The 56,760-nt window shown below is 65.3% G+C and carries 52 protein-coding genes and 1 pseudogene (1 of these 53 only partly in view); 29 read left to right on the top strand and 24 right to left on the bottom strand.

What is annotated here, in order from left to right; translation table 11 throughout:
- Positions 1-109 carry the 3' portion of an OprD family porin gene (locus QO207_RS24900; RefSeq protein ID WP_301534937.1) on the top strand. It extends 1,142 nt beyond the left edge of the window, so 109 of the gene's 1,251 nt are visible here — the last part of the coding sequence; the start codon falls outside the window, past its left edge; it ends in the stop codon at positions 107-109.
- Positions 110-463: 354 nt separating this feature from the next.
- Here QO207_RS24900 and QO207_RS24895 read toward each other — a convergent pair whose 3' ends face one another.
- Positions 464-1,699, bottom strand: coding sequence for a PilT/PilU family type 4a pilus ATPase (locus tag QO207_RS24895; protein WP_301534936.1), 1,236 nt, complete (start codon positions 1,697-1,699; stop codon positions 464-466).
- A gap of 187 nt (positions 1,700-1,886) precedes the next feature.
- Between QO207_RS24895 and QO207_RS24890 the strand changes: the two genes are divergently transcribed.
- From QO207_RS24890 to QO207_RS24870, 5 genes are all read left to right on the top strand, one after another.
- Positions 1,887-2,165, top strand: coding sequence for a peptidylprolyl isomerase (locus tag QO207_RS24890; RefSeq protein ID WP_301534935.1), 279 nt, complete (start codon positions 1,887-1,889; stop codon positions 2,163-2,165).
- Positions 2,166-2,216: 51 nt separating this feature from the next.
- Entirely contained in the window at positions 2,217-2,579 is a 363-nt protein-coding gene (locus QO207_RS24885; RefSeq protein ID WP_301534934.1) for an MmcQ/YjbR family DNA-binding protein, read from the top strand.
- Positions 2,579-3,130: a putative glycolipid-binding domain-containing protein gene (locus tag QO207_RS24880; RefSeq protein ID WP_301534933.1), complete on the top strand. Its 552-nt coding sequence runs from the start codon at positions 2,579-2,581 to the stop codon at positions 3,128-3,130. Before QO207_RS24885 ends, QO207_RS24880 begins: the two co-directional genes overlap by 1 nt.
- Positions 3,131-3,498: 368 nt before the next feature.
- The gene (locus tag QO207_RS24875) at positions 3,499-4,680 is read left to right on the top strand and encodes an MFS transporter (RefSeq protein WP_301534932.1); all 1,182 of its coding nucleotides are present in this window, start codon (positions 3,499-3,501) and stop codon (positions 4,678-4,680) included.
- A gap of 283 nt (positions 4,681-4,963) precedes the next feature.
- Positions 4,964-6,241: an OprD family porin gene (locus QO207_RS24870; protein WP_301534931.1), complete on the top strand. Its 1,278-nt coding sequence runs from the start codon at positions 4,964-4,966 to the stop codon at positions 6,239-6,241.
- Between the two features lie 87 nt (positions 6,242-6,328).
- On the opposite strand, the gene QO207_RS24865 is transcribed toward QO207_RS24870, so the two are convergent.
- Both QO207_RS24865 and QO207_RS24860 read right to left on the bottom strand, forming a co-directional pair.
- Positions 6,329-6,613, bottom strand: a complete 285-nt coding sequence (locus QO207_RS24865; RefSeq protein ID WP_301534930.1) for a hypothetical protein — start codon at positions 6,611-6,613, stop codon at positions 6,329-6,331.
- A 155-nt stretch (positions 6,614-6,768) separates the two neighbouring features.
- Positions 6,769-7,719 (bottom strand): phospholipase D family protein, encoded by a 951-nt coding sequence (locus QO207_RS24860; RefSeq protein WP_301534929.1) that lies wholly within the window; start codon positions 7,717-7,719, stop codon positions 6,769-6,771.
- A gap of 236 nt (positions 7,720-7,955) precedes the next feature.
- Here QO207_RS24860 and QO207_RS24855 point away from each other — a divergent pair, with 236 nt between their 5' ends.
- The gene (locus QO207_RS24855) at positions 7,956-9,545 is read left to right on the top strand and encodes an ABC-F family ATPase (protein WP_301534957.1); all 1,590 of its coding nucleotides are present in this window, start codon (positions 7,956-7,958) and stop codon (positions 9,543-9,545) included.
- Between the two features lie 155 nt (positions 9,546-9,700).
- On the opposite strand, the gene QO207_RS24850 is transcribed toward QO207_RS24855, so the two are convergent.
- Entirely contained in the window at positions 9,701-10,714 is a 1,014-nt protein-coding gene (locus QO207_RS24850; protein ID WP_301534928.1) for a dienelactone hydrolase family protein, read from the bottom strand.
- Between the two features lie 193 nt (positions 10,715-10,907).
- Positions 10,908-11,516 carry an FMN-dependent NADH-azoreductase gene (locus QO207_RS24845; RefSeq protein WP_301534927.1) on the bottom strand — a complete coding sequence of 203 codons (609 nt, stop codon included), beginning with the start codon at positions 11,514-11,516 and terminating at the stop codon, positions 10,908-10,910.
- A 132-nt stretch (positions 11,517-11,648) separates the two neighbouring features.
- On the opposite strand from QO207_RS24845, the gene QO207_RS24840 reads away from it, so the two are divergent.
- A complete protein-coding gene (locus QO207_RS24840) occupies positions 11,649-12,554 on the top strand; it encodes a LysR substrate-binding domain-containing protein (protein WP_301534926.1) in 906 nt (301 codons plus the stop codon).
- Between the two features lie 9 nt (positions 12,555-12,563).
- Here the strand turns inward: QO207_RS24840 and QO207_RS24835 are convergent, their stop codons facing one another.
- Together QO207_RS24835 and QO207_RS24830 are read right to left on the bottom strand one after the other, a co-directional pair.
- Positions 12,564-13,274 carry a DUF1294 domain-containing protein gene (locus tag QO207_RS24835; protein WP_301534925.1) on the bottom strand — a complete coding sequence of 237 codons (711 nt, stop codon included), beginning with the start codon at positions 13,272-13,274 and terminating at the stop codon, positions 12,564-12,566.
- Positions 13,275-13,290: 16 nt separating this feature from the next.
- Positions 13,291-14,121, bottom strand: a complete 831-nt coding sequence (locus QO207_RS24830; protein ID WP_301534924.1) for an undecaprenyl-diphosphate phosphatase — start codon at positions 14,119-14,121, stop codon at positions 13,291-13,293.
- Positions 14,122-14,763: 642 nt separating this feature from the next.
- Here QO207_RS24830 and QO207_RS24825 point away from each other — a divergent pair.
- From QO207_RS24825 to QO207_RS24800, 6 genes are all read left to right on the top strand, one after another.
- Positions 14,764-15,216, top strand: a complete 453-nt coding sequence (locus QO207_RS24825; protein WP_301534923.1) for a hypothetical protein — start codon at positions 14,764-14,766, stop codon at positions 15,214-15,216.
- Position 15,217: 1 nt separating this feature from the next.
- Positions 15,218-15,796 (top strand): adhesin, encoded by a 579-nt coding sequence (locus QO207_RS24820; protein WP_301534922.1) that lies wholly within the window; start codon positions 15,218-15,220, stop codon positions 15,794-15,796.
- Between the two features lie 55 nt (positions 15,797-15,851).
- On the top strand, positions 15,852-16,853 hold the full coding sequence (locus QO207_RS24815) for a heme utilization protein (RefSeq protein ID WP_301534921.1): 1,002 nt from the start codon (positions 15,852-15,854) through the stop codon (positions 16,851-16,853).
- Between the two features lie 75 nt (positions 16,854-16,928).
- Entirely contained in the window at positions 16,929-17,609 is a 681-nt protein-coding gene (locus tag QO207_RS24810) for a C39 family peptidase (RefSeq protein WP_301534920.1), read from the top strand.
- A 48-nt stretch (positions 17,610-17,657) separates the two neighbouring features.
- Positions 17,658-18,392, top strand: coding sequence for a hypothetical protein (locus QO207_RS24805; RefSeq protein WP_301534919.1), 735 nt, complete (start codon positions 17,658-17,660; stop codon positions 18,390-18,392).
- Between the two features lie 53 nt (positions 18,393-18,445).
- Entirely contained in the window at positions 18,446-19,720 is a 1,275-nt protein-coding gene (locus QO207_RS24800; protein WP_301534918.1) for a hypothetical protein, read from the top strand.
- Between the two features lie 808 nt (positions 19,721-20,528).
- Here the strand turns inward: QO207_RS24800 and QO207_RS24795 are convergent.
- Both QO207_RS24795 and QO207_RS24790 read right to left on the bottom strand, forming a co-directional pair.
- Positions 20,529-21,863: a sigma-54 dependent transcriptional regulator gene (locus QO207_RS24795; protein ID WP_301534917.1), complete on the bottom strand. Its 1,335-nt coding sequence runs from the start codon at positions 21,861-21,863 to the stop codon at positions 20,529-20,531.
- A 131-nt stretch (positions 21,864-21,994) separates the two neighbouring features.
- The gene (locus QO207_RS24790) at positions 21,995-23,485 is read right to left on the bottom strand and encodes a RimK family protein (RefSeq protein WP_301534916.1); all 1,491 of its coding nucleotides are present in this window, start codon (positions 23,483-23,485) and stop codon (positions 21,995-21,997) included.
- A gap of 140 nt (positions 23,486-23,625) precedes the next feature.
- Between QO207_RS24790 and QO207_RS24785 the strand changes: the two genes are divergently transcribed.
- Positions 23,626-24,720: a GNAT family N-acetyltransferase/peptidase C39 family protein gene (locus QO207_RS24785; RefSeq protein ID WP_301534915.1), complete on the top strand. Its 1,095-nt coding sequence runs from the start codon at positions 23,626-23,628 to the stop codon at positions 24,718-24,720.
- 145 nt (positions 24,721-24,865) lie between these two features.
- Here QO207_RS24785 and QO207_RS24780 read toward each other — a convergent pair whose 3' ends face one another.
- Complete coding sequence (locus QO207_RS24780) at positions 24,866-25,300, bottom strand: carboxymuconolactone decarboxylase family protein (protein WP_301534914.1); 435 nt, start codon at positions 25,298-25,300, stop codon at positions 24,866-24,868.
- 129 nt (positions 25,301-25,429) lie between these two features.
- Complete coding sequence (locus tag QO207_RS24775) at positions 25,430-25,867, bottom strand: Lrp/AsnC family transcriptional regulator (RefSeq protein WP_197698111.1); 438 nt, start codon at positions 25,865-25,867, stop codon at positions 25,430-25,432.
- A 215-nt stretch (positions 25,868-26,082) separates the two neighbouring features.
- Here QO207_RS24775 and QO207_RS24770 point away from each other — a divergent pair, with 215 nt between their 5' ends.
- Together QO207_RS24770 and QO207_RS24765 are read left to right on the top strand one after the other, a co-directional pair.
- Entirely contained in the window at positions 26,083-27,765 is a 1,683-nt protein-coding gene (locus QO207_RS24770; protein ID WP_301534913.1) for an NAD(P)/FAD-dependent oxidoreductase, read from the top strand.
- Positions 27,766-27,867: 102 nt separating this feature from the next.
- Entirely contained in the window at positions 27,868-28,656 is a 789-nt protein-coding gene (locus tag QO207_RS24765) for a carbon-nitrogen hydrolase family protein (RefSeq protein WP_301534912.1), read from the top strand.
- Positions 28,657-28,951: 295 nt separating this feature from the next.
- Here the strand turns inward: QO207_RS24765 and QO207_RS24760 are convergent, their stop codons facing one another.
- The 10 genes from QO207_RS24760 to QO207_RS24715 form a co-directional block, all read right to left on the bottom strand.
- Positions 28,952-29,281 (bottom strand): cytochrome c3 family protein, encoded by a 330-nt coding sequence (locus QO207_RS24760; protein WP_301534911.1) that lies wholly within the window; start codon positions 29,279-29,281, stop codon positions 28,952-28,954.
- A gap of 38 nt (positions 29,282-29,319) precedes the next feature.
- Complete coding sequence (locus tag QO207_RS24755; protein ID WP_301534910.1) at positions 29,320-30,024, bottom strand: ferric reductase-like transmembrane domain-containing protein; 705 nt, start codon at positions 30,022-30,024, stop codon at positions 29,320-29,322.
- A 270-nt stretch (positions 30,025-30,294) separates the two neighbouring features.
- Positions 30,295-31,245: a PDR/VanB family oxidoreductase gene (locus QO207_RS24750; protein WP_301534909.1), complete on the bottom strand. Its 951-nt coding sequence runs from the start codon at positions 31,243-31,245 to the stop codon at positions 30,295-30,297.
- Positions 31,246-31,582: 337 nt separating this feature from the next.
- Positions 31,583-32,323 carry an SDR family NAD(P)-dependent oxidoreductase gene (locus QO207_RS24745; RefSeq protein WP_301534908.1) on the bottom strand — a complete coding sequence of 247 codons (741 nt, stop codon included), beginning with the start codon at positions 32,321-32,323 and terminating at the stop codon, positions 31,583-31,585.
- A gap of 10 nt (positions 32,324-32,333) precedes the next feature.
- Positions 32,334-32,831 (bottom strand): aromatic-ring-hydroxylating dioxygenase subunit beta, encoded by a 498-nt coding sequence (locus QO207_RS24740; protein ID WP_301534907.1) that lies wholly within the window; start codon positions 32,829-32,831, stop codon positions 32,334-32,336.
- Complete coding sequence (locus QO207_RS24735; protein WP_301534906.1) at positions 32,828-34,111, bottom strand: aromatic ring-hydroxylating dioxygenase subunit alpha; 1,284 nt, start codon at positions 34,109-34,111, stop codon at positions 32,828-32,830. Before QO207_RS24735 ends, QO207_RS24740 begins: the two co-directional genes overlap by 4 nt.
- Before the next feature lie 10 nt (positions 34,112-34,121).
- Positions 34,122-35,273: an amidase gene (locus QO207_RS24730; RefSeq protein ID WP_301534905.1), complete on the bottom strand. Its 1,152-nt coding sequence runs from the start codon at positions 35,271-35,273 to the stop codon at positions 34,122-34,124.
- Positions 35,270-35,755, bottom strand: coding sequence for a nuclear transport factor 2 family protein (locus QO207_RS24725; protein WP_301534956.1), 486 nt, complete (start codon positions 35,753-35,755; stop codon positions 35,270-35,272). The genes QO207_RS24730 and QO207_RS24725 overlap by 4 nt, the downstream gene beginning before the upstream one ends.
- Before the next feature lie 18 nt (positions 35,756-35,773).
- Positions 35,774-36,145: a hypothetical protein gene (locus QO207_RS24720; protein WP_045207771.1), complete on the bottom strand. Its 372-nt coding sequence runs from the start codon at positions 36,143-36,145 to the stop codon at positions 35,774-35,776.
- Between the two features lie 30 nt (positions 36,146-36,175).
- Positions 36,176-37,327: an acyl-CoA dehydrogenase family protein gene (locus QO207_RS24715; protein ID WP_301534904.1), complete on the bottom strand. Its 1,152-nt coding sequence runs from the start codon at positions 37,325-37,327 to the stop codon at positions 36,176-36,178.
- 226 nt (positions 37,328-37,553) lie between these two features.
- Here QO207_RS24715 and QO207_RS24710 point away from each other — a divergent pair, with 226 nt between their 5' ends.
- Positions 37,554-39,029, top strand: coding sequence for an ATP-binding protein (locus QO207_RS24710; RefSeq protein WP_301534903.1), 1,476 nt, complete (start codon positions 37,554-37,556; stop codon positions 39,027-39,029).
- Between the two features lie 721 nt (positions 39,030-39,750).
- Here the strand turns inward: QO207_RS24710 and panB are convergent.
- Positions 39,751-40,581, bottom strand: coding sequence for a 3-methyl-2-oxobutanoate hydroxymethyltransferase (gene panB, locus QO207_RS24705; RefSeq protein WP_301534902.1), 831 nt, complete (start codon positions 40,579-40,581; stop codon positions 39,751-39,753).
- An 86-nt stretch (positions 40,582-40,667) separates the two neighbouring features.
- Here panB and QO207_RS24700 point away from each other — a divergent pair, with 86 nt between their 5' ends.
- From QO207_RS24700 to QO207_RS24670, 7 genes are all read left to right on the top strand, one after another.
- Positions 40,668-41,468, top strand: coding sequence for a helix-turn-helix domain-containing protein (locus QO207_RS24700; protein ID WP_301534901.1), 801 nt, complete (start codon positions 40,668-40,670; stop codon positions 41,466-41,468).
- Positions 41,469-41,601: 133 nt separating this feature from the next.
- Complete coding sequence (gene metE / locus QO207_RS24695; protein ID WP_301534900.1) at positions 41,602-43,932, top strand: 5-methyltetrahydropteroyltriglutamate--homocysteine S-methyltransferase; 2,331 nt, start codon at positions 41,602-41,604, stop codon at positions 43,930-43,932.
- Positions 43,933-44,151: 219 nt separating this feature from the next.
- Positions 44,152-44,916, top strand: a complete 765-nt coding sequence (cobF, locus tag QO207_RS24690) for a precorrin-6A synthase (deacetylating) (protein ID WP_301534899.1) — start codon at positions 44,152-44,154, stop codon at positions 44,914-44,916.
- Positions 44,917-45,233: 317 nt separating this feature from the next.
- Complete coding sequence (locus QO207_RS24685; protein ID WP_301534898.1) at positions 45,234-45,800, top strand: cysteine dioxygenase family protein; 567 nt, start codon at positions 45,234-45,236, stop codon at positions 45,798-45,800.
- A gap of 187 nt (positions 45,801-45,987) precedes the next feature.
- On the top strand, positions 45,988-47,346 hold the full coding sequence (locus QO207_RS24680) for a glutamine synthetase family protein (protein WP_301534897.1): 1,359 nt from the start codon (positions 45,988-45,990) through the stop codon (positions 47,344-47,346).
- 41 nt (positions 47,347-47,387) lie between these two features.
- Entirely contained in the window at positions 47,388-48,473 is a 1,086-nt protein-coding gene (locus tag QO207_RS24675; protein WP_301534896.1) for a polyamine ABC transporter substrate-binding protein, read from the top strand.
- Between the two features lie 14 nt (positions 48,474-48,487).
- Positions 48,488-49,783: an FAD-binding oxidoreductase gene (locus tag QO207_RS24670; protein WP_301534895.1), complete on the top strand. Its 1,296-nt coding sequence runs from the start codon at positions 48,488-48,490 to the stop codon at positions 49,781-49,783.
- Positions 49,784-50,160: 377 nt separating this feature from the next.
- On the opposite strand, the gene QO207_RS24665 is transcribed toward QO207_RS24670, so the two are convergent.
- Both QO207_RS24665 and QO207_RS24660 read right to left on the bottom strand, forming a co-directional pair.
- Positions 50,161-50,961 (bottom strand): helix-turn-helix domain-containing protein, encoded by an 801-nt coding sequence (locus QO207_RS24665; protein WP_367620488.1) that lies wholly within the window; start codon positions 50,959-50,961, stop codon positions 50,161-50,163.
- Positions 50,962-51,131: 170 nt separating this feature from the next.
- Positions 51,132-52,178 (bottom strand): RNA methyltransferase, encoded by a 1,047-nt coding sequence (locus QO207_RS24660; RefSeq protein ID WP_301534893.1) that lies wholly within the window; start codon positions 52,176-52,178, stop codon positions 51,132-51,134.
- Positions 52,179-52,382: 204 nt separating this feature from the next.
- Here QO207_RS24660 and QO207_RS24655 point away from each other — a divergent pair, with 204 nt between their 5' ends.
- From QO207_RS24655 to QO207_RS24640, 4 genes and pseudogenes are all read left to right on the top strand, one after another.
- Entirely contained in the window at positions 52,383-52,823 is a 441-nt protein-coding gene (locus tag QO207_RS24655) for a hypothetical protein (protein WP_301534892.1), read from the top strand.
- A 93-nt stretch (positions 52,824-52,916) separates the two neighbouring features.
- Positions 52,917-54,059: a class C beta-lactamase gene (gene ampC / locus QO207_RS24650; RefSeq protein WP_301534891.1), complete on the top strand. Its 1,143-nt coding sequence runs from the start codon at positions 52,917-52,919 to the stop codon at positions 54,057-54,059.
- Positions 54,060-54,406: 347 nt separating this feature from the next.
- Positions 54,407-55,492 (top strand): MBL fold metallo-hydrolase, encoded by a 1,086-nt coding sequence (locus QO207_RS24645; RefSeq protein ID WP_301534890.1) that lies wholly within the window; start codon positions 54,407-54,409, stop codon positions 55,490-55,492.
- A gap of 655 nt (positions 55,493-56,147) precedes the next feature.
- A pseudogene (locus tag QO207_RS24640) lies at positions 56,148-56,750 on the top strand (alpha/beta fold hydrolase); the annotation flags it as partial.
- Between the last annotated feature and the right edge of the window lie 10 nt (positions 56,751-56,760).

Below are 56,760 nucleotides of genomic sequence, written 5' to 3'. Positions count from 1 at the left end.
GACACTGAACCTCAAGTGGCGCAACTCCACCATGCGGCGCGATTGGGGCAGCACCAACAGCTTCGATGAGAACCGGGTGATCATCAGCTATCCGCTGTCGCTGCTGTAGTCACCGCCGATTGCCACCCGTAGGACGCATAACCTGGAACAGGTTATCCGCCGGACCACGGTCGGCGGATAACGCTGGCGCGTTATGCGCCCTACGAACCGCGCGAGTGGTTGGGCGCTGTAGGAGCGAGCTTGCTCGCGAACCGCTTGACGCTGGAGCTGTCGGGTATTCCATTCGCGAGCAAGCTCGCTCCTACGAAGAGCCCGCAGGACGGATAACCTGGAGCAGGTTATCCGCCGATCTGCGAACAGACGTCGACCCTGCCGATAGCTCGCGGGCATGGCCCGCTCCTACAGGTGCACCAGCCCATGAAAAAGCCCCAGCATGCCGGGGCTTTTCCTTTCAACTGGCGGCCTACTGGCCGGCCGGCTTGTCCGCGTCTTCCGCTTCGATCTCTTCCAGCGCCAGTTCCAACCCCCAGCTGGAGGCCTCCACCGGCTGGGCGGCCGCTGGCGGCGCAACCGGTGCCGGCGCCGGTGCGGCTGGCTTGGCTGCTGCGGGAGTGGCGGCGCTGCCGACGCTGCCGGGGTTGTCCTTGTACAGCTTGAGCTTCAGGCGCAGGTTGTTCGCCGAGTCGGCGTTCTTTACCGCCTCTTCCTCGCTGATCGCCCCCTCCACCGCCAGGTCGAACAGCGCCTGGTCGAAGGTCTGCATACCCAGCGCGCGCGACTTGTCCATGATCTCCTTGATCAGGCTGAACTCGCCGCGCTTGATGATATCGCTGATGGTCGCCGTGCCCAGCAGTACCTCCACCGCAGCGCGGCGCTTGCCGTCCTGGGTGCGCACCAGACGCTGGGAAACGAACGCCTTGAGGTTGTTGCCCAGGTCGTTGAGCAACTGCGGCCGGCGCTCCTCGGGGAAGAAGTTGATGATGCGGTCCAGCGCCTGGTTGGCGTTGTTGGCGTGCAGCGTGGAGATCGCCAGGTGGCCGGTGTCGGCAAAGGCCAGGGCGTGCTCCATGGTCTCGCGGTCGCGGATCTCGCCGATCAGGATCACGTCCGGCGCCTGGCGCAGGGTGTTCTTCAGCGCCGCGTGGAAGCTGCGGGTGTCCACACCCACTTCGCGCTGGTTGATGATCGACTTGCGGTGCCGGTGCACGTACTCGATGGGGTCTTCGATGGTAATGATGTGCCCGCCGCTGTTGCGGTTACGGTGGTCGATCAGTGCCGCCAGGGACGTGGACTTGCCCGAGCCGGTGCCGCCGACGAAGAGCACCAGGCCACGCTTCTCCATGACCACCTTGAGCAGCACTTCGGGCAGCTTCAGGTCCTCGAACAGCGGGATATCCAGCTTGATGTTACGCGCCACGATGGACACTTCGTTGCGCTGCTTGAACAGGTTGATACGGAAGCGGCCGACGCCGGATACGGAAATTGCCAAGTTCATCTCCAGCTCACGGTCGAACTCCGCGCGCTGCTCCTCATCCATCAGCCCGTAGCCGATGCGCGCCACGTCGCCGGCTTTCATCGGCTCGTTGGAGAGCGGTTTGAGCACCCCGTTGAACTTGGCGCAGGGCGGCGCGCCGGTGGAGAGGTAAAGATCCGAACCATCCTGGGTGGCCAGGATCTTGAGCATCGTTTGGATATCCATTGAACTGCATCCGTACGCAAGGTGGCGGCAGACGCTGTCTGTCAGCAGCGCCTTTAGAATAAGAATTTGCTCATTGACTCTAGGGAGCCCTCCTACACCAGACAATGCAACCCATCGGAAAATGCGACCTGATTCACTGCTCCCGTACAATGCCGCGCCAATAGTTCTCTTTTTCAAGGAAACCAACATGCCCGTCGCCATGGCCCGCCACATTCTGGTAAAGACCGCCGCCGAAGCCGAGCAGCTCAAGCAGCGCCTGGCCAAGGGCGAGGATTTCGCCGCCCTGGCGCGCAAGCATTCCACCTGCGCGTCCGGCAAGCGCGGCGGCGACCTCGGCGAGGTGCGCCCCGGCCAGATGGTCCGCAGCATCGACCAGGTGATCTTCAAGAAGCCGGTGGGCGTGGTCCATGGGCCGGTGAAAAGCCAGTTCGGCTACCATCTGGTCAAGGTCTATTTCCGTGACTGATCGAAAGCGCGACTGATCTCCAGCAGAACTGATCGAAGGAACCCGTGCCCGATGACGCCGCAACAGATCGCCCGCTTCTGCCTTGAACTCCCTGGCGCCCGCGAAGACATCAAGTGGGGCAGTAACCGCGTGTTCTCGGTGGCCGGCAACAAGATGTTCGCCATCCTCGACTTCCTCGACAGCGGCAACGGCGGCCTGGCCTTCAAGGTCGGCCCGGAGCTGTTCCTGGGTTACGTCGACCGCCCCGGCATCCGCCCGGCGCCCTACCTGGCGCGGGCGTTCTGGATTTCCATGCAGCAGCCCTACCCCATGGGCGACGCCGAACTGCGCGAGGCGCTGACACGCTCGCACCAACTGGTGGTCGCCCGCCTGCCCAAGCGCCAACGCCTGGGCCTCGTGCTGGAGGCGCAATAATGCGCAGCCTGGCCTGGGAAGGCATCTGGCACGCACCGACCTCCAGCTGGGAGGCGCTACAACTAGCCGAGAGGAGTGCCGAGAGCCAGTTGCGCGCCATCGACGAAGCCGGCGGGCCGTCCTATCAACTCGACTACCAGCTGGGTTGGGACGAGCAATGGCGCCTGCGTGAAGCGCGCTTCAAAGTGGAAAGCGCCCGCGGCACGCAGGAACTGCAGCTACTGACCGACGGCGAAGGCCACTGGCGCAATGCCGATGGCGCCTTGCCGGAGCTGGAAGGCTGCCTGGATATCGACATCTGGCCGTCGCCCTTTACCAATACCTTCCCGATCCGCCGCCTGGGGCTGGCCGACGGTGAGCGCCGCGAGCTGGCGGTGGTCTACCTGGAAGCACCGAAGCTCAAGCCGGTGCGTATGCGCCAGGGCTATACGCGGGTCGATGCCCATCATTACCTCTACGAAAACCTGGAAGGCACGGGCTTTCAGGCATTGCTGACGGTGGATGATCAGGGGCTGGTGATCGATTACCCCACCCTGTTCCGTCGCGTCTGACAGCCAGATTTTGTAGGAGCGAGCTTGCTCGCGAACCACTTGACGACAGAGCGGCCGGGGAGTCCGTTCGCGAGCAAGCTCGCTCCTACAGGAATGCGTCCCACCAAACCGCAGCCATGTAGGGCGCATAACCTGGAACAGGTTATCCGCCGCCCCGGACAGCGGCGGATAACGCTGACGCGTTATTCGCCCTACGGGTGCCTGCAACATTCAACCATCGCTCACAGCGCGCCGGACAGCATCGCGGACGGAGTCCGCTCCTAGGAATCCTCATACAGCGGGAATTCAGGTAGTTCGTTAGCTAGCTTTCCTACACGCCAGTCGCGGTCCATCATGTAGGGCCCACTCGCCGTACCGAATTGCTGCACATGTCCGCCGACTCCCGCTCCGCCTCGTCCACCACGCTGCAAGTGGTGTCCGTCGTCCTGTTCACCTTTATCGCCTACCTGACCATCGGCATTCCGCTGGCCGTGCTGCCGGGCTATGTGCACAGCGACCTGGGCTTCGGCTCGGTGATGGCGGGCCTGGTGATCAGCATCCAGTACCTCGCCACCCTGCTCACCCGCCCCTACGCCGGCAAGGTGATCGACACCCTCGGCCCCAAGCGCGCGGTGCTCTACGGCATGGTCGGCTGCGCCGGCAGCGGCGCACTGATGCTCGGCTCCTGGGCGATGCAGGGCCTGCCGTTGCTGAGCCTTGGCCTGCTGATGCTTGCGCGGCTGGTGCTGGGCACCTCGGAAAGTCTGGTGGGCAGCGCCTCGATTGCCTGGGGCATCGACCGCGTCGGCGCCGCCAACACCGCGAAAGTCATTTCCTGGAACGGCATCGCCAGCTACGGCGCCCTGGCCATAGGCGCGCCGCTGGGCGTGCTGATGGTCGGTCAACTCGGGCTGGCCAGCCTGGGCGGCAGCGTCGTCCTGCTGGCCGCCCTGGGCTTCGCCCTGGCCTGGCCGAAGCGTGCGGCAGCGCTGGTGCATGGCGAAAGGATGCCCTTCCACCATGTGCTCGGCCGGGTATTTCCCCACGGCATGGGGCTGGCGTTGGGCGGCATCGGCTTCGGTACCATCGCCACCTTCATCACCCTGTATTACGCCAGCCTCGGCTGGAAGGACGCGGTCTATTGCCTGACCGCCTTCGGCGGCTGCTTCATCGGCGCGCGCCTGCTTTTCGCCAATGCGATCAACCGTCACGGCGGCTTCCGCGTGGCCATCGCCTGCCTGTCGGTGGAAAGCCTCGGCCTGCTCCTGCTGTGGAGCGCGCCGACACCCTGGATCGCCCTGGCCGGCGCAGCGCTGACCGGTTTCGGTTTCTCCCTGGTGTTCCCTGCCCTGGGCGTGGAAGCCGTGGGCCTGGTTCCGGCCTCCAATCGTGGCGCCGCGCTCGGCGCCTACTCGCTGTTCATCGACGTATCCCTGGGCGTCACCGGGCCGCTGATGGGCGCCGTGGCCAATGGCTTCGGCTTCGGCGCGATCTTCCTCTGCGCCGCATTGGCAGCATTCAGCGGGCTGATCCTCAGCCTGTGGTTGTACCAGCGCTCGTTCGCGCGCTGATTCAGAGCAGCGCGGCAATCCGCCGCGACTTCGTCTATCCCCCGCAAGCCGCCGTGATTCGGCGGCCAACGCCGCTGATCAGGTAATCATGACGGGAGCGTGACAGAGGCTGGGCGAAAAAGTTCGAACCTCTGCTATCATCCCGCGGCGCCGGGGCGACCACGCCCCGAATACAACCAAAAGAATATGCCAGCACAGGACTCCACCTACCCCGATCACGCACTTCGGGGCGGAGAGCTTTTTTCTTTCTGTTCGCTGGCGCTGCACCATTAAGGAAATCAAGATGCTGAACCACCGGATCAGTCTGCTCGCACTGGGGATCCTCGCTTCGACCGCTGCAATGGCCGAAGACCAGTCCACCGCCAAGGGCTTCGTCGAAGACAGCCACCTGGACCTGTTCTTCCGCAACGCCTACATGAACCGTGACTACAAGCACGGTCGTGACGACAAGGCCGAGTGGGGCCAGGCCGCCACCGCCACCTTCGCCTCGGGCTTCACCCAGGGCACCGTCGGTTTCGGCGTTGACGCCTTCGGCATGTACGCCCTGCGTCTGGACGGCGGCAAAGGCAAGAGCGGCGCGGCTGGCATCGACTTCTTCAAGCAGGGCGATAGCGGCGAAGCCGCCAACGACCTGGCACGCGCCGGTGGTGCGGTGAAGGCTCGCTTCTCCAACACCGTGATCAAGTACGGCGACCAGATGCCGGCCCTGCCGGTGCTCAGCTACGACAACTCCCGCCTGCTGCCGGAAAGCTTCACCGGCACCCTGATCACCTCCAAGGAGATCGAAGGCCTGGAGCTGAACGTCGGCCGCTTCACCTCGGAAACCCGCAAGAGCGCCGAAGGGCGTGACAGCGGCGGCCTGAAGCGCATCGACGTGTTCGGCGGCAGCTACAAGTTCACCGACAACTTCAGCGGCTCGCTGTACGGCTACGAGAGCGAAGACGTCGCTCGCAAGCAGTACATGAACCTGAACTACGTCATCCCGATGGCCGACAAGCAGTCCCTGACCCTGGACTTCAACGGCTACCGCACCCGCGTCAACGATGACTTCGCTGCTGACCACAACATCGACGGCACCAAGAACACCATCTGGAGCCTGTCGGCCGCGTACAACATCGGCGCACACACCTTCATGGTCGCGCACCAGCGCAGCAACGGCGATTCCGGCTACAACTACGGCTGGTACCAGAACGAAGGCGGCCTGGGCGACGGCGGCACCACCATCTGGCTGGCCAACTCCTACTGGTCGGACTTCAACGGTGAAGACGAGCGCTCCTGGCAGGGCAGCTACAGCCTGGACTTCTCCGAGTACGGCGTACCGGGCCTGAGCTACACCGTCGCTTACGTCTACGGCGACAACATCAAGACCGCCGAGACCAGCAACGGCAAAGAGCGCGAAATCTTCAACCAGCTGAAGTACGTTGTCCCGAGCGGCCCGGCCAAGGACCTGTCGGTCAAGCTGCGCGGTTCCTGGCTGCGCGTGTCCAACGACGCCCGCTCCTACAACGACGACGGCAACGAAGTGCGCGTCTTCGTCGAGTACCCGGTCAACATCTTCTGATGACCTGATCAGGCTCGAAACAAAACGCCCCGTGGCAGCGATGCCACGGGGCGTTTTTCATTCCAGGCTCTTTCTGCTCGAGGCTGCTTATTCCAGCCCGCGACGACGCACCGACCAGGGCATCGGCGGCAGGGCCATGCGCAGGATGTGCAGGCACAGCAGCAGGATCAGTCCACCGGCCAGCGCCGAACCGATGCGCTGGGCGGGTTCGAGCGTCTCGTTGACGGTATTGAGCAGGAGCATGGCACTGCCGCCTAGCATGCAGGCGAGCAGGAAAGCGCAGAGGATGTAGATCTTCAGCGTCAACAGACGCCAGTGCCAGCGCATGCGACGGCGCGCGGGCACTTCTTCTTCGCGGGGAAGTTGCGGCATGTTCCCTTGCCTCCTGACAGGTTTCTGACGGGCTCACGCAACTGCGGAATGCGACGTCGAGATAATGGCAGGATGCTAGCAATCAGCCCTCAGATTGCCAAGGCGCGCAGCGTGCTACCCGCAGGTTACAGACCACGCGCCGATGAACGGCGGGCTCAGCGCACGACGCTATTGATGTCGTGGCGGTTCAGCGAGGTACGCATCTCCTCGTACCAGTCGGGGATCACGTCCTTCAGGCGCTCCTTCGCGTCCTCCAGCTTGAACGGCTGGGTGTAGCGCTTCTTGCGGTAGGAGTAGATGTAGTAGGTGCCGTCGCGGTAGAGGATGCGGTCGAAGGTGTAGAAGCCGATGTGCGTACCGTTGCAGCGTGCAGTCAGCACCATGTCGCCCTCTTCGTAGGGCAGCACGCCCTCGGCGCATTCGTAGGTGAAGAACTCGCGCACGTCGTCCCAATCCACACCATCGCTGCTGGCGTGCAGGAAGGCTTCGGCCTTCTCCTCGGAATCATCGGAGTGGTCGCTGTACCAGATGAACAGCGGAATGCTCTGGTTGGTCTCGTCGCCCAGCCAGCTCTCGCCGTCCAGGTACTGCGCGCTGCGCGCCAGGCTCGCCTGCACGCGGCGGTGGCTCTGGCGATACTCTTCCAGCTGCTCGTCGAAGGCCAGTGCGTCCGCGCCCAGCACCACGCCGTCCATGCCCTTGATCTGGTTGGCGCGCGCCAGGTAGTCGGCGTACAGCGCCGCATCCTGGATCACCGTGCAGGTGTCGCGGGTCAGGCTCAGGCCGATCTCGGTGAAGTTGGCGCTGCCAAGGATCACCACGTCCGGCTCGATCAGGATCAGCTTCCAGTGCACGCTGTTCTGCGCGCGAAAGTCCACGTGCAGCGTCACGCTGCTGCCGGCATCGCGCACGCAGAAATCGATGAAGTCCGGCGAGGTGAAGGAGTTGATGGTGCCCACCAGCAGATCGAGGCGATTGCCCTTCTCCACCAGGGTTTCGATCAGCGACTCGGTTTCACTGGCGGAGGCCGAGACCACAGTGATCAGCTTGCCGCTGACCTGCTCCAGGTACTGCTTGAGCGAATGTTGAGCGTTAAGGATTTTCATACAGCCCCCACCAGAATTCTGAACACCGAATTCTGATGCAGGACACTGGCGGGTTTCAACTGTCGGCTGCGCCATATGCCCGTGAACAGGGCGCTACAGCGGCAAAACATGCAAGCCGGCAGCCGCCTGTGGCATAATAGGCGGCTTTGTCAGGCCCGCCTCACGCGCCCGCCTTCCCTGCCCGCCCGCGCCGCACGCGCCCGGCGCGCACCATGTTCCAGCCAAGGGTTACCCAGTTGATTTCCACCGCGAACATCACCATGCAGTTTGGCGCCAAGCCGCTGTTCGAAAACGTTTCCGTCAAATTCGGCAACGGCAACCGCTATGGCCTGATCGGCGCCAACGGTTGCGGCAAGTCCACCTTCATGAAGATCCTCGGCGGCGAGCTGGAGCCTTCGGGCGGCCAGGTAATGCTGGAAAACGGCGTGCGCCTGGGCAAGCTGCGCCAGGACCAGTTCGCCTATGAAGACTTCAGCGTGATCGATACCGTGATCATGGGTCACGAGGAGCTGTGGAAGGTCAAGGCCGAGCGCGATCGCATCTACTCCCTGCCGGAGATGAGCGAAGCGGACGGCATGGCCGTGGCCGAACTGGAAGTGCAGTTCGCCGAGTTCGACGGCTACACCGCCGAATCCCGCGCCGGCGAGTTGCTGCTGGGCCTGGGCATTCCGCTCGACCAGCACTTCGGCCCGATGAGCGCCGTCGCTCCGGGCTGGAAGCTGCGCGTGCTGCTGGCCCAGGCGCTGTTCTCCGACCCGGACCTGCTGCTGCTCGACGAGCCGACCAACCACCTGGACATCAACACCATCCGCTGGCTGGAAAACATCATCACGGCGCGTAACAGCACCATGATCATCATTTCCCACGACCGTCACTTCCTGAACAGCGTCTGCACCCACATGGCGGACCTGGACTACGGCGAGCTGCGCCTGTTCCCGGGCAACTACGACGAGTACATGACCGCGGCGGAACAGGCCCGCGAGCGCCTGCTGTCGGACAACGCCAAGAAGAAAGCGCAGATCGCCGAGCTGCAGACCTTCGTCAGCCGCTTCTCGGCCAACGCCTCCAAGGCCAAGCAGGCCACCAGCCGTGCGCGCCAGATCGACAAGATCCAGCTGGAAGAGGTCAAGCCGTCCAGCCGCGTCAGCCCGTTCATCCGCTTCGAGCAGCACAAGAAGCTGCACCGCCAGGCGGTGACCCTGGAGAAGGTCAGCCAGGGCTTCGACGGCACCTCGCTGTTCAAGAACCTCAGCCTGCAGGTGGAAGCTGGCGAGCGCATCGCCATCATCGGCCCCAACGGCATCGGCAAGACCACCCTGCTGCGCACCCTGGTCGGCGAGATGGCGCCCACCGGCGGTGAAGTGAAGTGGACCGACAGCGCCGACGTGGGCTACTTCGCCCAGGACCACGCCGAGGACTTCGAGGACGACTACAACCTTTTCGACTGGATGGCCCAGTGGACCCAGGGCGGCGAGCAGTTGGTGCGCGGCACCCTCGGCCGCATGCTGTTCTCCAACGACGAGATCAAGAAGTCGGTAAAGGTGATCTCCGGTGGCGAACAGGGCCGCATGCTGTTCGGCAAGCTGATCCTCAAGCGCCCCAACGTGCTGGTGATGGACGAGCCGACCAACCACCTGGACATGGAGTCCATCGAGTCGCTCAACCTGGCGCTGGAAAACTATCCGGGCACCCTGATCTTCGTCAGCCACGACCGTGAGTTCGTGTCCTCCCTGGCCACCCGCATCATCGAGCTGTCGGAAAACGGCGTGACCGACTTCAGCGGCAGCTACGACGACTACCTGCGCAGCCAGGGCGTGATCGTCTGATTACCACCTCTGCGCAATGAAAAGCCCCGCCTGATGCGGGGCTTTTTTCTGTGCGCTGCTGCTCTTCGTAGGAGCGGAGCTTCTCCGCGATGCTCTTATGCACGGGCGTACATTTCGCGGACAAGGTCCGCTCCTACGCAAGCTTCACGCGTGACTCAGCGCCCGGAGGTCTGCAGCATCGCGCTGCCCAGGCTGATGTCGAAGAACTCCGCCGCCGAAGCCGCCAGGTCGCGGTGGATCGCCTTGCGGTCGACGCCCTGGGTATCGGTGCAGAGGTCAGGGGTGGCTTCGATTTCCTCTTCGGAACAGGGCGACATGAACACGAAGTGCCCTGCCCCATCGAGAATCCGCAGGTCCGGCTGCTGCGGCAGTTTGCGCGCCAGGGCGCCGGCGTTCTTCTTCCAGTCGAGAATGTGGTCGTCGTTGCCGGTGTAGAGCAGCACCGGGACCTTCACGTCCTCCAGTTCATGGGCGCCGTACATCAGGCTCAACGGCGCCAGCAGCAGCAAGGCGCCAACCCGCGGGTCAGCCATCGGTACCAGGTCGTTGCGGTCCGCGCGCACCTCCCCTTTCTCGCTGCAGGCATCGCGGTCGTCCGGGCGTTGCTGGCAGTACTTGCGCAAGCGGTCGAAGCTCGGCTCGGCGCCGGCGAGGATCAGCGCCGTCTCGCCGCCGGCGGAATAGCCGATGACGCCGATCTTGTGGGGGTCGACCATGGCCGCCACGCGCGGATCGAGCAGCGCGGCGCTGATGGTTTCGGATACCTGCAACGGCCGCCCGTAGAGGTTGCTCAACGCGCCGAGACGGCTGTGGTCATGCAGGTTGTCGCCCGGATGCAGCAACGTCACCACGACGAAGCCCTTGCTCACCAGCGCCTCGATCAGGTCGCGCTGGGCCAGCGGGGTGCCGTAGTTGCCGTGGGACATGACCAGCAGCGGGAAGCGGCCATTGGCCGGCCTGCCCTCGTAGGCCACATCGAGTATGAAGTTGCCCAGGTGCAGGGGCTGCTCGGCCGCGCGCGTGGGGTAGAAGGCGATGGCTTTCATCGGCTGCTGGTCCAGCGGGTCGCTCACCTGCAGGCGATGAAAACCCACGTTCCAGCCGTGGGCCGCCCAACTCGCGGTACTGAAGGTAACGAGCAGCAGAAACCAGAACAGGCGCCTCGCCATGGTGCAGTTTGCCCCGATTTGTCTCCAGATCAGGCGCCACGAGGCTTGTCGGTGAATGCAGAAACCGCCGGGCGCCGCCTGAAGTGAATCTCTGCATAGTACGCGCCAGAGGGGTTCGCTCCGTGCCCGCAGACAGACGGCAGTTCCAGGGCACAAAAAAGCCCCGCATGGCGGGGCTTTTTCAAGGCAAGGATCAGGCAGCGGCGAACTGGCTGGCGATGCTCGCCTGGGCGCCAGCGATGGCGTTGCGGCGCGGTTCGTCACCGTAGGCCAGGCCTTCGGCGCGGACGAACTCGATGTCGGTCACGCCGAGGAAGTTCAGCACCAGCTGCAGGTAGTTCTCGTGCGCCTGGCCAGTGGGCTGGCCGGCATGGATACCACCGGCGGTGGAAACGATGATCACCTTCTTGCCGCCGGCCAGGCCCACCGGGCCGCTCTCGGTGTAGCGGAAGGTCTTGCCGGCCACGGCGATGCGGTCGATCCAGGCCTTGAGCTGGCTGGGGATGGAGAAGTTGTACATCGGCGCGCCAATGACGATGGCGTCGGCGGCGAGGAACTCTTCGATGCTCTTCTCGCCCAGTTCGGCTTCGTGCTTCTGTGCAGCGTCGCGCAGTTCGGCCGGAGTACCGGCAGCTACGAGGCTGGCGGAGGACAGGTGGCTGATGGCGTCGGCAGCCAGGTCGCGGTAGGTGACTTCAACGCCCGGCTCGGCAGCGGCCCAGGCGGCGACCAGTTCGGCGCTCAGCTGACGGGAAGCGGAGTTGTCGCCGAGGATGCTGGAGTCGATGTGCAGCAGTTTCATGTGTGTTCTCCAATCGATGAGGCCAAGTGGGTTGGCAGAAGAATTCGTCGTTGGAGTCAAGGTTACGCATGTAGCCAATCTCCGATAAGTCGGCAAAAATATGACTATTCGTCTCATCAGCAGGACAATCCCATGCAGGACCTCAATGACCTCTTCTACTTCGCCAAGGTGGTGGAGGCCGGCGGGTTCGCTGCTGCCGGGCGCCTGCTAGGCCTGCCGAAGTCGCGCCTGTCGCGGCGTGTGGCGGAGCTGGAGGCGCGCCTGGGTGTTCGCCTGCTGCAGCGCACCACACGCAAACTGGCGCTGACCGACCTGGGCGAGCGCTACTACCGGCACTGTCAGGCGATGCTGGTGGAGGCGGAAATGGCCGACGAGGTGGCCGCCCAGCTCAGCGCCGAGCCGCGCGGACGGGTGAAGCTGTCTTGCCCGGTGGCGTTGGCGGAGACCTCGCTGAACGACATGCTGCCGGGCTTCCTGGCGGCCTATCCGCAGGTGAACCTGGAGCTGATGCTGACCAACCGCCGCGTCGACCTGCTCAACGAAAGCGTGGATGTGGCGCTGCGTGTACGCGCGCCAGGAGATGAAGATCTCTCACTGATCTCGCGACGGCTGCGCACGGCGAAGACCGCCCTGGTGGCGGCGCCATCACTCCTGGAAGGCCACGACCTGCGGGTGCCGGACGACCTGGCCGCCCTCCCCGTACTGGGCTCCCTGGAGAGCGACCGCAAGGTGCACATGAAGCTCCACGGTCCCGCCGGCGCGATCCGCGAGGTCGCCCTGGAGGCGCGGCTGGCCGTGGAAGACTTCAACCTGCGCAAGAACGTGGCGCTGGCGGGGCTGGGCGTGACGGTCCTGCCGTTGCACTACTGCACTGAGGAGCTGGCTGACGGTCGACTGGTGCGGGTGCTGCCCGAGTGGAGCGAGCCGGAGGCCTTCCTGCAGGCCGTATACCCGCACCGACGTGGCGTGCTGCCGGCGGTACGGGCGCTGCTGGATTATCTGCAGGAGGAGTTCTCGAAGGATGACTGGCCGATCTGACCCGATGGATCAGGCCGGGCTTGCGCCGAGCCCCATCAGCGTGCCGATCCAGCCCAGCAGTCGACCACCGCTGAGCCAGTCGATCCAGAACAGCTGGTGCAGCAGGACAATGGCCCAGAACACCATTTGGAAGGACAGTTTGCGCGTCTTGTGGCGGAAGACCTGCTGGGCGAGGAACGCACCGGGCCAGCCACCGAGCAGTTCCAGCAGGTGCAGGCTCTGCTCCGGAGTGCGCCAGTCGTTGCGCTCGGCGCTGCGCTTGTCGCGCCAGTAGGCGAAGAAGGCCAGGACGCTGAAGACCGGGTAGAGCAGCAGGAACCAGACGAAATACTGCTCGCGGAACCACAGCACGGAGCCGATGACGGGCAGCGCCAGAAGCACTGCCAGGATGATCAGCGCGCGGCCGGTGGCGCGCCTGGGCGCGCTGGGCAGTGCCCATTCGCGACCGCTGCGCGCACGCTCGCGGGTAGCGGTGGTCGCCGGCTTGCGGCGGATGGCTGGCGTGTCGATGGCCAAGCCGGCCAGGCGCGCATGCTCGGCGCGCGGGCGGCCGTCCTTGTCGACGCCTTCGACATAGCAGACCTGATCGCCGCTGACCGGGCGACGATCGCCACGGAAGGCCGAGATATGCAGGAAGACTTCCTTGCTGCCGGACTGGGGACGGATGAAGCCGAATCCCTTGTCATCGTCCCAGCGGCTTACTACACCGTTCTTTTCCACTCGCGCTCGCACCTGATCAGGGTTTAACGCTGCTCCAGTCGATCAGGTGGAATTGCCAGGTCGCCAGGATCAGCAGGCCGAACACGATACGGTACCAGGCGAAGGCCGCATAGCTGTGGTTGGCGATGAACTTGAGCAGCGCACGCACGGCGATCATCGCGAAGATGAACGAGGTGACGAAGCCGATGGCGAAGACCGGCAGGTCCGAAGGCTGGAACACATCGCGATACTTGTAGCCCGAGTACACCGCCGCGCCGACCATGGTGGGCATCGCCAGGAAGAACGAGAACTCGGTGGCGGCCTTGCGCGACAGGCCGAACAGCAGGCCGCCGATGATGGTCGCACCGGAGCGCGAGGTGCCCGGGATCAGTGCCAGGCACTGGCAGCAGCCGACCTTCAGGGCTTCCTTCCAGGTCATGTCGTCCACGGTCTCGGCGTGAATCACATGCTGGCGTTTCTCCGCCCAGAGCATGATCACCCCGCCCACCACCAGGGCTACGGCCACGGTGATCGGGTTGAACAGGTAGTGGTGGATGTAGTCGGCGAAGGCCACGCCCAGCACCACGGCCGGGAAGAAGGCGATCAGCAGGTTGACCGTGAAGCGCTGCGCCTTGCGCTGGGTGGGCAGCCCGCAGACGATCTCGAGGATCTTGCGGCGGAACTCCCAGACCACGGCGAGGATGGCTGCCAGCTGGATGATGATGTTGAAGGCTTCGGCGCGTTCACCGCCAAAGCCGATCAGATCGGCGACGATGATCTGGTGCCCGGTACTGGAGATCGGCAGGAACTCGGTGAGCCCCTCGACGACGCCAAGAATGAAGGCCTGGAAGGCACTCCACAGATCCATACTGCTTCCCCCGCGAGGCACGCTGGCTCGCTTGTTTCTAGTGATGATGGCCCGCCGCCAGGCAGGGCCCGCACGCCCCGGTTCGTGAGGTCCGGAGCGGCGACGGCATGCTAAAGCATTGGCGGCACATTGCTACGCATGTCACGAAAATTTCGCATCTGGCCGTACGGGCAGTCGATGCGTTGGCAACTTCGGCGAACCGACGATTCGCACTCGGCACGCGTGCAGCAGACAACCTTCTCCCAGCCAGGTTCGCCCAGCCGATCAGAATCGGTAATTCGTTGAATTACAAGAGGTACTTCCGTACCAGAAACACTACAAAAGACGCCCGACTGTTAGCTGGGCGTTACAGGCGAAACGGGCTCCGAGGCAGACGGCGCGGGAGTCCGGCCACCCCACCCAAAGTTGTGTATCAGCGGCGAAACAGAATCTGCCTCAGCCATGATCCAGCCCCCGTGCCAAGGCCCTCGCAGGGCTTTGGCACGGCCGTTCTGTATCCACCGTGAAACACTCGCACCCGGATGGTTCATGGGGGCTTTGCGCAACTCATTGATTTGCCGATGCAATCCAAAAGCGGCACGGCAACTGCTCCTCTCTGGTACCGCTGGTTAGGGCTCAGCGCACCAAGAAGGAACCGCCATCATGGGGAACATCGACTCACGGATCGTCGGTCTGATCGTCACGCTTGCATGCGGCGCGGCCAGCGTCACGCTGTGCCCGGTCGCCAACGCCGGTGACGGCACCATCGTCCTGCAACGCCAGGTCCAGCCGCGCGTCGCCACGCGACCGACCGACATTCCCGACCCTAATCCGATCACCATCAACCCGAACATCTCCGACCAGGTCGTCCGCCAGACCAGCAATGCCGAGCTGAGCGACAGCGACTTCGCCGGCGTCACCAGCGGCTCCACCCTGGAACGCCACATCATGCCCGGCGGCCAACTGGTGGGCATGGACAACGGCTCCAACCAGACCCTGAACGGCAACAGCATGGGCGCCAGCGCAGCCGGTGGCGGCGCCGGCATCTCCAACTCGGTGAACCGCACCGTCCAGCAGGGCCTCTCGCCGCTGCGCATGCTGACGGGGGACCGTTGAGATGAACGCCAGACTACTCGCCCTGCCCCTCCTGCTCTGCTGCTCCCCGGCGTTTTCCGCCGACCCTCAGGTCATCAACAACGCCAGCATCGACAGCGCCGGGCGCAACTACCACGGCGTAGCCAGCGTGAACCAGGCCGCCGGCGATGAGCAGCAGCAGGCCAACGCCCGGGCCATCGCCATCGGCACCAACGCCCAGGCCACCACCTCACTACGGCAGACGGTCAACACCCATGTCGACCTCAGCCAGGCTGCGTCCGCCAGCATCAACGGCAACGCCTTTTCCAACGGCAACGGCGCACTGGGCGTGAACCAGGCCGCCGGCGCCGCCAACCAGCAAGTGAACGCCATGCGGATCAGCGTCAGCGCCATTCCGCAGAGCGTCGATGACAGCGTGCTTTCCCAGCAGAACGTCGCGCTGCCAGTGAACTCAGGCTCAACGGACACCACCACCGGAAGTCGTCAGGTCGTCACCAGCGACCAGGCCTTTGCCGGCAGCCGCGGTGTGGTCCAGGTGAGCCAGAGCGCCGGGGTCGGCAATCGCATTGCCAACACCCTGAGCATCCGGGTCGCGGATTGACCCAAGCCAACTCCTAAAACACTAAACACGCCAAACAAAGCAAAGGAGATACACCATGAAACCGACAATGGCTCTCAAGCCCCTGGTATTCGCTGTGGCAGCGATCATGGCTGTAGCAGTGCACGCGGATAACCGTAACAACAACGGGCATGGTCATGACAACAACGGTCACGGTCATGAACAACATCAACCCAAGACTCCGTACGATCCCTACAAGGATCCTCGGATCGAAGCAGGCGCCAGCGCCACGGTGGAAGACTCGCAGCTCAGCTCCGACAACGTCGTGATCAACCAGGGCACGAAAAACACCGCCACCATTGACGGATCTCTGGGGAGAGCATCCGGCAACGTGGGTGTCAACGCCGCGGCCGGCGACATGAACCAACAGGCCAACGCCGCCGCCCTGGCCACCGCCGATGAGAAATTCATCTTCGGTACCGCCTACGCGTCCACCAGCGTGAACCAGGAGAACACCGCCAACCAGGCGTGGAACTTCTCCACCACCAACAAGGCCACCCTGAGCAACTCGGCCAATGGCGCCTCGGGTAACGTTGGCATCAACGTCGCCTCCGGCAACTACAACCAACAGAAAAACGACATGGCAGCCGCCGTCTCCGGCGGTCGTTCGGCCGACTCCTACAGCGGTGCCGAACAGACCTCCACTGGCAACGGCGTAGCCAACGCCGCCCTGGCCACCTACGACAAGGAAACTCTGAAGACCGAGTTCCGTGCCCATGGCTCCTACCAGGGTGCCGGCGTAGGTGTGGTGGTCGACGATTCCGGCCGCAGCGGTGGTCGCGACGACCGCCACAGCAGCAGCAAACCGGACCTCGATCCGCTGTTCTTCGTCGAGGCAGGCACTGTCGATCTGCGCGGCCAGGCTACCTCCCAGGTCCTGGTACAGACTGGCTGGAAGGATCCGGTCAAGAACGACGCCAGCATGACCAATTCGCTGAACAACGTGTCGGGTAACGTTGGGGCGAACATCGCTGCCGGTGTCGGCAACCAGCAGAGCAACTCGCTGTCCATCGCCGCAGGTTGCAAATCCTGCCTGTAAGCGATCCAGCGTAGTACCTGGAGGCTCCGGCAACGGAGCCTCCTTCTCCCGAGCTGCCCCCCAGGCGTCACGATCATGCGTACGTCCGCCCTGCTTTTGCTCGCCCTCTTCAGCCTCACGACGCAGGCCGCGCAACTCCCCGTCGCCCTTCTTCCGGGCGGCACCATGGCCTACAAGCACGTCGAGAGCATCCGCGAGCGCAAGTTCAGCAACCTGGTCCAGCAGAAGACCGACTTCAGCTGCGGCGCCGCCGCGCTGGCGACGATCCTCCGCCAGGCCTACGCGCTGGACGTGGACGAGGACTTCGTGATCAAGGGCATGCTGGTTCGCGCCGACCCCGACCTGGTACGCACCCAGGGCTTCTCGATGCTGGACATGAAGTCCTACCTCGAAGCCATCGGCATGCGCGCCCGTGGTTATCGCATCCCGGCGGCGTCTCTGGAGAAGCTGACGATTCCGGTGATAGTGCTGATGGACATTCGTGGCTACAAGCATTTCGTGGTGATGCAGCGGGCCTACAAGGGCTACGTCTACATCGGCGATCCGGTGCTGGGCCACAAGCGCTTCACCCAGGAAGATTTTCTCAAAGGCTGGAACGGCATCATTTTCGCCGTCATCGGTCCGGGCTATGAGCAGGCCAACGCTCTGATGTCGCCGCCCGACCCGCTGACCGCCAAGGACCGACTCAATGCCTTCCGCCCGGTCAAGGATGCGGAGCTCATGGAATTCGGCTTCATCCAGAGCGACTTCCTCTGACGACCGAACCAGCACGGAGGGCAGGAGTCCTTCCGGGGAGAAAACATAATGAAAGCGACCACACTGCTCGCCGCCAGCTGCCTGCTGGCCTGCCTGCCGGTCCAGGCGGAAAGCGTCTTCAAGCCGATCGAGCTGCATGATCAGGAGCTGGCCCAACTTCGCGGCAAGTACGTGATGCCTGGCCGGGTCATCAGCTTCGGCATCGTCATGAGCAGTACCTGGAAAAACGCTGTGGGCGACAACATTGGCGCCAAGGTCAGCATGCAGGTCCAGGAGTCCACCATCAAACCGCAGTTCTACGTCTCCACCATCGACGAGAAAGGCAGCGGCGCAGCGCCGGCCGCGGGCACCGGTACGGTGACCGGCGGCGCGGGCCTCAACCAGACCCAGGGCGTGACCCAGAGCGTCCGCTCCGCAGGCGACTACAACACCGCTTCCAACAACGTCAGCATCGACGTCAAGGAAGCCAACCAGGCGCCGGTCGTGGCCCAGCAAGGGACCCCGCTCGACGGCCCGGTCAGCGCCAGCAACGGCGCCGGCACCGTCAGCGTGAACCCGGGCAACGGCGGTATCCAGATGGCGATCAACGCCAATGGCCAGGGCAGCAGCATGCAGCAGCTGGCCGCTGGCGGCCTGCTCCAGGCCGCCCAGATGATCGGCGGCAACAATGCCGTCAACAACGTCGCGCAGCTGAGCGTGGTGCTGCGAAACAACCTTCCGTCGACTGGTGCGCTGGACTGCAATCTGGACCAGCTCAAAGGGCTACGCACCATGGGAATGTGATCTACGCTCACGTGCGACTGTGAAGTCCAACCTATAAGTAAGGACAGCGCGCCATGCACCGATCGCTAGGCATTAAAACCGCTATCTGTGTATCCGCTTTACTCCCCTCGACCTTCGCCGCCGCGGCGACGGAAGCCGAGGTGGAGGCTCTGAAACAGGAGCTGATCGAACTCAAGCAACGCTATGAGTCGCAGCAGAAGGCCCTGATGGTGCTGGAACAACGGGTCAGGCAGGTGGAGGAAGCACCGGCCACGCCCGCACAACCCAAGCGCCTGGTCACCTCAACCGGCAAACCCACGCCGCCCGGTACCGGCAACACCGTTGCCGCCAGCGGCAGCTCCTACGGCGAGTCGCTCAAGGACGACGCCAGCCCGCCCAAGAGTGTGGAAAACCTCTACGACGAGGCCAGCGGCTTCTTCGGCAACGGCAGTTTCAGCTTCGAGACGGGCGTCACCTACACCCACTACGACACCAAGCAGTTGATCCTCAACGGCTTCCTGGCGCTGGACACGATCTTCCTGGGCAATATCGGCGTGGACAACATCAAGGCCGACAACTGGACCCTGGACCTGACCGGTCGCTACAACTGGAACAACCGTTGGCAGTTCGACATCAACGCCCCGGTGGTCTACCGCGAAAGCACCTACGAATCGGCCGGCGCCGGCAACTCCACGGCGCAGTCCACCGACGAGACGGTGACCCGCGACCCGACCCTGGGCGACGTCAACTTCGGCATCGCCTACAAGTTCATGGACGAGACCGAGTCGCGCCCGGATGCGGTGGTCAGCCTGCGGGTCAAGGCGCCCACCGGCAAGGAGCCCTACGGCATCAAGCTCAAGCGCGCCTCGGACAACGACAACCTCAACGTGCCCGAGTCCCTGCCCACCGGCAACGGCGTCTGGTCGGTCACCCCCGGCATCTCGCTGGTCAAGACCGTGGACCCCGCCGTGCTGTTCGGCAGCTTCTCCTACACCTACAACTTCGAGGAATCCTTCGACGACATCAGCCCCACCCAGGGTGTGAAACAGGGCGGCAAGGTCGACCTCGGCGACTGGTTCCAGATCGGTGCGGGCGTGGCCTTTGCCCTCAACGAGAAGACCAGCATGTCGTTCTCCTTCTCCGACCTGATCGCGCAGAAGAGCAAGGTCAAGGCCGACGGCGGCGACTGGACCACGGTCACCGGCAGCGACGCCAATGCGGCCTACTTCAACTGGGGCCTGACCTACGCCTGGAGCCCCAACCTGACCATCGTCCCGAACCTGTCCATCGGCATCTCGCCGGATGCGCCGGATTTCAGCTTCAGCGTGAAATTCCCGTATTACTTCTGACGGTTCGGCAGTGCCAAGACAAAGGCCCCTTTTCGGGGCCTTTGTCGTTTGCAGGGGCGCTCTTTGTGTCGGAACTGCGGTTGCCGCTCTTCGTAGGAGCGGAGCTTCTCCGCGAAGCGCCGCCAGGCGACCTGAAGGAAACACCCTGCCACTACTTCCCCGCGGCCTTGGATATCGCGGACAAGGTCCGCTCCTACAGGCGGGATTCTGCGCTTACTCATACGGCGCACCGGTGCCTGACCAGGCTGTACCGGCAAACGCCTGCGTAGGATGGCGTGGAGCGCAGCGATACCCATCGGCTTTCGTGCACCGCCAGCATGGGTATCGCAAGCTCCACCCATCCTACGTTCGTGGTTCGCTGTGGTTTCGGTGTGGGGCGGGAATTTCGACATGGAAAAGGTACATACGTAGGGCGCATAACCCGGAACGGGTTATCCGCCGAAGGCCATAACGGCGGATAACGCTAGCGCGTTATGCGCCCTACGAATGGGCGTTCTCATATCTGGCCCTGCGCCGTGTGATTCGCGAGCGAGGGCTGGGCGCCCCCATCGGTCTTACGAATCCGGCGCCCTGTAGGAGCGAGCTTGCTCGCGAACCGCACCCTGCCGCTATCCCCGGCAAACGCTTGCGTAGGATGGCGTGGAGCGTAGCGATACCCATCAACTCCGGCGCACGCACAGCATGGGTATCACAAGCTCCACCCATCCTACGTTCGTGCTTCGCCGTAATTTGAGGGCGAAAGCATGAAAGGCACCGCCCCACAGGAGCGCCCCGAGGGATGCTCCTGCAGGTCAGCGACTTCCCCGCCCTAGCGCAACTGGTGCTTGTGCAGCAGACGATAGAAAGTCGGCCGCGAAATCCCCAGCATTCTTGCCGCCACGCTGAGGTTGTCTCCGTGCCGTGCCAGCGCGTCGCACATCGCCTGGCGTTCGGCGCCCAGCTTGTACTCCTCCAGGGTCACCAATGGCTGATGCATCGGCCTGCCCTTCTCACGCTCCAGGCCCAGGTCGCGAGCCTCGATCTGGCGGCCCTCGGCCAGCACCAGGCCGCGGCGCACCCGGTTGGCCAGCTCGCGCACGTTGCCCGGCCAGCTGTGTTCGGCCATGGCCGCCAGCGCATCGTCGCTGAAGCGCCTGGGCCGGCGGCCGGTCTCGACGCTGTAGAGATGGGCGAAGTGGTTGGCCAGCAGCGCCAAGTCGCCATTGCGCTCGCGCAGTGGCGAAGTGGAAACCTGCAGCACGTTGAGCCGGTAGTAGAGGTCCTCGCGGAAGCGTCCGGCGTGGATCGCCTGTTCCAGGTCCACATGGGTCGCCGCCAGTACCCGCACGTCGACGCCGATGGACTGGCTGCCGCCAACCCGCTCGATCTGCTTCTCCTGCAGCACCCGCAGCAGGTTCGCCTGCAGCTCCAGTGGCAGGTCGCCGACTTCGTCGAGGAACAGCGTGCCGCCGTTGGCCTGTTCGAAGCGGCCAATCTTGCGCTGGTGCGCCCCAGTGAACGCACCCTTCTCGTGGCCGAACAGTTCGGACTGGATCAGGTTGTCCGGGATCGCCCCGCAGTTGATCGCCACGAACGGCCGAACCGCCCGCCGCGATTGGCGGTGCAACGTGCGCGCCACCAGCTCCTTGCCAGTCCCGCTCTCGCCGCGGATCAGCACCGGCGATTCGGTCGGCGCGAACTTCGCCAGCAGCTTGCGCAGCTCGCGCACGTCGCGGCTTTCGCCGAGCAATTCGTGCTGCCGCTCGTCGCTGTGCACGCTGCCGCGCCCGCGCAGGCGGGCCATGCCGAAGGCGCGGCCGAGGGTGACCTGCACCCGCGCCACGTCGAACGGCAAGGTATGGAAATCGAAGAACCACTCACTGACGAAGTCGCCCACCTCCTGCAGGGGCAGGACTTCGGGGCTGAGCACGGCTATCCACTCCGTGCCACTGCGACTGATGAGTTCCTTGACGGACTCCCGGCGTTCTAGATGCCGGGGTTGCAGGCGCAGCAGGCCGACGTCGCAGCCGCGATCACTGGCGCTATCCAGCTCGCAACTGTCCACCTCCCACCCTGCTGCCCGTAGTCCGGGTAAAAGCCTTCGGCAGTCGTCGCACGGATCGACTACCAGCAGGCGACGAAGATTCGTGGCTGCCTCGAGCATGCTCCCTTCCTTGGCGCCATTATTTTGAAAAATCTTTAAAAACAGTCAGTTGGCGCTCCAGTTTGTAAAGCTAGCAATATCTTGACGCCGCACATCGACCGTTTTCCTATAAGGTCAATGACGAATCGATCTCACCAACCATGCCCGCGACGCTTGACTTCCAGGCGCCGCACGAATTCATCCAGCACCAGCTTGTAAAGGTCATCGCCCAGGTACACATCCTCCACGCCGCAGTCGATGTTCGGGTTGTCGTTGACCTCGATGACCACGACCCGCTCGCCGGCCTGTTTCAGGTCCACACCATAGAGTCCATCGCCGATCAGGTTGGCGGTCTTCACCGCCAGCTCCACCACCTTGCGCGGTGCCTCGTGGACCGCCATGGTGCGGAAGTCGCCGCTCAGCTCCTTGGCTTCCGGGCTGTGGTCGTAGATCTGCCAGTGCCCCTTGGACATGAAGTACTGGCAGGCGAAGATCGGCTTCTGATTCAGCACGCCGATGCGCCAGTCGTATTCGGTGTAGAAGAACTCCTGGGCCAGCAGCAGCACCGAGCGCTCGAACAGCTCGGCGCTGGCCTTGAGCAGCTCCTGCTGGTCACTGACCTTGATCACCCCGCGGGAGAAGCTGCCGTCGGGAATCTTCAGCACCAGCGGGAAGCCCAGGCGTTCGCCGACCTTCTCCAGCTCCTGCGGGTTGTCCTTGTAGATAATCTCGGTGGCCGGCATGCCCAGCCTGTGGCTGCGCAGCAGGTCCGCCAGGTAGACCTTGTTGGTGCAGCGCAGGATCGACACCGGGTCGTCCATCACCACCAGGCCTTCGCTCTCGGCCTTCTTGGCGAAGCGGTAGGTGTGGTCGCTGACGCTGGTGGTCTCGCGGATCAGCAGCGCGTCGTACTCGGCCAGCCGCGAGTAGTCCTTCTTCTCGATCAGCTCGACGTCGATGCCGAGGCTGCGGCCGATGCGGATGAAGTTCTTCAGCGCCTTGGCATCGGACGGCGGGAACGCCTCCTGCGGGTCGTGCAGGATCGCCAGGTCGTAGCGGTACTGCTTGCGCGAGCGCGGCTTGCGCCAGATCTGCCGGCTGAAGCTGTCCAGGGCGTTGGCGAACTGGTCTTCCTGGTCTTCGCGCAACTTGTGGATGTTGCCCGGCTTCACGCCCTCGATATGCCAGCCACGGTTCTTGCGGAACTCCACCAGCAGCATCGGGCACGGCAGCGCCTCGAACAACTGGCGCGCCAGGTCCTGCAGCGGCTCGATGTCGGTGCGGCCGAAATACAGGGTCAGGGTGAAGCCATCGGTGCTGCCGTAAGGGTGGTCGGCCAGTGCCTTGTCGAGGGTCTTTTCCAGGTCTTCCAGGGCCAGGCTGTAAAGCGACTTCTTCGCCAGTTCGCTGATGCTGCGCACCGACGGGATGACCTTGTGCCCGCGCGCCTCGGCCAGCAGCGAGCAGTAGTAGCCGTGGCCCAGGTACTTGTAGTTGCGGCACAGGTTGATCACCTGCACGCGCTTGCCGTTGTCGTCGTCGATGGGCATTTCCAGGTATTCCTGGGCGGTGACCACATCGTCGCTGGGATAGTACGAAGCCCAGTCTTCCTTGCGCTCCACGATGATGAACAGCTTGCTCACGACACCTCCGAGAGGCCCTGGCGCTTGCCGCGCTCCGGGCCGGGGACAATACTGGATGCTGCTTCGACCGCGTGCCCCGCCACCCGTTCGCAGCCCCTGGCGAACAAGTTGCCCCCCGCAGGTTAACGAATCCTTACCCTATGAAACTCCAGTTCCGCGCCGCCACCGCCGACGACCTGAATGCCCTGGTCGACATGGAAAACCGCTGTTTCGAACACGACCGCCTGTCCCGCCGCAACTTCCAGTGGATGATCACCCGCGCCCACGCCAGCCTCACCGTCGCCGAGGCCGACGGCCAGCTGCTGGGCTATGCGCTGGTGCTGTTCCACCAGGGCACCTCGCTGGCGCGGCTCTACTCCATTGCCGTGGACGAGCGCGCCCGTGGCACCGGCCTTGGCCAGAAGCTGCTGGACCGAGCCGAAGCCGAGGCGCTGGAGAACGACTGCGCCTACCTCCGCCTGGAAGTGCGCCCGGACAACCGCGGCGCCATCGCCCTTTACGAGCGCAACGGCTACCGCCCCTTCGCCAAGGTCCAGGACTACTACGAGGACCACAGCGAGGCGCTGCGCTTCGAGAAGCGCATCCGCCAGCTCGACCAGCGCAGCCACCGCCACGTGCCCTATTACCGGCAGACCACCGAGTTCACCTGCGGCCCGTCCGCGCTGCTGATGGCCATGGGCGCGCTGGAGCCGGAGCGGCGCCTGGACCGCGTCGAGGAACTGCGCCTGTGGCGCGAAGCGACCACCATCTACATGACCGCCGGCCACGGCGGCTGCAGCCCCCAGGGCCTGGCACTGGCGGCGCAGCAGCGCGGTTTCCGGGTCAGGCTGCTGCTGTCCGAGGATGGCCCGCTGTTCCTCGACGGCGTGCGCAGCGAGGAGAAGCGCGATGTCATGCGCCTGGTCCACGAGGACTTCAGCGCGCAACTGGCGCAGAGCGATGTCGAGCAAGTGCTGGGCAACCAGCTGGACATCGAGGGCGCGCTGGAGGCCGGCGGCCAGCCGCTGGTGCTGATCAGCAGCTACCGCCTGACCCGCTCCAAGGCGCCGCACTGGGTGGTGGTCACCGACTGCGACGAGGACTTCGTCTACCTCCATGACCCCGACGTCGACCACAGCCAGCACCGCGAACCGCTGGACTGCCAGCACATCCCGGTGAGCCACGGGGAGTTCGAGCAGATGAGCCGCTTTGGCCGCAGCAAGTTGCGGGCGGCGGTGATTCTCTACAAGCGCTGAAATGCTGCCCTGCGTAGGGCGCATAACCCGGAACGGGTTATCCGCCGATTGCCACGACGGCGGATAACGCTGGCGCGTTATCCGCCCTACAAAAACACCACCCACGAAAAAGGCGCCCGCAGGCGCCCTCTTCCACGCTGCCCGTTCAGGGCACCATGGCCATGCCCACGCCGAAACGGTTCCACGCATTGATGGTGGCAATCGCCAGGGTCAGGTTGACGATCTCGGCTTCGCTGAATTGCTCACGCAGGGCGTCGAACTGCTCCTGCGGTGCGTGCTTCTCGGCCAGCAGGGTCAGGCTTTCCACCCAGGCCAGCGCAGCGCGCTCGCGCTCGGTGAAGAAGCGCGTCTCGTGCCAGACGCTCAAGGTCTGCAGGCGCGCCTCGGTTTCGCCGGCCTTGCGGGCGTCATTGGCGTGCATGTTCACGCAGTAGGCGCAGCCGTTGAGTTGCGAGGCGCGCAGGCGCACCAGTTCCAGCAGCGAATTCTCCAGGCCGGATTTGGCCAGTGCCTGCTCCAGGCCGATCATGGCCTTGTAGGCGTCGGGGGAAGCTTTCGGCCATTCGATACGTGCGCTCATGCTGATCTCCAGTGGGGGCCCGCGGGTACCGCGGGAATGGAGTTAAGTTACCGCCGTCGCGCGCCGCCACGAATAGCCAATTCCCGGCAATCGCGGCAGACCAATAGTCCAATCAGCGCGCGCTCGCCTTCAGCGGTCAATGCGGGTGGAAAGGATGATCGACGACATGGTCCGCTCCACCCCGTCCAGCGCGCCGATGCGGTCCAGCACCGCGTCCAGGTCGCGGATCGACAGCGCCTCGACGATCACGATCATGTCGAAGTTGCCGCTCACCGAATGCAGCGTCTTCACCTCGGCGATCTTCTCCAGCGCCTGCACCACCTGGTGCGACAGCTTGGGCAGCGCCGTCACCAGCACATGGGCGCGCACCAGCGACTGCGCGTAGCTATCCGAGACCTTGATCGAATAGCCGCTGATGATGCCCTGCTGCTCCAGCCGTTCAATACGGCTCTGCACCGTGGAGCGCGACACCCCGAGCTTGCGCGCCAGCTCGGAGATCGACTCGCGGGCATTGGCGCGCAGCAGGTTCAACAAGGCCGCGTCGGCGTTTTTCGTCATATTGCTCATGGTATTGGTCAATCTGCCTGAAAGCTCTCGACAATCTTGCAGATTGTCAGGTTCATTTCAACGACCGGCTTTGCAATAGTGGACGCCACGGCGAGCCCAATCAGCTCGCCATTTCTTTGCCCGCGCGCCATCCATCGACTGGCCCATGCGGGCCGCAAGAAGCCTTGCCAAGCTGGTTGATACAAGCCGGCACGCCGAACAAGAAGGAAGCCCTAATGCACAAGAACCGCCATCCCCATACCCCTGGCAAGAAACCGGTGACCATCTTCGGCCCGGACTTCCCCTTCGCCTTCGACGACTGGATCGAGCACCCCGCCGGCCTGGGCAGCATCCCTGCCGAGAAGCACGGCCAGGAAGTGGCCATCGTCGGTGCCGGCATCTCCGGCCTGGTGGCGGCCTACGAGCTGATGAAGATGGGCTTGAAGCCGGTGGTCTATGAAGCGTCGAAGATGGGTGGCCGGCTGCGTTCGGAAACCTTCGAAGGCGCCGACGGCATCATCGCCGAGCTGGGCGGCATGCGCTTCCCGGTCTCCAGCACGGCCTTCTACCACTACGTCGACAAGCTCGGCCTGGAAACCAGACCCTTCCCCAACCCGCTGACCCCGGCCTCGGGCAGCACCGTGGTCGACCTGGAAGGCACCAGCCACTATGCCGAGAAGATGGCCGACCTGCCGGAAATCTTCCGCGAAGTCGCCCAGGCCTGGGCCGAGGCGCTGGAAGACGGCGCGCGCTTCTCCGAAGTGCAGGACGCACTGCGCGAGCGCGACACGATCAAGCTGAAAGCCCTGTGGGACGAGCTGGTGCCCAAGTGGGATGACCGCACCTTCTATGATTTCGTCGCTACCTCCAAGGCCTTCTCGCGCCTGTCCTACCGTCACCGCGAGATCTTCGGCCAGGTCGGTTTCGGCACCGGCGGCTGGGACTCGGACTTCCCCAACTCGATGCTGGAAATCTTCCGCGTGGTGATGACCAACTGCGACGACCACCAGCACTTGGTTGTGGGCGGCGTCGAGCAGGTGCCGCGCGGCATCTGGAGCCACGTGCCGGAGAACTGCGCGCACTGGCCGGCCGGCACGTCCCTGGCCACCCTGCACAACGGCGCGCCGCGTCCGGGCGTGAAGAAGATCGCCCGCGCCACCGACGGCAGCTTCGCCGTCACCGACTACTGGGGTGATACCCGCCACTACGCGGCCGTCCTGGCGACCTGCCAGACCTGGCTGCTGACCACCCAGATCGAGTGCGAGGAAGCGCTGTTCTCGCAGAAGATGTGGATGGCCCTGGACCGCACCCGCTACATGCAGTCATCGAAGACCTTCGTGATGGTCGACCGGCCATTCTGGAAGGACAAGGACCCGCAGACCGGCCGCGACGTGATGAGCATGACCCTCACCGACCGCCTCACCCGCGGCACCTACCTGTTCGACAACGGCGACGACAAGCCGGGGGTGATCTGCCTGTCCTACTCCTGGATGAGCGACGCCATGAAGATGCTCCCGCACCCGGTGGAAAAGCGCGTGCAACTGGCCCTGGACGCGCTGAAGAAGGTCTACCCGAAGGTCGACATCGCCGGGCACATCATCGGCAACCCGATCACCGTATCCTGGGAGGCCGACCCGCACTTCCTCGGCGCCTTCAAGGGCGCGCTGCCGGGCCACTACCGCTACAACCAGCGCATGTACGCGCACTTCATGCAGGACGACATGCCCGCCGAGCAGCGCGGCATCTTCATCGCCGGCGACGACGTGTCCTGGACCCCAGCCTGGGTGGAAGGCGCGGTGCAGACCTCGCTGAACGCCGTGTGGGGCATCATGAAGCACTTCGGTGGCGCCACCCATCCGGAGAACCCCGGCCCCGGCGATTGCTTCGCCGAACTGGGCCCGATGGAGCTGCCGGACTGATCCGCGCCATTCCCCTGCATTGACTGAACAGTGGCTCGCGCGGGGCCGGGATCGGGTGCAAACTGGCTGATTCCGGCCCCGCGCGTTTCCAAGGAGAACCCCATGTACCTCGCCCTCTACCAGTGCCCACCCGGCCCCGACGACGTCGCCGGCAACCTGCGCCGCCTGGAACAGGCCGCGCAGCAGGCGGTGCAGAACGGTGCGGACCTGCTGGTGCTGCCGGAGATGTACCTGTCCGGCTACAACATCGGCGCCCAGCGCGTCGCCGAACTGGCGGAAAGCTGCGACGGCCCTTCCGCCCAGCGCATCGCCGAGATCGCCCGCGAGCACAAGCTCGGCATCCTCTACGGCTACCCCGAACGTGACGCCGGCGGCGCCATCTTCAACAGCGTGCAGCTGATCGACCGCCAGGGCGAACGCCGCGCCAACTACCGCAAGACCCACCTCTACGGCGACCTCGACCGCAGCCAGTTCAGCGCCTCCGACGAGCCGCCGGCGATCTTCGAGCTGGACGGCTGGAAAGTCGGCCTGCTGATCTGCTTCGACGTGGAGTTCCCCGAGGCCGTGCGCACGCTCGCCATGGCCGGCGCGGACGTCGTGCTGGTGCCAACCGCCAACATGCGCCCCTACGAGTTCGTCGCCCAGGTCCTGGTGCCGACCCGCGCGTACGAGAACCAGGTGTTCCTCGCTTACGCCAACTATGTGGGCAGCGAGGGGGAAATCGAGTACTGCGGCCTGAGCAGCATCATCGCCCCGGATGGCCAGGTGCTGACCAAGGCCAAGCACAGCGAGGAACTGCTGGTGGCCGAGCTGGACCCGCAGCGCATCGCCCTGGCGCGCGAGGGGTACAGCTATGTGCACCTGCGACGGCCGGTGCTGTATCGCAGCTGAACAGAAGCCCGGCTTGCTGCCGGGTTTTTTGATGGAGCGTTACGGTCGCGTTCGTAGGAGCGGACCCTGTCCGCGAAATCCTGCAGCGGCCACCGACTCCGCAGAATTGCCTTCCGGTTCCCCCTCGCGCCGTGCAGGCCGGCAACGCCCTGCGTGCCGAGAGATTCGCGGACAAGGTCCGCTCCTACGGCTTGAAGCGCCACGCCCATATCGCTTTCCTGGTAGGAGCGAGCTTGCTCGCGAACCCGCTTGACGCCGGTGCCGTCGGAAACTCTGTTCGCGAGCAAGCTCGCTCCTACAGGTGTGTGCCATCCGTGGCGGTGCGGTGGCACGCCTGGCAGCTGCGTACCGGCCCGCTGGCATGGAAGGCTTGCAGGCGCTGCAGGTGACAGCTCTGGCAGAGCTGGTGGAAATCCGCCTCGATACGCACGGCCAGCGCCGGGCTCTGCTTGTGGCAGAGGATGCAGGTGCGGTTGCCGGAGACCGAAGGCGACTGGTCCTTGTAGTCGTGATGGCAGGTAATGCAGTTCACCGAGGCGTGCGGCTCATGGGGAAACGCCAGCGGCATCAGCGGCCGACTGCGTTGCCAGTGTCCGTGGGCGAACCAGGCTCCAGCCGACAGCATGATGACTGCGGCAACCGAAACCCCGATCCAGACACGCCTCACAGCGGCAGCTCCAGATTTGCCAGCAGGCTGTAGAGCGCCGACAAACCGATGATCACCCCGCTGGCCGCCAGCGCGAACCAGGTAGCCCGCCGCGCCGTGTTGCGCTTGCGCCCACTGACGCCATTGGCCGGTTTGGGCAGGCGCGGCCAGACGGCCACCACCAGCATCAGCGCCACCAGCAACGCACCCTTCCACAGGCCGCCACTGTAGTAACCCGCGCCGAGCACATGCACGGCCATCAGCAACAGGGCGACCAGGCTGCCGCCGTAGTGCCAGCGGCGGAATCCGGCGGCACTGCTGCTCCAGCGCGGGCGCACGCGGCTCAGGCTGGACACCGCCAGCACCAGCATCAGGATGGCTGACGCCAGCCCAGCGAGCATGTAGCCGGGCGCGGACGGCAGCAGGTCCTCGATCAGCAGTGGCTCATCGACCAACAGCACGACGATGTGCACCAGCAGCAATGCAACGGCGGCAAACCCAAGGTCGCGGTGCAGGCGCAGGAAGAACTTTCCCTCATAGAGCGGACGCGGTTGCGGCCGGCCGCCGATGACGAACAGCAGCCCCAGCAGGCAGGCGCCAAGTAGCCCGGCGGCATTGGCGAAATCCCAGGCGTAGCCGAGCCCCGGCATGGCGCCGAGGCCGAGCAGGACGGCGACCGGCAGCAGGCAACCGAGCGCCAGGCGCGCGATCAGCGCAGGCATGGGGGACTCCGAACGGGGAACTATTGCCGGAGGCTAGCAAGCGCCGGCGGCGCGCAAGTGTCGCTGTCTGCCAGACGAATTGCCAGCTGTGCCACAGCCTGTAGGAGCGCCCAAATGGCCCGCGCCACCATGGAGTTCTGCCAGGCAGCAGAGAAGCCACCTTGTAGGAGCGAGCTTGCTCGCGAACAGTCTCTCCTGCTGCACCAGCGTCAAGCGGGTTCGCGAGCAAGGGCTGGGCGCCCCCCTCGGTCCTACAAAGAGCAGTTCGGTTTACAGGTCGAGCACCAGGCGAGCCGATTTCGCCCGCGAAACACAGGCGCAGATCTGCTTGTTGGCGGCCTTTTCCTTGTTCGACAGGCAGTTGTCGCGGTGCTCCGGCTCGCCCTCCAGCACTTCGACGATGCAGGTGCCGCAGATGCCCTCGCGGCACTCGGTGTCGATGTCGCAGCCGTGGGCCTGGAGCACGTCCACCAGCGTCGAATCCGCCGGTACGTGAAGCACCACACCGGAGCTGGCCAGTTCCACTTCGAAGGAGCCCGCCGGCGCCGTGTTGGCGGCCGGGTCGGCCTGGAAGTGCTCCAGGTGGATGGCGTCTTCCGCGCGACTGCGCGCAGCGATTTCCACCACCTTGTTCATGAACGGCGCCGGGCCGCAGGTGTAGACGTGGGCTTGTTGCGGCGCGCGTTCCAGGCACTCGCCCAGCACGCGGTCGAGTTCGGCGGGTTCGACGCCGTAGTGCAACTCCACCTTGCCGGCGAAGGCCTCGCCAGCCAGCAGCTCGACGAAGGCCGCGTGCTCGGCGGAGCGGGCGAAGTAATGCAGGCGATAGGACTCGCCCTTGGCGTTCAGGCGATAGGCCATGCTTAGCAGCGGCGTGACGCCGATGCCAGCGGCGAACAGCACGTGCTCGCGGGCTTCCGGCGCCAGGCGGAACAGGTTGCGCGGCGCGCCGATGTCCAGCTCCATGCCTTCACGCACTTCGTGCAGCGCGCTGGAGCCGCCACGGGAGGCACCTTCCTTCTTGATCGCCACCAGGTAGGCCGCGCGGTCGTCCGGCGGGCTGCACAGCGAATACTGGCGCGTCACCCCGGTGGGGCCGGTGACGTCGACGTGGGCGCCCGGCTCGTAGGCGTCGAACGGCTGGCCATCACAACGTACGAGGCGCAAGGAACGGATGTCCTGCGCTTCCTCGACGATCCTTTCGATTCTGACCTTCATCATGGCGTTACCTGCAAGGCGTTGAGTGCGGGCTCTGTGGCCCCTTTCCGGCCTCTTTTTCACGAGCGGACGGGTTGTCGATGTTGCTCTGGAGAGAGGTTTCCTCTCTCCGATTGATTGGTTTCGGAGCAAGGGCACTGCCCTCACCCCAGCCCTCTCCCGGAGGGAGAGGGAGCAGAATGTACCGGCTGACGATGCGGTTTCATCCTGCTCCGGACGGTCCCCTCTCCCTTCGGGAGAGGGTTAGGGTGAGGGGGTCTTGAAGCCCATCACCCAAGCCAGGACCGAGCGCAGGGCGGATAACGCACAGCGTTATCCGCCGATCACTCAGCCCGAAGCCTCAGCGCATGAACAACCCACCATTGATATCCCAGCACGCGCCCGTCACCGACCCGGCGTTCTCCGCACAGAGCAGCAGCACGCTGTCGGCGATAAAGGTCGGGTCGCCCAAGCGGCCGGCGGGGATGGTCTTGAGGATCTGTTCCAAACGCTCGGGCGCCACGCTCTCGTAGACCACCGGCAAATCCAGCGGTCCCGGCGAGATGGCGTTGACGGTCACGCCCTGCCCCGAAAGTTCGCGGGCGAACACCTTGGTCAGGGTCGCCACGCCGCCCTTGGCCGCGGCGTAGTGGCCGCCGGTGGCGGTGCCGCCGTTCTGTCCGGCCAGCGAGGCGATGTTGACGATGCGGCCGAAACCACGCGCCGCGAAGTGCGTGCCAAACACCTGGCAGGCGACGAAGGTGCCGCGCAGGTTCACCGCCATGGAGGCGTCGAAATCCTCCGGGCTGATGTCCATGAGCGCAGCCACCTTCGACATCCCGGCGTTGTTCACCAGGATGTCGGTGCCGCCCCAACGCTCCGCGAGCAGCTCACGGGCGCGCTCGAAATCGGCCTTCTCCCGCGCGTCCAGCTTCAACCCGACAGCCGTGCGGCCCTCGGGGTCAAGCTCGTCGGCCAGGCGCTGCACCGCTTCTTCGTTCAGGTCGGCCAGCGCCACCCGCAGGCCGGCGGCGTGCAGGCGGCGCGCGATGACTTCACCCAGCCCGCGTGCGGCGCCGGTTACCAGGGCTACTCGTTGCATGGCGCGGCCCTCAGAGCAGGAAGCCGAGCGCGTTGAGCGCGTCTTCGGCGTTGATCAGGCGGATCACCTTGCGCTCCAGTCGCGGCTGGCCGTCGACGAAGCGGATGCGGTGGTTCAGGTCGGCAATGAACGGAGTCGCCACACCACGCTTGTAGGCGTAGAGCACCTGCGCCGAGTTCACCTCGACGAGATCGCCTGCCGCTTCCACCAGGGTGAAGCGCGAGACGGTGCGCACGGTCTTCGCCGCGTCCACCGCCGACGGCGAGTGGCCGCCGGTGAGGCGTTCGATACGCAGGGCACGCATGCGCGCGTCGTCGAAGACGTAGTTCAGGCGCGAGGCGAAGTCATCGTCCTCGCCGTCGATCGGCACCACGTAGACGCCGTCCTCGCTCCACAGCTGCGACCACTGCGCGTAGTCCTTGCGGTCGAGCAGCTCGGCTTCGCGCCAGACGAATTCGATGGCCTTGGCCAGAGGGCCGGAGAAGCCGTTCAGGGTGTCGTTGCTCATTGGCTCATCATCCTTTTCCACATCTGGTACGCCTCGCGCATGCCGCCTTCGTCGGTGGCGTGGGAGACCTTGTCACCGTTCTCGGCGACCACTTCGCGGTTCAGGCCGCGGTTGACCAGGATCGGTGCGTCGACGCCAGCGTAGGAGCCACGCTGCACGCGGTCCCAGGCCTCGGCGTCATCCGGGCTGCCGAAGCCGAACGGGCCCTGGAAGTGCTCGTGGATGCGCATGCGCTCGCGGTTGGCGATTTCCGGGCCGCCGTCCATGCCCAGCGCGACGTGGCGAATCTCGGTCTCGGTGACGGAGATCGGCCGCAGCACGCGGAAGAACGACATGGACATGGCGACGTTGGGGAACAGGTTGAGGTTGAAGCCGGCGCCGTGCAGCGAACGGACGATGCGGCGCACCTGTTCCGGCGGCATGGTTTTCGACAGTTCCTCGGTGACGTGGGCGAAGCGCTCCTGGAGCTGCTCGGTGCCGTCGTCGTGGTCGAGGTCGACGTGCTCGGGAACCATCACCATCACGCTGTGGCCGTTGCCCAGGGCGTGGGTGACCGCCTGCTTGTCGCTCATGAACGAGAGCATCTCTTCGGTCTCCTCATCCACCGAGGACATGAACGACTTGTGCACGATGGGGAAGTGGTAGCCGTCGGTGGTGTTTTCCAGCTGGATCTTCCAGTTGCCGCGGAAGGTGAACTTGTGTTCGCCCTGGGTCTTGATCGGGTAGCCGGCGCCCTGCTTCATGAACAGGTCCATCCAGTGCTTCGCCCCGCCGAGGAAGTCTTCCAGCGGCTCGATCTCGTCGTTGTAGGTGGCGAACACCATGCCGGCGTAGCTCTCGACCCGCAGGCTGGTCAGCGGCAGTTCGGACTTGTCGAGGATGTCCTCATAGCCGTCCGGATATGGCAGCGCGCGCAGCTTGCCGTCCAGCGCGTAGGACCAGCTGTGGTACGGGCAGGTGAAGCCGGTGGCGTTGCCCTTGTGCTTCTCGCACACGGTGGCGCCACGGTGGCGGCAGCGGTTCTCCAGGACGTTGATGTTGCCCTTCTTGTCGCGCACCACGATCACCGGGCGGCGACCGACGCTGGTGGTCTTGAAGTCGCCGGCGTTGCGCACTTCGCTTTCGTGGGCGACCCACACCCAGGTGCGGTAGAAGATCTTGTCCATCTCCGCTTCGAACAGCTGCGGGTCGTTGTACAGCGAAACATCGACGCGGTCGTCGCCGACCAGCTCTTCGACGCTGCGCGACCGGGCGATCAGCCGGTATTCGTGAGCGCTCATGCCCATCTCCTCATGCCGATTTCTTATGTTTTGGCGCAGGCCGCGTGGCAGCCAGGCTGTGTTCGAGTTGCGCGCCGAAGGCACACACACGTTCGTCGTCGCCCTTGCGGCCGACGATCTGCAGGCCGACTTTCAGCCCGCCGCAATCCAGGTCCACCGGCACGGTCAGCGCCGGGTGTCCGCTCAGGTTGAAAGGCCGCACCAGGGGCGTCATGCCGGCCACCGACTTGCCGTTGCGCGCATCGCTGAGCAGCGGCGGCAGGTCGGGCATGGTCGGCAGCAGGAGCACTTCGAAGTCCTCCAGCGCGGCGTCGATGGCGCGGGTGAAACCGTCGCGCACCTTCTCCGCCTCGGCGCGCTCGGCGTCGGTGGTGCGGCTGGCCAGCAGCAGGCGCTGCTCGACATCGGCACCGATCAGGCCCTTGCCGGTCAGCGCCGCGTAGGCGGCCCAGTTCTCGTGGTTGATCACCACCAGCCCGGCCTGGAAGGCCGCCTCGAACTCGCCGAGGAACAGGTGGCTGCGGCGCCAGCCGGCGCGGTCGGCGGCGGCGCCCAGGCAAGCCTGGATGTGCGGCGCCGACGGCACTTCGAGGAAGGCCACGCGGGCGCCCTCGCCCGGCAGCTGCACTTCGCCGAAGCCGGGGCAGATGACCTGCATGGCGGCGATCAGGTCGGCCATGCTGGCGGCGAACGGGCCGACGCAATCCAGGCTGCTCTGCGCCGGGTGCACGCCGTCGCGGCTGACCCGGCCGAAGGTCGGCTTCAGCCCGGCGATGCCGCAGCAGGCCGCCGGCACGCGTACCGAACCGCCGGTGTCAGTGCCCAGAGCGATGTCCGCCAGCCCCGCCGCCACGGCGGATGCGGAGCCGCTGGACGAGCCGCCCGGCACACGGTCCGGCGCCATCGGGTTGATCGGCGTGCCGGTCCAGTCATTGATGCCGGTGACGCCGAAGGCCAGTTCGTGAAGGTTGGTCTTGCCGACGATCTGCCAGCCGGCATTCAGCACGGCATCGACCACGAAGGCGTTGCGCGCGGCCGGTGCGGCGTCGGCCAGCGCGCGAGTGCCGCAACGGGTCGGGTAGCCGGCGATATCGATGCTGTCCTTGACCGCGACGCGCTTGCCGCCGCTGCCGAGGAGGAATTCGCTGACGAAAGTGCTCATGGACGGTGCTCCTCTGCACTGCCCAGCAGGCGCTGCGACAGGCGCTGGGTGCGGAAGTGGCTGATCTGCCAGCGCCCGTCGATCTCGCGGAAATCGATGTCCAGCCGCGTGCCGAACAGCTCGGTGTGGCCCTCGGCGTAGGTCGAGAGCTGCTGCATGATCCATTGCCCGCGCGCGGTGCGGCCGTCGACGCGGATCGACTCGCTGGTGAGGAAGTGCAGGTTCAGCGTGAAGTGCGGCGACGGCGGCAGGTAGCCGAAGACGAAAGCCGCAATCGCCTCGCGGCCCTGGTGATGGCCGAAGGTCTGCGCCGTGGAAGTGCCGATGCCCTCCCACACCGCGTCCTCGCTGAACAGCTCGGCCAGCTCGCTCATCGCCACCGGCGCGTGCGGCACGTCGCAGAGGTCCATGTAGCGGGCCATCAGCCGGCGCACCTGGCTTTCCCCTTCGAGGGTCTCCAGGCGGCGGTTCAGCTCGGCCATGCTCAGGCTGCTCATGGCTCAGGTCCGCGCGGCTTCGGGAATGGTCAGCGGGCGGCCGATGCGCGCCTCGACCTTGGCGTACTTCCACAGGCTGTACTCGCCCACCGGAGTGGTGCGGAACAGGTTGCAGGCGTCGATCACGGTCTGGTGGCAGTCCACGTCGGCCATGATGTAGACGGTCCAGGGCGAGGTGGTGGATGGGCCGACCATCAGGCGGTCGTCATCCAGCACGCCGAGCACGTTCATGCCCGGCAGCGCGCCGAGGTCGCCCATCATCTGCGAGAAGCCCTTCCACACGGTGATGCCTTCACCGGTGGGCAGGTCGAAGAACGGCTGGGCGATGCCGATGCAGAACAGTACGCGCAAGGGTTCGGTGGTGGGACGGGTCATGGCTCGGTCCTTAATTTTTATGAGTCGAAATCAGATGTATCCGGGGAACGGCGGCACATCGAGCAGCACCGCACCGGCGCCGTCGTACATGCCATCGCTGAGGAAGGCGTGCTGGGTGACCACCATGGCGTCGCGCAGGTAGCGCTGCAGCGGGTGGTGCATATAGATCGCGGTGGTGCCGGCCAGGGTGTAGGCACGGCGCACCACGTCGGCGCCGGCACGGGACACGTGTACGGCGGACAGGCGCAGCTGGCTGACCTGCTCCGGGCTGACCGCATCGCCGGCAAGAATGGATTCCCAGACGGTCTCGGTGGCGTCATAGAAGAAGCCGCGCGCGGCCTGCAGCTCGGCCTCGGCCTTGCCGATCTCGATGCGCACGTAGGCCCGATCACCCAGCTTGGGAGCGCCGGTCACGCCGCTGGACGACGCCATGCGGGTGATCTCGTCCAGCGCCGCGCGGGCCAGGCCGAGGTTGACCACGGCGAGCACCTGGGCGGCGTAGGCGATGGTCGGGTAGCGGTACAGCGGCTCGTCGATGTTCGATTGGCCGCCGCGAATGAAGGTCCAGTCGTCGGCGACGAAGGCGTTGTCCAGCTTCAGGTCGTGGCTGCCGGTGCCCTTGAGGCCGACCACGTTCCAGTTCTCGACGATCTCCACGTCCCTGGCGCGCAGCAGCGCGGTGCGCGGCTTGCCGCCCGGGCCACCGATGCCGATACCGACACCGAGCACGTCGGCGCCCTTGCAGCCGCTGGCGAACTTCCAGGTGCCGCTGACGCGCCAGCCGCCTTCCACCTGAGTGGCCGGCTGGATCGGGAACAGGCCGCCGGCGAACACCAGGTCCGGGCCGTCGGCATAGAGTTCGGCGAGGGTGTGGCGCGGCAGCGCGGTGAGGTAGGTGCTGGCGCTGCCGAAGCTGGCAACCCAGCCGGCGGAGCCATCGGCTTCGGCGATGCGCTCGACCAGACGGAGGAACTGCGCTGGCGGCAGCGCGTCGCCACCGAAGCACTTGGGCGTGGCGGCGCGGTAGATGCCGACGTCGCGGAAGCGCTCGATCATGTCGCGCGGCACGTGGGAGCGGGTGTCGAACTCCTCGCGGCGCTGGCGGACTTCATCCAGTACGCGCTGGAATTCGAGGGCACGGCCGTCCGCATCGAGCGGTTCGGCGAGGGCTGCACGCAGCATGGCGTCATCTCCGGTTGTTCTTGTAGGGCCGACCCGTTCGATGCGGGCCGGTCGTCGTTGGGGCCAGTGTATGAACCGCCCTGCCCGCCCAACTATTGGTGCGTGCAGCCCCACGCCTAAAGAAATCCCCTAGTCGGCGCCGGGTTACTCCGCAGTCCCTTCGCGCTACGCTGCGCGGTATAAAGACGCCACTGCCCTGCCGTCCCTGCAATCAAGAGCGATCTCGATGTTCCAGCCCCAGCCCGACGACTTCCTCGCCCTGCTCCAGGCCATGCCGCTGTGCGTGATCCTCCACGACGCGCAGACCAAGGAAATCCTCTGGGCGAACAACGCGGCCCTGGCCGTGCTCGGCTTCACCCTTGAGGAACTGGTACCGCTGAAGGCGCCGGACATGACCGCCAACGCCCCGCAGTACCGCCGCTCGGTCGGCCTGCGCTGGCTGGAAGGCGCCGCACGCACCGGCCAGCGCACCATCGAGTGGTGCTACCGCTCCAAGCAGGGCGTGGAGATTCTTTCCGAAGCCGTCGCCACCCGCGTGCACCTGCAGGAGCGCGACGTGCTGATGGTGCAGTTCCGCGATATCTCGAAGGAGAAGCAGGTCGAGCGCGATCTGCAGCGTTTCGAGAGCCGGCTGAAGGCCTTCATGCAGGACCTCGCCGAAGGCGTGGCGGTGCTGGATGCCGATGGCAACCTGCGCTTTCTCAGCGAATCCGCCCTGCCCCTGCTGGGCGGCAGCCAGGACGACTGGCTGGCGCACAACTTCCTCGGCCGCTGCGACAGCGCCACGCGCCCGCGCCTGGAGCACCACCTCGCCATGCAGCCGCCGAGCCGCGAGCCGTATTCGGTCAGCTACCAGTTGCAGCGCCTGGACGGCGAATGGCGCTGGCACCATGCGACCTGCCGCTACATCGAGATCGAGGACGACCTGGTCGGCCATCTGCTGCTGTTCCGCGACGTCACCGAGCAGGTGCGCGCAGCCCAGGCACAGCGCCAGAGCGACCAGAAACTGGAATACCTGGCGCGCTACAACGCCATGGGTGAGATGGCCCTGGCGATCGCCCACGAACTCAGCCAACCGCTGGCGGCCACGCGCAACTTCATCGAGGGCGCGCTGATCCGCCTGGACCGCGAACAGAAGACCGAAGCCTCCGCCGCCTGGGGCCTGGACAGCGCGGTGCGGCAGATCGAGCACGCCTCGCTGATCATCAAGAGCGTGCGCGAATACGTGGTGAAGCTGGAGCAGGCCGAACAGCGCATCGACCTCAACGAACTGCTCGGCGAGACCCTCTACTTCATCAGCCTCAAGGCCCAGCCAAGCAACGTCCGCGTGCAGCTGGAGCGCTGCGCCGAACCGCTGTGGGTGAGCTGCGAGAAAGTGCTGGTCGGCCAGGTGATCCTCAACCTCGCCTTCAACGCCATCGAGGAGATGCTCAACCTCCCCGAGGACCGACGCCTGTTGCGTATCCGCACTTCTCGCGAAGGGAACAGCGCGCGCCTGTCAGTCCTCGACCAGGGCCGGGGCATCGATGCCGGGGCCAAGGAACGGCTGTTCGATGGCTTCTTCACCTCCAAGGTAAGCGGCAACGGCATCGGCCTGGCACTGTGCCAGAGCATCGTCTCGCGGCATCGCGGGGATATCTGGGCGGAGAACGTCGAGCCTTGCGGGGCGATGTTCTGTTTCGAGTTGCCGTTGGCGGAGTGAGTTTTCGCCGGGCCCCTGCGCCGGCCTTGCCGGCGGTTCGCGAGCAATAACGATGGCGTCCCCCTCGCTCCTACTATGCGACGCCAAACTCCACCCGTAGGAGCGGACCCTGTCCGCGAAATCCACCACGCGGACGCGGCAGTCACAGAGATAGCCCGTCGACCATCGCCTGTTGGCGATTCGCGGAGAAGCTCCGCTCCTACAACAGCGTGCATACCGCCTTGGCTGTGGCTTTGGCTTTGCCCCTGAAGGCTTCCAGAGAAACGTCCGCGCACTCCGAATGCCCCGTTCAGGAGGCCTCGTTGAAGCGGAGTTTCAGGGGTTGAGCGACATGGATGTCGCGAGAGCGGCGATGGGCCAGGGATGGCCCCTCGACGCGTACCCCTGAAACTTCGCTTCAACGAGGGTATTTTTCGCCTAAGCGAAAAACCGGATGTCCGGGGCAAGCCTTTTGGTTACTTTTTGGGGGGCGGCCTTCCGTCGTTTGGAAAAGTAACTCGCCCGAGGGAGCGAAACCCAATACATCCGCACACGCCGAAGCGGCGCAGAATCACCTAACTACAACGCAGGGTATGTCAACGGCGGATAACGCTGGCGCTTTATGCGCCCTACTGTCTGTGCCGTGGTTTTCGCGAGCAAGCTCGCTCCCACGAAGAGCACGCCGATGTCCAACCTGTAGGAGCGAGCTTGCTCGCGAACCGCACGGCACCTCCCAGCAGGATCACACCCCACCAGCCGGCATCCCGAAACAATGCCGCCCCTGCGGAAACTCCCGCTCCCGCACCTCGCGGGCAAAGCGCTGCGCCGCCTCCGAAATCAACTCGTCCACCCGCACATACTGCTCGGCAAAGCGCGGAATCTGCTCGCCGGACAGCCCCAGCATGTCCTCCGTCACCAGCACCTGCCCGGCGCAGGCCGGTGAGGCGCCGATGCCGATCACCGGAATTTCCAGCCGCTCGCAGACCTGTCGCGCAACGGGTTCCAGCACGCCCTCCAGCACCACGCTGAACGCGCCAGCCTGCTCCACTGCCTGCGCATCGCGCAGCACCCGCTCCACGCCGGCAGCCTCCTTGCCCTGGACCTTGAAGCCGCCCAGCGCATTGACCTTCTGCGGCATCAGGCCGACATGGGCCATCACCGGAATGCCGCGCTCGACCAGGAACGCGATGGTCTCGGCCATCTCCGCGCCACCTTCGAGCTTCACCGCCTGTGCGCCGCTCTCGGCCAGCACCCGGGCGGCGGCGAGGAAGGCCTGCTGGGGCGAGGCCTGGTAGCTGGCGAATGGCAGGTCGACGACCACACAGGCGCGCAGGGAGCCGCGAACCACTGCGGCGCCATGGGCAATCATGGTGTCCAGGGTCACCGACAAGGTATGCGGCAGGCCGTACAGCACCATGCCGAGGGAGTCGCCCACCAGCAGCACATCCACATGCGGGTCGAGCAGGCGCGCCATGGGCGCGGAATAGGCGGTGAGCACCACGAGGCTGCCGGGCTCGCGGCGCTGGCGGATGTCGACGATGGACAGACGTTGTGGCTGGCGATGGACACTCATCGGGCACTTCCTCTCAGGGCTGGATTTGACCGGAGAAGACGCTACCATCGCCGCTCTATGACCCACTTCCGAAAGAGAGACAAGCTATGCCGTCAACGGGACAGGATGCTCTGGCCCTCCCCGGTTTCACCACCCTGCCGCGGCCGGTCTGGCTGCGCGCCTTCGACATGCCCGCCGGGCATCGCGTGGAGCCGCACTCCCATCCCTGGGGCCAACTGATGTACGCCGCCAGCGGCGTGCTGGAGACCACCACCGAAAACCATGCCTGCGTGGTCCCACCGCGCCGGGCGATGTGGCTGCCAGCCGGGGTCCTGCACAGCGTGCGGGCGCGCACGCTGGTGGTACACCGCAGCTTCTACGTCGCTCCCGAGCTGGTCGTCGGCATGGGGCCGTGCCGCGTGCTGGAAATCTCGCCGCTGCTGGACAACCTCATCCAGCGCGCCAGCGAGCTGCCCCGCGACTACCCGGACGAAGGCCCCGAGGCCCGGCTCATGCAGGTGCTGGTGGACGAGCTGCACAACGCGCCGGACTCCGGGTTGGCCCTGCCGCTGCCACGGGACCCACGCCTGCGCCGGGTGACCGATCACCTGCAGGAAAACCCCGGCGAGCGCCTGGGTATCGAGGACTGGGCGCAGCAGGTGGGCGCCTCGCGGCGCACCCTGGCGCGGTTGTTCCGCGACGAGACCGGGCTGTCCTTCCGCGAATGGCGCGAGCGCGTGCGCCTGCTGGCGGCGCTGCCGCGGCTGGAGCGCGGCGAGTCGGTGACGCTGATCGCCGGTGACCTCGGCTACGAGTCCACCTCGGCCTTCATCGAGCTGTTCCAGCGCCGCCTGCATACCTCTCCCGGCGCCCTGGCGCGGCAGATGCGCGAAGTGGCGGGCCACTGACCGGCTGGACGAAGCGAACCTGGCCGGCCGCCAACATGAACATTCCTTATGTTCATCACAAGAACATTGAGTTTGTCTCATGAAGCCGTGCACCGGAGAATTTCGCCATCGTTGATTCAATGGAGAGATTCACATGGCATTGGCACACAACCTCGGCTTCCCCCGCATCGGCCGCGACCGCGAGCTGAAGAAGGCCCAGGAAGCCTTCTGGAAGGGCGAACTGGACGAAGCCGGCCTGCGCGCCGTTGGCCGCGAGCTGCGCGCCAATCACTGGCAGGTACAGAAGAACGCCGGCATCGACCTGCTGCCGGTTGGCGACTTCGCCTGGTACGACCAGGTGCTGACCCACTCGCTGACCTTCGGCGTGATCCCCGAGCGCTTCCGTGGTCACGACAATGCCAAGCCGACCCTGCAGACCCTGTTCGCCATGGCGCGGGGCGCTGTTGGAAACAAGAGCGGTGATAGTTGCTGTGGCGGTGCGCACGCCCAGCCCCTTCTCGCACAAGAGCTAACCAAGTGGTTCGACACCAACTACCACTACCTGGTCCCGGAGTTCAGCGCCGACCAGCAGTTCGAACTGAGCTGGGAACAGCTGTTCGAGGAAGTCGAGGAAGCCCACGCCCTCGGTCATGCGGTGAAGCCGGTGGTGATCGGTCCGCTGACCTACCTCTGGCTGGGCAAGGCCAAGGGCAGCGACTTTGACAAACTCGACCTGGTCGAGCGCCTGCTGCCGCTCTACGGGCAGATCTTCCGCCGCCTCGCCGCACAGGGAGTGGAGTGGGTGCAGATCGACGAGCCGATCCTGGTCCTCGACCTGCCGCAGGCGTGGAAGAACGCCTTCGAGCGCGTCTACAACCTGCTGCAGAGCGAGCCGCTGAAGAAGCTGGTGGCCACCTACTTCGGCGGCCTGGAAGACAACCTCGGCCTCGCCTCCAGCCTGCCGGTGGATGGCCTGCACATCGACCTGGTGCGCGCCCCGGAACAGTTCCCGAGCATCCTCGACCGACTGCCGGCCTACAAGATCGTGTCGCTGGGCGTGGTGAACGGTCGCAACGTCTGGCGTTGCGACCTGGAGAAGGCGCTGGAAGTGGTCCGCCATGCCCACGAACGCCTTGGCGAGCGCCTGTGGGTTGCGCCGTCCTGCTCGCTGCTGCACAGCCCGGTGGACCTGGAGCGTGAAGACAAGCTCGACGCCGAGCTGAAAAGCTGGCTGGCCTTCGCCGTGCAGAAGTGCGCCGAAGTGGCCGTACTGGCCCGCGCCGTCAATCAGCCCGAAGCGCCGGAAGTCCTGGCTGCGCTGGAGCTGAGCCGCACCGTACAGGCCAGCCGTGCCGCCTCGCCGCGCATCCACAAATCCGCCGTGCAAGCGCGCCTGGCGGCCATCAAGCCGGCGGACAGCCAGCGCCATTCGGCCTTCGCCGAGCGCATCGCCAAGCAGCGCGCCGGACTGGACCTGCCGGACTTCCCCACCACCACCATCGGCTCCTTCCCGCAGACCGCGTCGATCCGCCTGGCGCGCCAGTCGTTCAAGCAGGGCAAGCTGAGCGAGGCCGCGTACACCGAGGCCATGCACAGCGAAATCCGGCATGCCGTGCAGATACAGGAGCAACTGGGCCTGGACGTGCTGGTGCATGGCGAAGCCGAGCGCAACGACATGGTCGAGTACTTCGCCGAGCAGCTCGACGGCTACGTCTTCACCCGCTTCGGCTGGGTGCAGAGCTACGGTTCACGCTGCGTCAAACCGGCGGTGATCTACGGCGACCTGAGCCGCCCGAAGGCCATGACCGTGGAGTGGATCAAGTACGCCCAGAGCCTCACCGGCAAGGTGATGAAGGGCATGCTGACCGGCCCGGTGACCATGCTGATGTGGTCCTTCCCGCGCGAGGACGTGAGCCGCGAAGTGCAGGCCCGCCAGCTCGCCCTGGCGATCCGCGACGAAGTGGTGGACCTGGAAGCGGCCGGCATCAGGATCGTGCAGATCGACGAAGCGGCCTTCCGCGAGGGCCTGCCGCTGCGCCAGAGCGCCTGGGGGCAGTACCTGGACTGGGCGACCGAGTCCTTCCGCCTGTGCGCCTCCGGCGTGCGTGACGAAACCCAGATCCACACCCACATGTGCTACAGCGAGTTCAACGACGTGATCGAGTCCATCGCCGCCATGGATGCCGACGTGATCACCATCGAGACCTCGCGTTCGGACATGGAGCTGCTGGAGGCCTTCGAGAAGTTCGAGTACCCCAACGAGATCGGCCCGGGCGTCTACGACATCCACTCGCCGCGCGTGCCGAGCAAGGACGAGATGGTCAAGCTGCTGCGCAAGGCCGCCAGGCGCATCCCTGCCGAGCGCCTGTGGGTCAACCCGGACTGCGGCCTGAAGACCCGCGCCTGGCCGGAGACCGAAGCCGCCCTGGTCAACATGGTCGCGGCGGCCCGCGAGCTGCGCCGGGATGTCGCGCTGCTGAGCTGAACACCGGTCGATGGCGCCCATAGGGCGCTATTTGTAGGATGGCGTGGAGCGCAGCGATACCCATCAATAAACGCCGCACGGACTGAACGTAGTTCGTAGGGCGCATAACGCCCCAGGCGTTATCCGCCATGGCGGATAACGCGTCGATCCGACAGATGAGCGCCGCGCCGGACAGGCGTAGTCTTGGTGCCCCTCGAACCATGGAATGCAGGACCCGACATGAAACAGCTGCTCATCATCGGCATCGGCGCCGGCGACCCGGAGTACCTGACCGTCCAGGCGATCAACGCGATGAATCGCGCCGACGTGTTCTTCCTGCTGGACAAAGGCAGCAGCAAGGACAAGCTGATCCAGCTGCGCCGGGACATCCTGCAGCGCTACATCCCGCACACCGACTACCGCATCGTCGAAGCCGACAGCCCCGAGCGCGTGCGCGAAGGCGACTACACCGGTCAGGTGCACGACCTCAACCACGCCAAACAGCAGGTGTTCGAGCGGTTGATCGCCGATGAGCTGGAAGACGGCCAGTGCGGCGCCTTCCTGGTCTGGGGCGACCCGTCGCTGTACGACAGCACCCTGCGCATCCTCGAAGCGGTGCTACATGAGGGCCGCGTGAGCTTTGAATACCAGGTGATCCCCGGCATCACCAGCGTGCAAGCCCTGGCCGCGCGCCACAAGGTGCCGCTGAACACCATTGGCCAGTCGGTGCAGATCACCACCGGGCGGCGCCTCGCCGAAGGTTTTCCGCCGAACGCGCAAAGCGTCGTGGTGATGCTCGACGCCGAGGACACGTACCGCCAATTGGACGACCCTGAACTGGAAATCTACTGGGGCGCCTACGTCGGCACGCCGGACGAGATCCTGCGCAGCGGCCGCCTCAGTGAGGTGGGCGAGGAAATCCAGCGCGTGCGCAGCGCAGCCCGCGAGGCCAATGGCTGGATCATGGATACCTACCTGTTGCGGCGCGGCGGCAAGGACGCCTGAGCTGCTTTTCGTCGCAATGGCGGATAACCCGTGCCGAGTTATGCGCCCTACGGCATTGCAGCAACCGACAAGCATCGCGGACGGAGTCCGCTCCTACGCCACCGGTCAGGTCGGTGCTGTCTGTAGGAGCGAGCTTGCTCGCGAACCACTCGCCGCCACGCCCGATTGATTCCCGTAGGGCAACCCCGGCAAAAGCAGCTAGAGTGATTGCCGTTGTGTAGCGACTGCTGCTGTCTCACTGCTGCGACAACCGGCGGCGCCACGCGCAGGCCGGGCGGTGGATTCAGTCATGGACGAGCCCTCGGAGCGCACCGCAGATGCCCAACGCCATCCTTTCCCGCTTCATCGACCAGGCCACGAAACTCAGCCGGCAGGAGTCCGAACCCTGCCAGTGCGTGGCCACGCTGGCGCCCTTCATGATGGAACTGCTGGCCCACGCCGGCGAATTCCTCGAACCGCAGCACTACCAGAGCGACCCTGAGCATTACGCGCGCAACCTGGTCTACCAGGCGCCGGACGACAACCTGTCGCTCTACGCGCTGGTCTGGTCGCCGGGCCAGTGGACGCCGGTGCACGACCACGGCAGCTGGGGCGTGGTCGGCATAGTCGAGGGCGTGCTGGAGGAGCGCAGCTACGTCTGCCTGTCCGCTGATCGTCATCGCGACGAGGGCATCGAACTGGTCAAGGGCGGCATGATCCTGCTACCGCCCGGCGCGGTCACCAGCTTCGTGCCCAACCCGGACCACATTCACGTCACCGGCGTCCCCGCCGAACGTTCGCGCGCCGTGAGCCTGCACCTCTATGGGCGGATGATGAACAACTACCACATCTACGACGTCGCGGCCGGAACCCGGCAGTTCGTCGAGGTCGAGCACAACAACTGATCCCCGGCGGCCGCCCTGCCCGCCCTTCATCCCCGCGATCGACGATAACGCCCGAGCAAGGCGCAGCATCGCCATGCGTGCGGAAAGTGGATAGAACGTCGCACCCCTCTCCCCCGACACTAGCCTCGCTGGCAGCAAGACGCTGCACGTGCACCCATTACAAATCCAAAAAGACCCCGAGGCTTGTATGACCACCCCCGCCGAGCRACTGGAGCAACGGCTGAAGCAACAGAAAATCACCGAAGTCGAATGCGTGGTGAGCGACCTCACCGGCATCGCCCGCGGCAAGATTTCCCCCACCAACAAGTTCCTCGGCGAAGGGGGCATGCGACTCCCCGAAAGTGTCCTGCTGCAGACCGTCACCGGCGATTTCGTCGATGACGACATCTACTACGACCTGCTCGACGAAGCGGACATCGACATGGTCTGCAAGCCCGACCCGGACGCCATCTACCTGGTGCCCTGGGCGCTGGAACCGACCGCAATGGTCATCCACGACACCTTCGACAAGGTCGGCAACCCCATCGAACTGTCGCCGCGCAACGTGCTCAAGCGCGTGCTCAAGCTCTACGCCGACAAGGGCTGGAGCCCGGTGGTGGCACCGGAGATGGAGTTCTACCTGACCAAGCGCAGCAGCGACCCGGACTTCCCGCTGGAAGCCCCCGTGGGCCGTTCCGGTCGCCCGGAAAGCGGCCGCCAGAGCTTCTCCATCGACGCCGCCAACGAATTCGACCCGCTGTTCGAAGACGTCTACGACTGGTGCGAACTGCAGGGCCTGGATCTCGACACGCTGATCCACGAAGACGGCCCGGCGCAGATGGAAATCAACTTCCGTCACGGCGACGCGCTGAGCCTGGCCGACCAGATCATCGTGTTCAAGCGCACCATGCGCGAAGCCGCGCTCAAGCATGACGTCAGCGCCACCTTCATGGCCAAGCCGATCACCGACGAGCCCGGCAGCGCCATGCACATCCACCAGAGCGTGCTGGACATCGCCACCGGCAAGAACATCTTCGCCGCTGAAGACGGCTCCATGAGCCAGCTGTTCCTGCACTACATCGGCGGCCTGCAGAAGTACATTCCGAAAGTGCTGCCGATGTTCGCGCCCAACGTGAACTCCTTCCGCCGCTTCCTTCCCGACACCTCCGCACCGGTGAACGTTGAGTGGGGCGAAGAGAACCGCACCGTGGGCCTGCGCGTCCCCTCCGCCCCGCCGGTGGCCATGCGCGTGGAAAACCGCCTGCCGGGTGCCGATGCCAACCCGTACCTGGCACTGGCTGCCAGCCTGCTCTGCGGTTACCTGGGCATGATCGAGCAGATCAACCCCAGCGCCGCCGTCCAGGGCCGTGCCTACGAGCGCCGCAACCTGCGCCTGCCGATCACCATCGAGGACGCCCTGCAGCAGATGGAAGACTGCGCCGTGCTCAAGGAATTCCTCGGCGAGAAATTCGTCCAGGGCTACGTGGCGGTCAAGCGCACCGAGCACGAGAACTTCAAGCGGGTGATCAGCTCCTGGGAGCGTGAGTTCCTCCTGCTGAGCGTCTGATTCCGCGTCACCGACTTCACAACAACAATTCGGGAGTCCCCATGAGACTGCTGCGCACCCTTGCGCCCTTCGCCCTGGCAGCCCTTGCCTCGGCCGCACACGCTGCACCGACGGTCAGCATCTACAACTGGACCGACTACATCGCTCCGGACACCCTCGCCGGTTTCCAGAAGACCACCGGGATCAAGCCGGTCTACGACGTCTTCGACTCCAACGAGACCCTGGAAGGCAAGCTGCTGGCCGGTCGCTCCGGCTACGACGTGGTGGTGCCGTCCAACCACTTCCTGACCCGCCAGGTTCAGGCCGGCGTGTTCCTCGAACTCGACCGCAGCAAGCTGCCGAACTGGAAGCACCTGGACCCGGTACTGCTCAAGCTGCTGGAACAGAACGACCCCGGCAACAAGCACTCGGTGCCCTACCTGTGGGGCACCAACGGCATCGGCTACAACGTCGCCAAGGTCAAGCAGGTGCTGGGCGTCGACAAGATCGACTCCTGGTCGGTGCTGTTCGAGCCGGAGAACATCAAGAAGCTCCAGGCGTGCGGCGTCGCGTTCATGGACTCGCCCGACGAGATGATCCCCTCGGTGCTCAACTACCTGGGGCTGGACCCCAACAGCACCAACCCGGAGGACTATCCCAAGGCCGAGGCGAAGCTGGTGGCGGTGCGTCCGTACGTCACCTATTTCCACTCCTCCAAGTACATCTCGGACCTGGCCAACGGCAACATCTGCGTGGCCTTCGGCTACTCCGGCGACGTGTTCCAGGCCGCCGCCCGCGCCAAGGAAGCCAAGAACGGCATCGAGATCGCCTACAGCATTCCCAAGGAAGGCGCGAACCTGTGGTTCGACCTGATGGCGATTCCGTCCGATGCCGGTCACCCGGAACAGGCCCTGGCGTTCATCAACTACGTCCTCGATCCGAAGGTGATCGCCGGCATCAGCGAGTACGTCGGCTACCCCAGCGCCAACGCTGACGCCAAGACCCTGCTGCCCGAGGAAATGCAGAACAACCCCGAGGTCTACCCGAGCCAGGCCGTGCTCGACAAGCTGTACATCGCCAAGGCGCCGCCGCCCAAGATCATGCGCCTGATGACCCGCAGCTGGAGCAAGATCAAGTTCAACCAATGAAACGAGAAAGCGCCATGAAGCACACCGAGGAGCACGCCGCGTCCTATTACGCCGCGACCGCCCGCGACCCTCAGCAGTACCCTTCCCTCGCGGGAGATGTGCGTGCGGACGTCTGCGTGATCGGCGGCGGCTTCACCGGCGTGAACGCAGCCCTGGAGCTGGCCCGTCGCGGCCACTCCGTGGTGCTGCTGGAGGCCCGGCGCATTGGCTGGGGCGCCAGTGGGCGAAATGGCGGGCAACTGATCCGTGGCATCGGCCACGACGTCAGCGGCTTCGCCAAGTACGTCGGTGAAGACGGTGTGCGCTACCTGGAGCAGGCGGGTGTCGATTCGGTGGCCCTGGTCGCCGAGCGCATCGCCGAACTGGGTATCGAGTGCGACCTGCGCTGGGGCTTCTGCGAACTGGCCAATACCCCGGCGCAATACGCCGCCATGGTCCGCGAGCAGGAGTCGCTGAGCACTTCGGACTACCCCCACGAGACGCGTCTGGTACCGCCGGAGCGCATGCGCGAAGTGGTTGCCAGCGACCTCTACGCCGGCGGGCACATCGACATGGGGTCGGGCCACCTGCACCCGCTCGATCTGGTGAAGGGCGAAGCCCGCGCGGCCAAGACCTTTGGCGCGCAGATCTTCGAGCAGAGCCCGGTGCTGCGCATCGAGCATGGCACGACCGCCGTCGTTCACTGCGCCCAGGGCCGCGTGCTGGCGAACACCCTGGTGCTCGGCTGTAACGCGCACTTGGAAGAGCTGGAGCCCAAGCTGACTGGCAAGGTTCTGCCCGCCGGCAGCTACGTGGTGGCCACCGAACCGCTGTCCGAGGAAGTGGCGGCGCAGCTGATCCCGCAGAACATGGCGCTGTGCGACCAGAAGGTGGGGCTGGACTACTACCGCCTGACGGCCGACCGCCGCCTGCTGTTCGGCGGCGCCTGCCACTACTCCGGGCGCGACCCGGCGGATATCGGCGCCTACATGCGGCCGAAGGTGCTCAAGGTGTTCCCGCAGCTGGAACAGGTGAAGCTCGACTACCAGTGGGGCGGCATGATTGGCATCACCGCCAATCGCTTCCCCCAGGTCGGCCGGCTGAAGAGTCACCCGAACGTGTATTTCGCCCAGGGCTATTCCGGCCACGGGCTGAACGTCACGCACTGGTCGGCCAAGCTGCTCGCCGAAGCCATCCACCAGGGCGAAAGCAAGGGGCTGGACCTGTTCAGCGCCGTGCCGCACCTGACCTTCCCCGGCGGCAAGCTGCTGCGCTCGCCGCTGCTGGCGCTGGGCATGGCCTGGTATCGGGTGCGGGAGTTGCTGGGCTGATCGGCGTACCACCCGGCATCGGCGTTGTCGGAGGCCAATCGCGGACGGAGTCCGCTCCTACGCAACCGGCTAGCGTAGGAGCGGACTTTGTCCGCGATGTCTCACCGCCCGCTCCGTCCCACGCGATACGCGCCCGCATCCTTGAAAATCACTCGTCCCGTAGGGCGCATAACCCGGAACGGGTTATCCGCCGCAATGGCGGATAACGCCATAGGCGTCATGCGCCCTACGTGCTGAATCGGTGCCAAGCTTGCTCGCGAACCGCACAACGCCAGACGGCAACAGAGGCACACCCGCCAATCGCCCCCTCAGAAGCCGATGGGTATCGCTGCGCTCCACGCCATCCTACGGTTCTGCCCCGGCAGCAGTGGGCAATCTCAGCCCCGCCCACCCTGCCGCGCGGTGATCTTCGGGTACTCGCCGAACAGCGCGAAATACGACTGGGAGAACCGCCCCAGGTGCCAGAACGACCACTTCATCGCCACCTCGGCGACGGTCATACCGGACTCGGCGGCGGCCAGCAGGTCGCGACGGGCGGCATTCAGGCGGCGGTTGCGCAGCCAGACGATGGGCGGGATGCCGGCGTAATGCAGGAAGGATTGCTGCAGCGAGCGCGGCGACACTCCCACCCGCGCCGCCAGGTCGGCCATGCCGAAGGGCTCCTCGGGGCAATCGTTGACCACTTCCTTGACCCGCTGCACCACGCGCTTGGCCTGGACGATGGAGCGCGCGCGGCGCTCCTCTTCCAGCGGCGCCTCGCAGAGCAGCGAGAAACAGTGGGAGACGATGCTCTGCGCCATCCCCGGCGCATCCATCGGGTCATCACCGGACGAAGCACCGGTCAGCAGGTTGCTCAGGGAAGTCGCCACCGAGCGACAATGGCCCGAGCGCAGCGGCGTCAGCACCAGCTCGGAGAAAGCCTCCGCCGGCTGGCCCCAGGTCGCCGCTTCCTTGATCACCACCGCCACCTCGCGGTAGTTCTCGGGGGTCACCCAGGCGTTGCGGGTCTCGCCGTCGAGCAGGTAGAGCGCGTTGTCGGACATGTCGAAGCTGAACACCAGGGCGCCGGGCGGAGCGTGGAATTCCTGCTCCACCCGCAGGTTCATCTGCTCCTCGTAGAGCTCGATACCCTCGGCCTCGGCATGCAGGATACGCCCGGAGAAACGCCCGGCAGACATCTGCGTGTACTGCTGCTCCCAACCCGGAATGGCTATTCGCTGCTGATCAACTTCTTGTGCTTCGACAACCCGGAACGCCATACCCAGCCCTGCTGGTTCTTTCAGATGCGGCAGGCTAACAACCGGCGCAATACCTGTGCAAGATCTCGAACAGCCAAGGCGAGCAGTAATTACTCGCTCAGACGAGAAATCCGCCGACCGGACGTGGCGATCAGCTCGGTGGCCCGCGCGCGCAGCTGGCCGCAGCCGCCGTCGACGTCCTGGCCGGCGCTGTTGCGCACCTTGGTCAGCACGCCGCGACTGTGCAGGTAGCGGACCATTTCGACGATGCGCTCGGCATCCGGGCGCTGGTACTGGTCGCCTTCCAGGGCATTGAAGGGGATCAGGTTGAGCACGCCGAACTTGCCCTTGAGCAGACGCAGGATGCCGTCGAGTTCTTCCTGGCTGTCGTTGATGCCCTTGAGCAGCGTCCACTGGTACTGGATCGGGTAGTCGGTGGCGCGGGCGTAGGCCTCGCCCAGCTCCACCAGCTCCTCGGGCGTGAGCCTGGGCGCGCGCGGCAGCAGGTGCTCGCGCAGCTCGGCGTTGCTGGTGTGCAGCGACAGCGCCAGGGCCGGCTTGATCCGCTGCTGCGGCAGGCGCTCGAACACACGCGGGTCGCCGACCGTGGAGAACACCAGGTTCTTGTGGCCGATGCCGCCGTCGGTGCCGAGGCGGTCGATGGTTTCCAGCACGTTGTCGAGGTTGTGCGCCGGCTCGCCCATGCCCATGAACACCACTTTCTTCACCGGTCGCAGCCGGCGCGCGAGCACCAGCTGGGCAACGATCTCGGTGGTGGAAAGCTGGCGCAGCAGGCCGCTCTTGCCGGTCATGCAGAAACGGCAACCGACGGCGCAACCGACCTGGGTGGAAACACACACTCCGCCGCGCGGCAGCAGCACGCTCTCGACCATCTGCCCATCGGCCAGGCGCACCAGCAGGCGCTCGGAGTTATCGCCGCCGGGGTGACGCGAGTGCAGGGTCGCCAGGGCATCCAGCTCGGCGGCGATCTGCGCCACGCCGTTGCGCACGCTCAGCGGCAGGAAATCCTCGGTGGCCTGGCGCTTGGTGCCGGCATCCAGCGGCCGGCCCTGGAGCCACGCACGCAGCATCCGCGCGCGGTGCATGGGCAGCGCGCCAAGGTCGGCAAGGCGTTGGTCGAGGTCGTGGAGTTGCATGGGGCGCGAATCCTACCACCGCCGTGCGCGCGGGCGTAGCGCTGCCGGTCGCCCGTCATCGCGCCGAGCGCAATTACCCGTCCCAGAGCTGTCGCGGCGACTTTTGAGACTCGTCTTATTCAGCCGCCGCGAACCCTCGACTTACAGTGCCGCCGCCCCGCTGCTCATCCATGGGTGGCGGGCCTTTGCATACAAGGAGTAAGCATGAAGAAGTTCCTGAGCGCCGCCGCGCTGGTTTCCACCGCGATCCTCGCCACCGGCTGCACCAGCTACAACGTCAGCCAGCCGATCGCCCCGGTCGCCGGCGCGGTGAAGACCGACCTTAAGGCCGACGTCGCCGTCGGCGGCCCGATCACCGGCGAATCGCAGGTCAACATCCTGTTCGGCTTCATCAAGTTCGGTGGCGACAGCCAGTTCGCCGATGGCGTGACCTACGGCGCCGAAAGCGGCTCGGGCATGAGCCTGGCCGCCTTCGACCCGGTGTCCTCGGTCAAGGCCGCAGCCGCCTACAAGGCCGTGAAAAGCTCCGGCTCCGACCTGATCGTCGCGCCGCGCTACGAAGTGAACGTGCAGGACTACTTCATCTTCAAGAAGGTCGACGTCAAGGTCACCGGCAACAAGGGCAGCATCAACAACATTCGTTGATACAGCTTGGCGGGGTGCAATGCCCCGCCTTCCGCTGGAGCGACGGCCGCCGCGGTGCTAGGGTCAGCCCTTTGCACTGCCCAGGAAGTCGTCATGCTCCGGACCGCCCCGCTCGCCATTGCCACCCTTTCCCTGCTCGTCGGCAGTCTCGCCCAGGCCGCGCCGCCGGACTTCGACGCCAAGGTGAACAAGCTCGCCCAGCAGGTGATGCGCGACAATGGCATCGCCGGGCTTGCCATTGGCGTCACCGACCATGGCCAGCAATATTTCTACAACTTCGGCGTGGCCTCGAAGCAGCCGAAACAGCCGGTGAGCAGCGACACGCTGTTCGAGATCGGCTCGGTGAGCAAGACCTTCACCGCTACCCTGGCCGGCTTCGCCCAGGCCGCCGGCAAGCTCAAACTCGAAGACAGCCCGACGCGCTACATGAAGGAGCTGCGCGGCAGCGCGCTGGACAAGGTGACCCTGATCCATCTCGCCACCCACACGGCCGGCGGTTTCCCGCTGCAATTGCCCGACGAGGTGAAGACGCCGAAGCAGCTCACCGCCTACTACAAGGGCTGGCAACCGCAGTATCCCGCCGGCACCCAGCGCACCTACGCCAACCCCAGCATCGGCCTGCTCGGCTTCGCCACCGCGCGAGCCCTCGACCTTCCGTTCGCCACTGCGATGCAGCGCAACGTGTTCGCACCCATGGGGCTGAGCAATACGCATATCGAAGTGCCGGTGACGCGCCAGGCCATCTACGCCCAGGGGTATGACAAGAACGACGCGCCGGTGCGGGTCAACCCCGACCTTGTTGCCGACGAGGCCTACGGCGTGAAGACCAGCAGCCGCGACCTGCTGCGCTATGTGCAGGTGCAGCTGGGCGAGGTCAAGCTTGGCGCCAAGCTGCAGGCGGCCGTCGATGCCACGCGGGTTGGCTACTACAAGGTCGGGCCGATGACCCAGGACCTGGTCTGGGAACAGTACGCCTACCCGCCCAAGCTGGCGGAGCTGCAGCAGTACAACGGCGCGCAGATGATCCAGGGCAACCAGGAGGTCAGCGCCATCCGCCCGCCACTCAAGCCGCAGCAGGATGTCTGGGTGAACAAGACCGGCGCCACCGGTGGCTTCGGCGCCTACGTCGCGTTCGTGCCGGGCAAGCAGCGCGGCATCGTCATCCTCGCCAACCGTAATTATCCCAATGAAGTGCGGGTGAAGCTGGCATGGGACATTCTCTCCAAGCTGGATTGAGCCGCAGGTCCACTTCTGCGCTTCGCGTCGCGCCCGAACGTAGGGCGCATGACGCCTCGGGCGTTATCCGCCAGAACGGCGGATAACCCGTTCCGGGTTATCCGCCCTACGTATCTGACGCCGCCTTCTCCCGTGGCGTAGGAGCGGACTCCGTCCGCGATGATTTCCGGCGTGATGCGGACCGATCGCGGACGAAGTCCGCTCCTACGTATAGATCAGCAGCGGCGTGAGCCTGCAGGCTGTATCGATCTCGGTGATGTTCTGAATCAAAATGCCGGTAATGATCCCTGGCCACGGAAGCGGTAGCGTGTTTCCCTGACGCAATCCGCCACCAGAGGATCAGTGCCTTGCCCCGTCTCCCACTGCAACGCGCGCCCATCGGCGACTACAGCCACTCGCCGCAATCGCGCGGCGGCCGCTTCCACAACCTCACCCCGCGCTCGCCCGACATGCCGGAGCCGAGCGCCAGGGTGCTGTGGGATGTGATCTTCAACAAACCGAAAAATACCGTGCCGCGCGCACCGGTGCCGGTGCGCACGCTGAGCCGCGAGGAACTGGACTACGCGCCGGACCGCAGTCTCTATCGCCTTGGCCACTCGACCCTGCTGCTCAAGCTGCGCGGCGGCTGGTGGCTGACCGACCCGGTGTTCTCCGAGCGCGCCTCGCCGTTCAGCTTCGCCGGGCCCAAGCGCTTCCACGCGCCGCCGATCGCCGTGCAGGACCTGCCGCCGATTCGCGGGGTGATCCTCTCCCACGACCACTACGACCATCTGGACCGCGCCACCATCGCGGTGCTCGCCGAGCGCGCGGAAGTCTTCCTCGCCCCGCTGGGCGTGGGCGACCGCCTGCTCGACTGGGGCGTGCCGGCGGAGAAGGTACGCCAGCTGGACTGGTGGCAGAGCACCACGGTGGACGGCCTGTGCCTGACCGCCACCCCGGCGCAACACTTCTCCGGGCGCGGCGTGCGCGATGGCAACCGCACCCTGTGGTGTTCCTGGGTAATCGAGGACGACAGCCTGCGGGTGTTCTTCAGCGGCGACACCGGCTACTTCGACGGCTTCGCCGAAATCGGCCGGCGCTTCGGCGGCTTCGACCTGACGCTGATGGAAACCGGTGCCTACAACGAGAGCTGGCCCTACGTGCACATGCACCCGCAACAGACCGTGCAGGCCCACCGCGACCTCAACGGCCGCTGGCTGCTGCCGATCCACAACGGCACCTTCGACCTGGCCATGCATGCCTGGTACGAACCCTTCGAACGGGTGCTGGAGATTGCCGGCGAACACGGCCTGGCGGTGACCACACCGATGATGGGCGAACGTATCGACATCGACTCGCCGCACCAGGGCGAACGCTGGTGGCGCGGCGTGGTGGCCGAGGAAGCCCGCGCACCGGCGCCGCGTTGCGGCTGCCGTACCGCCCGCGAGAGCTGACGCCGAGCCTCTCTTGTAGGAGCGAGCTTGCTCGCGAACAGCCCAGCTGCGATGCCAAGCGGTTCGCGAGCAAGCTCGCTCCTACAGCTCAATCATGGCCTCGGAGGTAGGAGCGGACCTTGTCCGCGAATCCTCCCGGCTAACTACCCGCCTACCGTCGGATCGCGGAGAAGCTCCGCTCCTACCAGGCCAGCCCTTCATCGATGATTTGAAGGACACTCCCACGTAGGGCGCATAACGCCCACGGCGTTATCCGCCAAGGCGGCGGATAACCCGTTCCGGGTTATGCGCCCTACGTTGCGACAACGTCCAAGGCAACCGGCGAGCGTGGAAGCAGGATGGCGTGGAGCACAGCGATACCCATCAATTCGGCATCGCGCGAAGGCTTCGGCAGGCCGCAGGGCGTACAACCGTTGGCGGTTGTACGCCGCGTCACTACGACACTGCTGCAAAGCCGGACAGGTGCAGAACCACCCATCGGCAAGGAATTCAAAAAAGACGGCCGGACCCGATGTGAGCACTGCCGGGACAGCTCCGGCCGCAAGTCGTCATCATCCCCGCCCAGCCTTAAGGCTTCCTTAGCAGACGCCAACATGGCCTTGCGCGGTGATCGGCAATACCATGGCCGGCGTCCCGCACTGTACTGGAGAGCCGCATGCCGTCTGCCGTCGTCACCCGCGAACACTGGATCAACAGCCACCAGGGCCGCCTGTTCGCCCAGGACTGGACGCCCGCCGCAGCCCACGGCGAGCCGATCCTGCTGCTGCACGATTCGCTGGGCTGCGTAACCTTGTGGCGCGACTTCCCGGAGCAGCTCGCGCGCCACACCGGCCGCCAGGTGATCGCCTATGACCGCCTCGGCTTCGGCCGCTCCGATCCCTATCCCGACGCCCTGCCCCTGGACTTCATCGAGGAGGAGGCCCGCGACAGCTTCCCGCTGCTGCAGGCGCACTTCGACTTCGAGCACTGCATACCCTTCGGCCACAGCGTCGGCGGCGCCATGGCAGTAACCTGCGCGGCCCGGCATCCGCAGGCCTGCGCGGCGCTGATCACCGAATCGGCCCAGGCCTTCGTCGAGCAGCGCACCCGCGACGGCATCCGCGCCGCCGAGCAGGAATTCGCCCGCGAGGGCCAACTGGAACGCCTGCAGAAATACCACGGCGACAAAGCCTTCTGGGTGCTGCGCGCCTGGGTCGATACCTGGCTGTCCGACGAGTTCAGTGACTGGACCCTGGACGCACAACTCAAGCAGGTGAAATGGTGAAATG

The organism is Pseudomonas sp. CAN1 (assembly GCF_030462585.1).
Classification (GTDB): Bacteria; Pseudomonadota; Gammaproteobacteria; order Pseudomonadales; family Pseudomonadaceae; genus Pseudomonas.
The sequence above is the reverse complement of the archived record's forward strand: the minus strand, read 5'-3'. Positions and strand labels throughout refer to the sequence as shown.

Excerpts from the sequence above, each read along its gene's own strand:
- QO207_RS24825 (WP_301534923.1), top strand. The coding sequence starts at position 14,764 with ATGGGGAACATCGACTCACGGATCGTCGGTCTGATCGTCACGCTTGCA.
- QO207_RS24880 (WP_301534933.1), top strand. The coding sequence starts at position 2,579 with ATGCGCAGCCTGGCCTGGGAAGGCATCTGGCACGCACCGACCTCCAGC.
- QO207_RS24890 (WP_301534935.1), top strand. The coding sequence starts at position 1,887 with ATGCCCGTCGCCATGGCCCGCCACATTCTGGTAAAGACCGCCGCCGAA.
- QO207_RS24860 (WP_301534929.1), bottom strand. The coding sequence starts at position 7,719 with ATGAAAATCCTTAACGCTCAACATTCGCTCAAGCAGTACCTGGAGCAG.
- QO207_RS24830 (WP_301534924.1), bottom strand. The coding sequence starts at position 14,121 with ATGGATCTGTGGAGTGCCTTCCAGGCCTTCATTCTTGGCGTCGTCGAG.
- ampC (WP_301534891.1), top strand. The coding sequence starts at position 52,917 with ATGCTCCGGACCGCCCCGCTCGCCATTGCCACCCTTTCCCTGCTCGTC.
- QO207_RS24760 (WP_301534911.1), bottom strand. The coding sequence starts at position 29,281 with ATGCTGTCGGCTGGAGCCTGGTTCGCCCACGGACACTGGCAACGCAGT.
- QO207_RS24730 (WP_301534905.1), bottom strand. The coding sequence starts at position 35,273 with ATGAGCACTTTCGTCAGCGAATTCCTCCTCGGCAGCGGCGGCAAGCGC.
- QO207_RS24710 (WP_301534903.1), top strand. The coding sequence starts at position 37,554 with ATGTTCCAGCCCCAGCCCGACGACTTCCTCGCCCTGCTCCAGGCCATG.
- QO207_RS24765 (WP_301534912.1), top strand. The coding sequence starts at position 27,868 with ATGTACCTCGCCCTCTACCAGTGCCCACCCGGCCCCGACGACGTCGCC.
- QO207_RS24840 (WP_301534926.1), top strand. The coding sequence starts at position 11,649 with ATGCAGGACCTCAATGACCTCTTCTACTTCGCCAAGGTGGTGGAGGCC.
- QO207_RS24655 (WP_301534892.1), top strand. The coding sequence starts at position 52,383 with ATGAAGAAGTTCCTGAGCGCCGCCGCGCTGGTTTCCACCGCGATCCTC.
- QO207_RS24875 (WP_301534932.1), top strand. The coding sequence starts at position 3,499 with ATGTCCGCCGACTCCCGCTCCGCCTCGTCCACCACGCTGCAAGTGGTG.
- QO207_RS24675 (WP_301534896.1), top strand. The coding sequence starts at position 47,388 with ATGAGACTGCTGCGCACCCTTGCGCCCTTCGCCCTGGCAGCCCTTGCC.
- cobF (WP_301534899.1), top strand. The coding sequence starts at position 44,152 with ATGAAACAGCTGCTCATCATCGGCATCGGCGCCGGCGACCCGGAGTAC.
- QO207_RS24660 (WP_301534893.1), bottom strand. The coding sequence starts at position 52,178 with ATGCAACTCCACGACCTCGACCAACGCCTTGCCGACCTTGGCGCGCTG.
- QO207_RS24795 (WP_301534917.1), bottom strand. The coding sequence starts at position 21,863 with ATGCTCGAGGCAGCCACGAATCTTCGTCGCCTGCTGGTAGTCGATCCG.
- metE (WP_301534900.1), top strand. The coding sequence starts at position 41,602 with ATGGCATTGGCACACAACCTCGGCTTCCCCCGCATCGGCCGCGACCGC.
- QO207_RS24780 (WP_301534914.1), bottom strand. The coding sequence starts at position 25,300 with ATGAGCGCACGTATCGAATGGCCGAAAGCTTCCCCCGACGCCTACAAG.
- QO207_RS24720 (WP_045207771.1), bottom strand. The coding sequence starts at position 36,145 with ATGACCCGTCCCACCACCGAACCCTTGCGCGTACTGTTCTGCATCGGC.
- QO207_RS24775 (WP_197698111.1), bottom strand. The coding sequence starts at position 25,867 with ATGAGCAATATGACGAAAAACGCCGACGCGGCCTTGTTGAACCTGCTG.
- QO207_RS24700 (WP_301534901.1), top strand. The coding sequence starts at position 40,668 with ATGCCGTCAACGGGACAGGATGCTCTGGCCCTCCCCGGTTTCACCACC.
- QO207_RS24755 (WP_301534910.1), bottom strand. The coding sequence starts at position 30,024 with ATGCCTGCGCTGATCGCGCGCCTGGCGCTCGGTTGCCTGCTGCCGGTC.
- QO207_RS24800 (WP_301534918.1), top strand. The coding sequence starts at position 18,446 with ATGCACCGATCGCTAGGCATTAAAACCGCTATCTGTGTATCCGCTTTA.
- QO207_RS24750 (WP_301534909.1), bottom strand. The coding sequence starts at position 31,245 with ATGATGAAGGTCAGAATCGAAAGGATCGTCGAGGAAGCGCAGGACATC.
- QO207_RS24815 (WP_301534921.1), top strand. The coding sequence starts at position 15,852 with ATGAAACCGACAATGGCTCTCAAGCCCCTGGTATTCGCTGTGGCAGCG.
- QO207_RS24885 (WP_301534934.1), top strand. The coding sequence starts at position 2,217 with ATGACGCCGCAACAGATCGCCCGCTTCTGCCTTGAACTCCCTGGCGCC.
- QO207_RS24740 (WP_301534907.1), bottom strand. The coding sequence starts at position 32,831 with ATGAGCAACGACACCCTGAACGGCTTCTCCGGCCCTCTGGCCAAGGCC.
- QO207_RS24870 (WP_301534931.1), top strand. The coding sequence starts at position 4,964 with ATGCTGAACCACCGGATCAGTCTGCTCGCACTGGGGATCCTCGCTTCG.
- QO207_RS24745 (WP_301534908.1), bottom strand. The coding sequence starts at position 32,323 with ATGCAACGAGTAGCCCTGGTAACCGGCGCCGCACGCGGGCTGGGTGAA.
- QO207_RS24845 (WP_301534927.1), bottom strand. The coding sequence starts at position 11,516 with ATGAAACTGCTGCACATCGACTCCAGCATCCTCGGCGACAACTCCGCT.
- panB (WP_301534902.1), bottom strand. The coding sequence starts at position 40,581 with ATGAGTGTCCATCGCCAGCCACAACGTCTGTCCATCGTCGACATCCGC.
- QO207_RS24665 (WP_367620488.1), bottom strand. The coding sequence starts at position 50,961 with ATGTCTGCCGGGCGTTTCTCCGGGCGTATCCTGCATGCCGAGGCCGAG.
- QO207_RS24865 (WP_301534930.1), bottom strand. The coding sequence starts at position 6,613 with ATGCCGCAACTTCCCCGCGAAGAAGAAGTGCCCGCGCGCCGTCGCATG.
- QO207_RS24685 (WP_301534898.1), top strand. The coding sequence starts at position 45,234 with ATGCCCAACGCCATCCTTTCCCGCTTCATCGACCAGGCCACGAAACTC.
- QO207_RS24820 (WP_301534922.1), top strand. The coding sequence starts at position 15,218 with ATGAACGCCAGACTACTCGCCCTGCCCCTCCTGCTCTGCTGCTCCCCG.
- QO207_RS24785 (WP_301534915.1), top strand. The coding sequence starts at position 23,626 with ATGAAACTCCAGTTCCGCGCCGCCACCGCCGACGACCTGAATGCCCTG.
- QO207_RS24850 (WP_301534928.1), bottom strand. The coding sequence starts at position 10,714 with ATGGCGAGGCGCCTGTTCTGGTTTCTGCTGCTCGTTACCTTCAGTACC.
- QO207_RS24810 (WP_301534920.1), top strand. The coding sequence starts at position 16,929 with ATGCGTACGTCCGCCCTGCTTTTGCTCGCCCTCTTCAGCCTCACGACG.
- QO207_RS24725 (WP_301534956.1), bottom strand. The coding sequence starts at position 35,755 with ATGGCCGAGCTGAACCGCCGCCTGGAGACCCTCGAAGGGGAAAGCCAG.
- QO207_RS24670 (WP_301534895.1), top strand. The coding sequence starts at position 48,488 with ATGAAGCACACCGAGGAGCACGCCGCGTCCTATTACGCCGCGACCGCC.
- QO207_RS24735 (WP_301534906.1), bottom strand. The coding sequence starts at position 34,111 with ATGAGCGCTCACGAATACCGGCTGATCGCCCGGTCGCGCAGCGTCGAA.
- QO207_RS24895 (WP_301534936.1), bottom strand. The coding sequence starts at position 1,699 with ATGGATATCCAAACGATGCTCAAGATCCTGGCCACCCAGGATGGTTCG.
- QO207_RS24805 (WP_301534919.1), top strand. The coding sequence starts at position 17,658 with ATGAAAGCGACCACACTGCTCGCCGCCAGCTGCCTGCTGGCCTGCCTG.
- QO207_RS24770 (WP_301534913.1), top strand. The coding sequence starts at position 26,083 with ATGCACAAGAACCGCCATCCCCATACCCCTGGCAAGAAACCGGTGACC.
- QO207_RS24715 (WP_301534904.1), bottom strand. The coding sequence starts at position 37,327 with ATGCTGCGTGCAGCCCTCGCCGAACCGCTCGATGCGGACGGCCGTGCC.